Source organism: Thermostichus sp. MS-CIW-41 (genome assembly GCF_054058915.1).
Genome location: NZ_JBSSBO010000018.1, coordinates 1 through 52,589 on the forward strand (window position 1 = coordinate 1; position 52,589 = coordinate 52,589).

General features: G+C 58.2%; 46 protein-coding genes, 1 tRNA gene and 2 pseudogenes. 32 read left to right on the plus strand and 17 right to left on the minus strand.

The genetic code is table 11. From position 1 onward, the window contains the following. Nucleotides 1–378 precede the first annotated feature (378 nt). The 4 genes from ACVWXE_RS07130 (at nt 379) to pxcA (ending at nt 4,159) form a co-directional block, all read left to right on the plus strand. The gene (locus ACVWXE_RS07130) at nt 379–735 is read left to right on the plus strand and encodes a ferredoxin-thioredoxin reductase catalytic domain-containing protein (protein WP_011432451.1); all 357 of its coding nucleotides are present in this window, start codon (nt 379–381) and stop codon (nt 733–735) included. Between the two features lie 104 nt (nt 736–839). After that, nucleotides 840–956, plus strand: coding sequence for a photosystem II reaction center X protein (locus ACVWXE_RS07135; RefSeq protein ID WP_011432450.1), 117 nt, complete (start codon nt 840–842; stop codon nt 954–956). A gap of 218 nt (nt 957–1,174) precedes the next feature. Further along, on the plus strand, nt 1,175–2,587 hold the full coding sequence (locus tag ACVWXE_RS07140) for a glycosyltransferase (RefSeq protein WP_457489934.1): 1,413 nt from the start codon (nt 1,175–1,177) through the stop codon (nt 2,585–2,587). Nucleotides 2,588–2,776: 189 nt separating this feature from the next. Further along, a complete protein-coding gene (pxcA, locus tag ACVWXE_RS07145; RefSeq protein ID WP_457489935.1) occupies nt 2,777–4,159 on the plus strand; it encodes a proton extrusion protein PcxA in 1,383 nt (460 codons plus the stop codon). A 163-nt stretch (nt 4,160–4,322) separates the two neighbouring features. Here pxcA and ACVWXE_RS07150 read toward each other — a convergent pair whose 3' ends face one another. Together ACVWXE_RS07150 and ACVWXE_RS07155 are read right to left on the minus strand one after the other, a co-directional pair. After that, entirely contained in the window at nt 4,323–4,913 is a 591-nt protein-coding gene (locus ACVWXE_RS07150; RefSeq protein ID WP_457489936.1) for a DUF721 domain-containing protein, read from the minus strand. Between the two features lie 33 nt (nt 4,914–4,946). Continuing rightward, nucleotides 4,947–6,782 carry a mechanosensitive ion channel family protein gene (locus ACVWXE_RS07155; protein ID WP_457489937.1) on the minus strand — a complete coding sequence of 612 codons (1,836 nt, stop codon included), beginning with the start codon at nt 6,780–6,782 and terminating at the stop codon, nt 4,947–4,949. Here ACVWXE_RS07155 and ACVWXE_RS07160 point away from each other — a divergent pair. Continuing rightward, nucleotides 6,764–6,895, plus strand: a complete 132-nt coding sequence (locus tag ACVWXE_RS07160) for a hypothetical protein (protein WP_414343450.1) — start codon at nt 6,764–6,766, stop codon at nt 6,893–6,895. The two genes, ACVWXE_RS07155 and ACVWXE_RS07160, sit on opposite strands and share 19 nt — an antisense overlap. Here the strand turns inward: ACVWXE_RS07160 and uvrB are convergent. Then, entirely contained in the window at nt 6,892–8,979 is a 2,088-nt protein-coding gene (uvrB, locus tag ACVWXE_RS07165) for an excinuclease ABC subunit UvrB (RefSeq protein ID WP_457489938.1), read from the minus strand. The two genes, ACVWXE_RS07160 and uvrB, sit on opposite strands and share 4 nt — an antisense overlap. A 298-nt stretch (nt 8,980–9,277) precedes the next feature. Between uvrB and ACVWXE_RS07170 the strand changes: the two genes are divergently transcribed. Next, the gene (locus tag ACVWXE_RS07170; protein WP_457489939.1) at nt 9,278–11,074 is read left to right on the plus strand and encodes a DUF3352 domain-containing protein; all 1,797 of its coding nucleotides are present in this window, start codon (nt 9,278–9,280) and stop codon (nt 11,072–11,074) included. A gap of 3 nt (nt 11,075–11,077) precedes the next feature. Here ACVWXE_RS07170 and ACVWXE_RS07175 read toward each other — a convergent pair whose 3' ends face one another. After that, nucleotides 11,078–11,521 (minus strand): ATP-binding protein, encoded by a 444-nt coding sequence (locus ACVWXE_RS07175; RefSeq protein WP_011432443.1) that lies wholly within the window; start codon nt 11,519–11,521, stop codon nt 11,078–11,080. Nucleotides 11,522–11,662: 141 nt separating this feature from the next. Between ACVWXE_RS07175 and petP the strand changes: the two genes are divergently transcribed. From petP to ACVWXE_RS07200, 5 genes are all read left to right on the plus strand, one after another. Continuing rightward, nucleotides 11,663–11,860 (plus strand): cytochrome b6f subunit PetP, encoded by a 198-nt coding sequence (gene petP / locus ACVWXE_RS07180; RefSeq protein WP_041436278.1) that lies wholly within the window; start codon nt 11,663–11,665, stop codon nt 11,858–11,860. A 37-nt stretch (nt 11,861–11,897) separates the two neighbouring features. Next, nucleotides 11,898–12,227, plus strand: coding sequence for an HU family DNA-binding protein (locus ACVWXE_RS07185; protein ID WP_238376891.1), 330 nt, complete (start codon nt 11,898–11,900; stop codon nt 12,225–12,227). Nucleotides 12,228–12,239: 12 nt separating this feature from the next. Further along, the gene (locus tag ACVWXE_RS07190) at nt 12,240–13,700 is read left to right on the plus strand and encodes a DASH family cryptochrome (protein WP_457489940.1); all 1,461 of its coding nucleotides are present in this window, start codon (nt 12,240–12,242) and stop codon (nt 13,698–13,700) included. Nucleotides 13,701–13,799: 99 nt separating this feature from the next. Beyond that, a tRNA-Met gene (locus ACVWXE_RS07195) sits at nt 13,800–13,871 on the plus strand. A gap of 133 nt (nt 13,872–14,004) precedes the next feature. Next, a complete protein-coding gene (locus ACVWXE_RS07200; protein WP_457489941.1) occupies nt 14,005–14,934 on the plus strand; it encodes a restriction endonuclease in 930 nt (309 codons plus the stop codon). Nucleotides 14,935–15,057: 123 nt separating this feature from the next. Here ACVWXE_RS07200 and ACVWXE_RS07205 read toward each other — a convergent pair whose 3' ends face one another. The 5 genes and pseudogenes from ACVWXE_RS07205 to ACVWXE_RS07225 form a co-directional block, all read right to left on the minus strand. Next, nucleotides 15,058–15,501 carry a DUF29 domain-containing protein gene (locus ACVWXE_RS07205; protein ID WP_457385809.1) on the minus strand — a complete coding sequence of 148 codons (444 nt, stop codon included), beginning with the start codon at nt 15,499–15,501 and terminating at the stop codon, nt 15,058–15,060. A 488-nt stretch (nt 15,502–15,989) separates the two neighbouring features. Then, nucleotides 15,990–16,640: a Rho termination factor gene (locus tag ACVWXE_RS07210; RefSeq protein WP_414384042.1), complete on the minus strand. Its 651-nt coding sequence runs from the start codon at nt 16,638–16,640 to the stop codon at nt 15,990–15,992. Continuing rightward, on the minus strand, nt 16,633–17,982 hold the full coding sequence (locus tag ACVWXE_RS07215) for an AAA family ATPase (RefSeq protein WP_457489942.1): 1,350 nt from the start codon (nt 17,980–17,982) through the stop codon (nt 16,633–16,635). Before ACVWXE_RS07215 ends, ACVWXE_RS07210 begins: the two co-directional genes overlap by 8 nt. A gap of 56 nt (nt 17,983–18,038) precedes the next feature. After that, nucleotides 18,039–20,246 (minus strand): phosphoketolase family protein, encoded by a 2,208-nt coding sequence (locus ACVWXE_RS07220; protein ID WP_457489943.1) that lies wholly within the window; start codon nt 20,244–20,246, stop codon nt 18,039–18,041. A 34-nt stretch (nt 20,247–20,280) separates the two neighbouring features. Then, nucleotides 20,281–20,550, minus strand: a pseudogene (locus tag ACVWXE_RS07225) (cysteine hydrolase family protein); the annotation flags it as partial. Between the two features lie 303 nt (nt 20,551–20,853). On the opposite strand from ACVWXE_RS07225, the gene ACVWXE_RS07230 reads away from it, so the two are divergent. From ACVWXE_RS07230 to ACVWXE_RS07260, 7 genes are all read left to right on the plus strand, one after another. Beyond that, on the plus strand, nt 20,854–21,327 hold the full coding sequence (locus tag ACVWXE_RS07230) for a hypothetical protein (RefSeq protein WP_457384155.1): 474 nt from the start codon (nt 20,854–20,856) through the stop codon (nt 21,325–21,327). Between the two features lie 214 nt (nt 21,328–21,541). Beyond that, nucleotides 21,542–22,555, plus strand: coding sequence for a leishmanolysin-related zinc metalloendopeptidase (locus ACVWXE_RS07235; RefSeq protein ID WP_457489944.1), 1,014 nt, complete (start codon nt 21,542–21,544; stop codon nt 22,553–22,555). Between the two features lie 142 nt (nt 22,556–22,697). Further along, nucleotides 22,698–22,979 (plus strand): hypothetical protein, encoded by a 282-nt coding sequence (locus tag ACVWXE_RS07240; protein ID WP_011432432.1) that lies wholly within the window; start codon nt 22,698–22,700, stop codon nt 22,977–22,979. A 60-nt stretch (nt 22,980–23,039) separates the two neighbouring features. After that, on the plus strand, nt 23,040–23,387 hold the full coding sequence (locus tag ACVWXE_RS07245; RefSeq protein ID WP_414413951.1) for a hypothetical protein: 348 nt from the start codon (nt 23,040–23,042) through the stop codon (nt 23,385–23,387). Beyond that, nucleotides 23,387–24,286: a DMT family transporter gene (locus tag ACVWXE_RS07250; RefSeq protein WP_457489945.1), complete on the plus strand. Its 900-nt coding sequence runs from the start codon at nt 23,387–23,389 to the stop codon at nt 24,284–24,286. The genes ACVWXE_RS07245 and ACVWXE_RS07250 overlap by 1 nt, the downstream gene beginning before the upstream one ends. 10 nt (nt 24,287–24,296) lie before the next feature. Further along, nucleotides 24,297–25,409 (plus strand): glycosyl transferase, encoded by a 1,113-nt coding sequence (locus tag ACVWXE_RS07255; RefSeq protein WP_457489946.1) that lies wholly within the window; start codon nt 24,297–24,299, stop codon nt 25,407–25,409. 30 nt (nt 25,410–25,439) lie between these two features. Further along, the gene (locus ACVWXE_RS07260; protein WP_457489947.1) at nt 25,440–26,741 is read left to right on the plus strand and encodes a class I SAM-dependent methyltransferase; all 1,302 of its coding nucleotides are present in this window, start codon (nt 25,440–25,442) and stop codon (nt 26,739–26,741) included. Between the two features lie 141 nt (nt 26,742–26,882). On the opposite strand, the gene ACVWXE_RS07265 is transcribed toward ACVWXE_RS07260, so the two are convergent. Further along, the gene (locus ACVWXE_RS07265; protein ID WP_041436270.1) at nt 26,883–27,578 is read right to left on the minus strand and encodes a hypothetical protein; all 696 of its coding nucleotides are present in this window, start codon (nt 27,576–27,578) and stop codon (nt 26,883–26,885) included. Nucleotides 27,579–28,113: 535 nt separating this feature from the next. Here ACVWXE_RS07265 and ACVWXE_RS07270 point away from each other — a divergent pair. After that, entirely contained in the window at nt 28,114–29,184 is a 1,071-nt protein-coding gene (locus ACVWXE_RS07270) for a glycosyltransferase family 4 protein (RefSeq protein WP_457489948.1), read from the plus strand. Between the two features lie 131 nt (nt 29,185–29,315). Then, a complete protein-coding gene (locus ACVWXE_RS07275) occupies nt 29,316–31,481 on the plus strand; it encodes an amylo-alpha-1,6-glucosidase (protein WP_457489949.1) in 2,166 nt (721 codons plus the stop codon). A gap of 129 nt (nt 31,482–31,610) precedes the next feature. Here the strand turns inward: ACVWXE_RS07275 and ACVWXE_RS07280 are convergent, their stop codons facing one another. From ACVWXE_RS07280 to ACVWXE_RS07290, 3 genes are all read right to left on the minus strand, one after another. Beyond that, complete coding sequence (locus ACVWXE_RS07280) at nt 31,611–33,377, minus strand: ABC transporter substrate-binding protein (protein WP_457489956.1); 1,767 nt, start codon at nt 33,375–33,377, stop codon at nt 31,611–31,613. Nucleotides 33,378–33,645: 268 nt separating this feature from the next. Next, the gene (gene ispF, locus ACVWXE_RS07285; RefSeq protein ID WP_457489950.1) at nt 33,646–34,119 is read right to left on the minus strand and encodes a 2-C-methyl-D-erythritol 2,4-cyclodiphosphate synthase; all 474 of its coding nucleotides are present in this window, start codon (nt 34,117–34,119) and stop codon (nt 33,646–33,648) included. 329 nt (nt 34,120–34,448) lie between these two features. Further along, a complete protein-coding gene (locus ACVWXE_RS07290) occupies nt 34,449–34,781 on the minus strand; it encodes a TIGR02450 family Trp-rich protein (RefSeq protein ID WP_457489957.1) in 333 nt (110 codons plus the stop codon). A 238-nt stretch (nt 34,782–35,019) separates the two neighbouring features. Here ACVWXE_RS07290 and ACVWXE_RS07295 point away from each other — a divergent pair, with 238 nt between their 5' ends. After that, the gene (locus ACVWXE_RS07295; protein ID WP_414329946.1) at nt 35,020–35,370 is read left to right on the plus strand and encodes a hypothetical protein; all 351 of its coding nucleotides are present in this window, start codon (nt 35,020–35,022) and stop codon (nt 35,368–35,370) included. A gap of 80 nt (nt 35,371–35,450) precedes the next feature. Here the strand turns inward: ACVWXE_RS07295 and ACVWXE_RS07300 are convergent, their stop codons facing one another. Then, nucleotides 35,451–36,764 carry a UbiH/UbiF/VisC/COQ6 family ubiquinone biosynthesis hydroxylase gene (locus tag ACVWXE_RS07300; RefSeq protein ID WP_457489951.1) on the minus strand — a complete coding sequence of 438 codons (1,314 nt, stop codon included), beginning with the start codon at nt 36,762–36,764 and terminating at the stop codon, nt 35,451–35,453. Nucleotides 36,765–37,391: 627 nt separating this feature from the next. On the opposite strand from ACVWXE_RS07300, the gene ACVWXE_RS07305 reads away from it, so the two are divergent. The 4 genes from ACVWXE_RS07305 (at nt 37,392) to recN (ending at nt 43,437) form a co-directional block, all read left to right on the plus strand. Then, nucleotides 37,392–38,744, plus strand: a complete 1,353-nt coding sequence (locus ACVWXE_RS07305; protein WP_457384146.1) for a TldD/PmbA family protein — start codon at nt 37,392–37,394, stop codon at nt 38,742–38,744. A gap of 71 nt (nt 38,745–38,815) precedes the next feature. Next, nucleotides 38,816–40,285 (plus strand): glutamate-cysteine ligase family protein, encoded by a 1,470-nt coding sequence (locus ACVWXE_RS07310; protein WP_457489952.1) that lies wholly within the window; start codon nt 38,816–38,818, stop codon nt 40,283–40,285. Nucleotides 40,286–40,519: 234 nt separating this feature from the next. Beyond that, nucleotides 40,520–41,536 (plus strand): M14 family metallopeptidase, encoded by a 1,017-nt coding sequence (locus ACVWXE_RS07315; RefSeq protein WP_457489953.1) that lies wholly within the window; start codon nt 40,520–40,522, stop codon nt 41,534–41,536. A 194-nt stretch (nt 41,537–41,730) separates the two neighbouring features. Further along, nucleotides 41,731–43,437 carry a DNA repair protein RecN gene (gene recN / locus ACVWXE_RS07320; RefSeq protein WP_457489954.1) on the plus strand — a complete coding sequence of 569 codons (1,707 nt, stop codon included), beginning with the start codon at nt 41,731–41,733 and terminating at the stop codon, nt 43,435–43,437. A gap of 35 nt (nt 43,438–43,472) precedes the next feature. Here the strand turns inward: recN and ACVWXE_RS07325 are convergent, their stop codons facing one another. Beyond that, a complete protein-coding gene (locus ACVWXE_RS07325) occupies nt 43,473–44,180 on the minus strand; it encodes an ABC transporter ATP-binding protein (protein ID WP_414347449.1) in 708 nt (235 codons plus the stop codon). After that, nucleotides 44,177–44,995, minus strand: a complete 819-nt coding sequence (locus ACVWXE_RS07330) for an ABC transporter ATP-binding protein (protein ID WP_414329274.1) — start codon at nt 44,993–44,995, stop codon at nt 44,177–44,179. The genes ACVWXE_RS07325 and ACVWXE_RS07330 overlap by 4 nt, the downstream gene beginning before the upstream one ends. A 319-nt stretch (nt 44,996–45,314) precedes the next feature. Between ACVWXE_RS07330 and ACVWXE_RS07335 the strand changes: the two genes are divergently transcribed. From ACVWXE_RS07335 to ACVWXE_RS07350, 4 genes are all read left to right on the plus strand, one after another. Then, a complete protein-coding gene (locus ACVWXE_RS07335; protein WP_457473390.1) occupies nt 45,315–46,568 on the plus strand; it encodes an ABC transporter substrate-binding protein in 1,254 nt (417 codons plus the stop codon). 542 nt (nt 46,569–47,110) lie between these two features. Then, nucleotides 47,111–47,455 (plus strand): hypothetical protein, encoded by a 345-nt coding sequence (locus tag ACVWXE_RS07340; RefSeq protein WP_011432412.1) that lies wholly within the window; start codon nt 47,111–47,113, stop codon nt 47,453–47,455. A gap of 187 nt (nt 47,456–47,642) precedes the next feature. Then, complete coding sequence (locus ACVWXE_RS07345; RefSeq protein ID WP_457489955.1) at nt 47,643–49,574, plus strand: BamA/TamA family outer membrane protein; 1,932 nt, start codon at nt 47,643–47,645, stop codon at nt 49,572–49,574. Nucleotides 49,575–49,639: 65 nt separating this feature from the next. Next, nucleotides 49,640–50,008: a hypothetical protein gene (locus ACVWXE_RS07350; protein ID WP_414522695.1), complete on the plus strand. Its 369-nt coding sequence runs from the start codon at nt 49,640–49,642 to the stop codon at nt 50,006–50,008. Here ACVWXE_RS07350 and ACVWXE_RS07355 read toward each other — a convergent pair. Beyond that, the gene (locus ACVWXE_RS07355) at nt 50,005–51,087 is read right to left on the minus strand and encodes an Mrp/NBP35 family ATP-binding protein (RefSeq protein WP_414347466.1); all 1,083 of its coding nucleotides are present in this window, start codon (nt 51,085–51,087) and stop codon (nt 50,005–50,007) included. The genes ACVWXE_RS07350 and ACVWXE_RS07355 overlap by 4 nt on opposite strands. Before the next feature lie 296 nt (nt 51,088–51,383). Between ACVWXE_RS07355 and ACVWXE_RS07360 the strand changes: the two genes are divergently transcribed. From ACVWXE_RS07360 to ACVWXE_RS07370, 3 genes and pseudogenes are all read left to right on the plus strand, one after another. After that, a complete protein-coding gene (locus ACVWXE_RS07360) occupies nt 51,384–51,548 on the plus strand; it encodes a DUF6464 family protein (RefSeq protein WP_238376969.1) in 165 nt (54 codons plus the stop codon). A gap of 68 nt (nt 51,549–51,616) precedes the next feature. Then, nucleotides 51,617–52,111 carry a GNAT family N-acetyltransferase gene (locus ACVWXE_RS07365; RefSeq protein ID WP_041436262.1) on the plus strand — a complete coding sequence of 165 codons (495 nt, stop codon included), beginning with the start codon at nt 51,617–51,619 and terminating at the stop codon, nt 52,109–52,111. A gap of 392 nt (nt 52,112–52,503) precedes the next feature. Next, nucleotides 52,504–52,589 (plus strand): annotated as a pseudogene (locus tag ACVWXE_RS07370) (IS5-like element ISSoc13 family transposase); the annotation flags it as partial.

Genomic DNA, 52,589 nt, shown 5'->3' on the forward strand with positions numbered 1-52,589 from the left:
GTCGGAAGCAGGAACCCGCCGAGACGACTGCGCAAGGAGCCATCCATGCGTAGCGTGGTAGGAATCTCCAGCCTTCAGGCCGGGGAGGATGTCAAGGTATTCTGTAGAGTACGCCAAGGCTGGCTCTTGCTACGGCCCCTAGATGTTGCCTTGTGTAACAGCAAGGGCATAATCTTTTGTCCTGCCTAGAGGTCTGCTGTACAACGAAGAGCGAGATACAGCTTTTCTCGGCGTTGTGGGAGGTCTGTGGAGTTATCTGTGGAGTTAATAGAATCCCGGCCCCCTACACGTCTGTACTGGCTTCGGGAGGCGTCGTCGGAAAAAGCTGTGAACCCCGTTGCTAGCAACAGCCGGTTAGTTCCACTTTTGGGAATCGTCATGGAAAGTCGTGGTTACAAAAAGTCCTCACAGAAGAGCTTTGAGTTGATGCGGCATTTCGCAGAAACCTACGCCAAACGCTCCGAGACCTTTTTCTGCTCGGATCCATCAATTACGACGGCGGTGATCGAAGGCTTGGCTCTGCACAAAGAGCAATTGGGCGCCCCGCTGTGTCCCTGTCGTTTTTATGAAGACAAAGAGGCAGAAGCAAAAGCAGGCTATTGGAATTGCCCCTGTGTACCCATGCGGGAGCGAAAGGAATGTCACTGTATGCTGTTCTTAACGCCGGATAACCCCTTTGCCGGCAAGAGCCAAACCCTAGAGGAGGTGCCCCTGGAATACCAAACTACCAAATGACAGCGTCCGGCAGGGACAAAGGCAGGCTTTGGAAGGGTGACAGGGCTCGGTATAATCGAAAAGCCGTTGGGCAATGGTTATTTGCACGAGGAGGAAACGCTTTTATGACTCCCTCACTTGCTAACTTCCTCTGGAGCTTGGTGGCTGGTGCAGTTGTGCTGGGGGCTCTCTTTGGTGCCATCATCTTTGTCAGCCAAAGGGATAAAGTGCGTCGTCGCTGAGATCCCCGCTCGTTGGCACTTGCCCGCCAATGCTTCCCTTTTCCCTGTACTGCTATCGCTGGGTGGGGAGAGACTGGGGTGGCAAGATGTGGCTGCGGTACACAATTGCCGGAGTGCTTCACCCCTGTTGTCAAGAACCCAGCCGGGTTGGGTGACCAGCAGAGCATCCATAGCACCTTATGATCAAAAGCTGAATCTAGCGACACCCTGGGGCTCCCTTGCCGGCATTGACCCACCCCTTGTATTACTGGCGGCAAAAAAACCGCTACTACCACGAGGATCTGGAGCGGCTGCATCGCTTTTTTGTCCCTGCCGGTTTGCGCATCTTGGAGATTGGTTCCGGCACGGGATCCCTGCTCAATGCCTTGCAGCCCAGCTTCGGGGTGGGGATCGACCGGGATGCGGACATTGTTGCCCAAGCTCAGGCAGAGTTTCCCCATCTCCATTTCCGGGTGCAAGATGCCCACACGCTGGACAAAGGGGATCCCGTCTTGGCGGAGCCTTTTGATGTGATCTTGCTCGTCAATACCCTGGGCTACCTGGCCGACATCCAGCAGGTTCTCCAGCAGTTGCGCCGCTTCTGTACCCCACGCACCCGCCTGATCCTCTCCCACCACAACCCGCTCTGGGAGCCGATTCTGAGCCTGGCAACCGCTCTGAAGCAACGGATGCCTCTGCCGGCAGCCAACTGGTTATCGGCAGCCGATGTGGCCAACCTGCTGCACTTGGCAGGATACGAGGTCATTCAGCAGGGCAAGCGGCTGTTGTTGCCACGGCGGATCCCGTTCCTTTCGACTGTGATCAACCGGGTGATTGCCCCATTGCCCGGGATCAACGCCCTCTGCCTGACGGAATATACGATCGCTCGCCTGCAGCCCGACCCTGCCTGGGATCCCCCCCCTGAGCAGCAGCCTTCCTGCACCGTGGTGATTCCGGCTCGGAATGAAGCGGGCAACATCCGCCGCTGCGTGGAACATTTGCCCGAGATGGGATCCCGCACCGAGATCATTTTTGTGGAGGGGCATTCCAGCGACGGGACTTGGGCCGAGATCCAGCGGGTACAGGCGGAATACCAAGGGATCCGCAATATCCGGGCTCTACGGCAGGAGGGCAAGGGCAAGGGGGATGCGGTGCGCAAGGGGCTAGCCGCCGCTACAGGGGATGTGTTGATCATCCTCGATGCCGATTTGACCGTACAGGCAGAGGACCTGCCCAAGTTTTTCCGGGCTGTGGCTTCCGGGCGATGTGATTTTGCCAATGGTTGTCGCCTTATCTATCCCCTGAAACCAGAGGCAATGCCTCGGCTAAACCAATGGGCCAATCGTTTTTTTGCCGCTCTCCTCTCCTACATTCTCGGCATCCGCATCAAAGATTCCCTCTGTGGCACCAAGGCCCTGTGGCGGGAGGATTACCAGCAGATTGCCAAGCTGTGCCAAGAGTGGGGGGATTTCGACCCGTTTGGAGATTTTGACCTGTTGCTGGGATCCGCCAAGCGCACCCTGAAGATCCTGGATATCCCCGTGCGCTATTTCCCCAGAACCTATGGTCGCTCCAACATTCACCATGTGCGAGAGGGGCTGCGGCTGCTGCAGATCTGTGGCTTTGCCCTCAAGCGCTTTAAGGGATACTGAAGTTTGCTCTGACCCAAAGGTGCCGGTCTGTACTTCTGTCGAGGCAGGGCCAGTCTCTGCAAGTACTTCTCCACCGTTGGGATTCCCGCCTAGGCACCCAGGACTCGTTACAATAATTAGTCAATTTAGTCAATCGGATCACTGTAATGTGTGGATCGGCCCCCATGGGGAGTGCCACGGGAACGAGCAATGGGAGAATCCGTATTGAGCAGGCTGGGCCAATGGATCTCGAATACCCCCCTGCGCTCCCTTGACCAAGCTTATGAGGCTGCCCTGCGCATTAAAGCCATCGAGGATCAATACTTCCAGGGAGGATCCATCGGCAGCAACGGGCAACATGGCCAGAATGTCAGCCGCTACTTTCAAATTCAACTGCGCCGGCAACTGCGCCAGATCGATCTGCGTTTGGCAGAGTTCAGAGCCAGCAGCGCCCTTTCTCGCCTGCCGGATCCCGAGCAAAATGGCAGTGGCCCTGTTTCTGCCCAAGATAAAGATCAAGAACGCCATGCCGCTGAGGTCGATGCTCCTGAAAGCAACGGCGAAAACCCTGAGAATGGTCGCCAAAGACGAGATCTTTCCATCTTGGAGAAACTGCAGTTTATCGATCAGGTGACTTCTCGATACAAACGCCCGACCAGAAAATCCCAACCTGTCTCTGCTTCAATTTCCACTTCACCTGAGCCTCTCGAACCGCCAGAACAACCTACCTCAACTGAACCCAGTTCTTCTAATGTCTCTGTCAAGGCAGGCTCCGGCAATGGCGCTGCCCCGGTCGCTTCCAAAGCTGCGATTCTGCCCCGTTCTATTCTGCGCACAGCCAGCCAAATCCGCCGTGAGCTGAGTTCCCAGGCCGAAGAGGAACTGATCCAGGAGTATCGCGAGGCTCGCACTCGCACACTAGTATCGATTCGTTTTCTGTTGTTGTTGGCCATTTTGCCTCTGCTCACCCAGATCCTCTCGAAAAACTTTCTGTTTGGGCCATTGGTAGATCACTTGCAACAACGGGAGCCTGCCATTGTGGCTCTGAGCCACGAATTTCAAGAAAAAGCCCTGACAGAGTTCGAGTTTTTCAAGGAAAGAATAGAATTTGAGCGAGCTTTGCACCATCAATCTCCAGAGTGGGATCTGGAATCAGAAGAGCAACTGTCCATGAAGGCAGAGGAACTGCTGAAAAAATATAGCCGTAGGAACTCGGAAGGCTTGAAGAATATCCTTGCTGATTTGCTTTCGCTGCTGGTGTTTGGCTGGCTTATCTTTGTTGGGCGTGAGGAAATCGAAGTCCTCAAGTCTTTTTTGGATCGTCTGATCTACGGTCTCAGCGATAGTGCCAAGGCTTTCATTATTATTCTCTTTACCGATGTGTTTGTCGGTTATCACTCTCCCCACGGTTGGGAGGTGCTGCTGGGTAATTTGGCTGCCCATTTGGGGGTACCGGAGAACCGCGATTTTATCTACGGCTTTATTGCTACTTTTCCGGTTTTTCTGGATACACTTTTTAAGTATTGGATCTTCCGCTATTTAAACCGTGTATCGCCGTCTTCAGTAGCCACCTATCGGGCTATGAACGATTAAGGGTTCGCAGTTGCATTTCAAACTGGGTTGAGACGCTTCCCAAGCGCTCCTTGCCGCTGCCGTAACCATCCACAACCTCTCTCAGAGGAAGAAAGAAGTTGGGGATCGACCTGACGAATCGTTTGATTGCCATTTGAAGCAACCGTAATTCGAGTTTCCTGAGTTAGCTGGGCGGGCGCAAGGATTGTCGATGGCAGAACCCGCAGACAAACCAACGCTCCAATTCGGCGGCAGGGGTAGGACAGCGGCAGGCGGGGCAAGGGAACAGGTTCTCCTGGGTTTGTTGTTGCTTCACCACTCTGGCCCAGCGCTCGAAAGCCACTTTCGGGTCGGAGGTGGGCTGTTTTGGATTGGGGCTGGGACAGGATCCAGGGCGTTGTCCATCTTGGTCTGCTAGGCGGGGAGCGCCATAAAACTTGCTGATCAGCTCCGCATCAGGATGGGGGGCAGCCGGGCTGGATCCCTTGTGCCAGGCACCAGAGCTGAAGCGGATATCGCTGAGGGGAGATTGTAGCCGGCTGTTGAGTTTCCTGAGAATGATCTGGCGTTGCAAGGTTAAGTTTTGTGCCCAGGCCGGGGTAGAGGTGGCCACCTGCAGCACCTGTCGGCGCAGGCTGAGAGGATAGGTTTGGGCGGCTACGGCCTCTCCGACGAGTTCGGGCCAGAGCTGCCGCAGGGTTTGCATTTGCTTCAGTTCAGCCCAACGGGGATGGCTGCCAAAGCTTCCCAGTACCTCATCTAACCGCTGCAACATGGTGTCGATAGGGTGTCAATGGCAGGCAATAGCTTAGGAAACACCATTTTGGTCTTCCGGCGATTGAGCCGCTTCTTTGAGGGCAGAGTGAATGGAGTCGGTATCGGGCAAAGAAGGGGATCCGCCATTTTGACTGAGGGGGGCAAATCCCTCTAGGCTGCGGATATGAATATCTTGTTGCGGGAAGGGGATGCGGATCCCACGTCGCCGAAACTCAGCCTCGATTAGGAAGTTTAGCTCGCTGATCAAGACAAACTGATCTTGAGGACGGTTGATCCACACCAGCAGCTCAAAGTTAAGTGCAGAAGGGCCAAAGGACTTGAGCCAGACTTGGGGGGCAGGGCTGCTCAACACCCGAGCATTTTCTCTGGCGGCGCTGAGCAGGGCTTCGGTAACCAAGGCGGTATCGGAGCCGTAGGCCACGCCGACCGGAATGTGGATGCGACAGCGGGGATCCCGGTAGCTCCAGTTCACCACCTTCGATTCGGTAAAGCGGGAGTTGGGCACGATCACAAAAATGCGATCCAGGGTGCGCAAGACGGTGGCCCGTGGGCCAATGCGCTCCACTGTGCCGAGCAGGTTGTCCACTTCCACCAGATCCCCGATTTGGATGGGGCGCTCCAGCAAAATGGCAATGTAGCTGATGTAGTTGTTGGAGAGGTTTTGCAAACCAAAACCGATCCCCAAACCCACCGCCCCGGCAATAACCGCCAAGGAGCCCAGATTAAGGCCGCTGAAGGGCAAGACCAGAAGGATGCCGAACAGGGTCAGGATGTACTTGAAGATGGCCGCCGAAGACTCTTGGGTGCCCAGATCCAGCCCCAGGCGTGCCAAAAAGCGCTGCTTGAAGCCAACGCTGACGTAGTGGGCGCCGGTGAAAACCAAGATGGAGAGGACGAGGAAGACCAGCAAGCTGGCAATCGAAACGCTGGAGTTGGGCAGAGGCTGGGTGAGAACGCCCAGAGCCGTGGCAACCACGCGACCCAGGCCCAGGTAAAAGGAGCGCTGAAACGGTCGTAGGGCAGGGATGAAGCCGATACCGCGATCCAGCGAGATGCCGGCGATGAGGATCACCCCCACGCCCCGCAGCAGCATCCCACCCACATCAATCCAGGTGCCCCAGGTCTCTCCGGCCTTAAGCTCCAACCAGCGTTGCAGACGGGTTAAGCTGCGGTCGAACAGCCGCCAGAGGAAGAACCCCACCACCAAGGTGGCGATCCCTGCCAGGAGGGTCAGAACCAGCACGCGCGGATCCTGGGCCCGTTGCAGAGCCAGCAGGTCTTCGCGGTAATTGGCAATCGCTTGCTCCAACCGCCGCGCCCAACTGTTGGCCACCAGACGCACGTCATTCAGGCTCACCTGACCCGGTGCCACCCTGCGCTCTGCGGCTGCATCGGCATAGGTGACGGTGAACAAATACCGTTGTGTGCGCTCAAAGCGGCCTCTTTCCCCCAGGCGTAAGATGTATTGCCCATTGGCATCCTGGGCCACCCGTACCTCTGGCTCCGGCAACTGGCCTTCTTCGAGAAAGCGCTCGATGATCGCCCGAACGTTGTCGGCCCGCACATCGCTGGGGTAGTCTGCCGTCTGCAGGCGGAACACCGGGATGTTCCCCACCAACACCTCTGTGCCCTCTTGGCCGGTCAAAGGGATCCCGATTGGGCTAGGAGCCGGAGCAGGGGATCCCTCAGGAGTTGGCGCTTCAGCCGGTGTGGGTCGGGGATCGGCCAGGAAAAAGTTGGGATCCCGAAATTCAAGGGCTTGGGCCAATGAAGGGGCAGAGGCAACGGCAGGGGTAAGCCAGAGACCTATCCCCACCGTCAGCCCAACCCAAAGAGCTGCTCGCTTAAGTGGGACGGAGTCCTGCATGGCCGGTTTGGTACGAACGCCTATCGATCAATTGGGGATCCCTGGTGCTGCCCCGCAAGCTCATGGTGGCACAAGCCGACCTCAATTTTGGCCGATCTGAGCAAGGATTTTAGGTGCCCTGAGAATGGCCCAGAAGGCGTTGACGCAGCTTTTTGATTCTATCTCGCAGCTCGGCGGCTTCCTCAAATTCTAGGTTTTTGGCGGCCTCTTTCATCTTCAGTTCCAGTTGGCCGATCAGCTCTGGAATCTCGGAGAGAGGAATCTCCTGCGCAGCTTGAAAGGCTTTTTCCAGATCTGGGTCGTTAAGTTTGCGGGAGATGGCCAAAAAAGACAAGATGGCATTGCTGTTTTTCTTGACAATGGGCTTGGGCGCGATGTTGTGTTGGCGGTTGTATTGCAATTGAATCTCGCGGCGACGCTGGGTTTCGGCAATGGCCCGGGCCATGCTGCCGGTCATGGTGTCGGCGTACATCACCACCGTTCCACGGACATTCCGCGCTGCCCTCCCAATCATCTGAATCAGGGAGCGCTCTGCTCGCAAAAACCCTTCTTTGTCAGCATCCAAAATGGCCACCAAGGAGACTTCCGGCAGGTCTAACCCTTCCCGCAGCAAGTTAACTCCTACCAACACGTCAAAGGCCCCTTCTCGAAAGTCTTGTAGGATTTCAATTCGCTCAATCGAGGTGATCTCGGAATGCAAATAGCGAACTCGGATCCCTCGCTCCTGGAGATATTCTGTGAGATCTTCTGCCATCCGTTTGGTGAGGGTGGTCACGATCACCCGTTCGGCAGATCCCTGCTGAGAGCGCTCCAATCGCAAATAAATTTCTCCCAGCAAATCGTCCACTTGCCCAGCCGTAGGGCGCACATGCACCTCGGGATCCACCACCCCAGTGGGCCGAATCACCTGTTCGATAACCCGACCGCTGCCCTGCACATAAAACTTCAAGGTCTTGCCATCTTCCACCCGGGTTTCAAATTGGGCCTCGCTCTGCTCCAGTTCCCAGTTGCCGGGGGTAGCCGAAACAAAGATACACTGATGAACCTTGGCCCAAAATTCTTCGGCTTTGAGGGGGCGATTGTCGAGGGCGCTGGGCAGGCGAAAACCGTGATCCACCAGCACCTGCTTGCGGGCACGGTCGCCATTATACATGCCGCGAATTTGGGGCACGGTCACGTGGGATTCATCCACCACCAGCAGCCAATCGTTGGCCTTGAAATAATCCACCAAGCAGGCGGGGGGCTCTCCTGCTTTGCGCCCTGTTAAATGTCTGGAGTAGTTTTCGATCCCGTTGCAATAGCCCACCTCTCGCAGCATTTCTAGGTCGTAGCGGGTGCGCTGTTCCAGCCGTTGGGCTTCCAGGAGCTTGCCTTCTTTGCGAAAGAGGGCCAATTGCTCTTCCAGTTCTTGCTCGATATTGAGGATCGCCCGCTCCAATTGTGCTTCCGGCGTTACAAAGTGCCGAGCAGGATAAACTCTGAGGGCGCTGAGGCTGTTCAAAATCTCACCTGTAACCGGATCAATTAAGCGAATGGCCTCGATCTCATCGCCAAAAAATTCGATGCGAATGACCCGATCCTCATAGGCCGGCACAATTTCCAGCACATCCCCTTTGAGGCGAAATCGCCCCCGCACCAGCTCCAGGTCATTGCGCTCGTACTGGATGCTGGCCAGATCCCGCAGGACATCCCGTTGGTTAATCTCCTGGCCGACTTTGAAGGGGATGGAAGCCTTCAGGTATTCTTCTGGCATGCCCAGACCATAGATGCAGCTCACCGAGGCCACCACAATCACATCCCGCCGTTCAAACAAAGAGCGGGTAGCCGAGTGCCGCAGCATATCGATTTCTTCGTTGATAGAGGAAGATTTGGCGATGTAAGTATCGGTGCTGGGAACATAGGCTTCCGGTTGATAGTAGTCGTAATAGCTGATGAAGTATTCAACGGCATTATTGGGAAACAGCTCTCGTAGCTCATTGCACAGTTGTGCCGCCAGCGTCTTATTGTGGGCCATCACCAAGGTGGGCCTGCCGATTTGCTGGATGGTGTGGGCGATGGTAAATGTTTTGCCGGTTCCGGTTGCCCCCAGCAAGGTTTGGAAACGATGGCCTTCTGAAATTGACTTCACCAAACCGGCAATTGCCTTAGGTTGATCTCCGGTGGGTTGATAGGGAGAAACCAGTTGAAACTCTGACATGGGTTTGACTTTCGGATGGGCCTAGATAGCTGCCGGGCTGGTCAAGGCAGGGCTGATCTGCACGTTGGTTTGGAATGGTGGTGCGGATCACAAAGGCTTGTGGGGTGCCTCTAAACTTGGCCGCCTGCTCAGCGGTGGGCTCCAGCTGGCACACCAGGGTTAGCCTCTGTTCCATGGTAAGGTTTTATCATGCAGGACTGAGGGCAGCGCTTCTTCACTAGGCCTGTTCATGCCAGCAGTGCAGAGCAGTAGGGCCTGGGTGTCTGCGCCATGTCTCCCTCGGTGCAGAGATTGAGATATGGGACGACGGCAACTCTTGCGCGGGATCCTAATCGGGTTGGGTCTTCTGGCCGCCATGGTGGTGTGGGTTGTCGTATGGCTGCTCACCCGCAGTCCGGTGGCTTTGTTGCTGGCCCACCCGGAGCTGCCGCCAATTGTGGGTTTGGCCCCTCGCTCCGCACAAGCGCTGCTGGTGTTGGCTGTTCCCCTGGACGAGGTGCAAGCGTTTTGGCAAGCGGCAACTCCTGCCCCCCAGCGACGCGCTGCCCGTCAGCAGTGGCAAAAGTTTTTCTCCCCTGAAGGCCCAGGCTGGCTGGGATCCATGCTGGCCGGGGGATCCCTTGATTTTGAGCGGGAGGTGCGGCCCTGGCTGGGGAGGAGCACCCTCTTGGCCAGTTTGCCGGAGTGGGGCACCTTGGTTGCCCTAGAAACGCGGGATGCGGCAGTCTCTCAATTTGAGCTGAACCTGTTGTGGGAACGGCAGAGCTTGGCCGGGAGGCCGGTGCAGGTAGACACTTACAAGGGCATTCAGGTGGTGTCTAGCCCGATTCCGGGCCTGCAGGGTTTCTCGGCAGCCGTTTTCGGCGAGCAATACGTGTTGCTGGCGGAGCAGCCTGCTGCCATTCGCGCCGCCATCGATGCTTGGCAGTTGCCGCAGTTGTCTCTGGTGGCTCAGCCTCTGTTTCAGCAGGTCATCCAGCCCTTGCGGGAGGCGCATGTGGGTTGGGCCTTCTGGCAAAATCCAGAGGCGGTTTCTCCAGACGGGCTGACGTTGCAGGCGGTAGGGCTGGGGTTGGGGGTAAACTTCCGCGGCTTGGTGGCCGAAAGTGCTGCCCTCTGGCATGCGCCCGCTGGCTTCTCCTTGCCGGCGGCAGAAGCCTTTCGCCCGCAGATCCTTCAACATCTGCCGGATGAGACCTTGGCGCTGGTTTCCGGAGAGAATCTGGCCTCAGTTTGGCAGAGCCTGGGGCAGATCCAGCCCCTAAATTCCCTGGGGTTGCGGGTGGATCCCGGCCAGTGGCTGCAGCGCTTGCAATCTCAGGTGGCGCTGGACTGGCAGCGTCTGTTGCCGGAACGGGGAGAGTTTGCCTTTGCCCTTTTGCCCGGCGACGGGGATCCAGCCTGGCTGTGGGTCGGTAAGCTGCCGGATGAGTCGGTCGCGACAGCGGGACGGAGTCCTTATTTCGACTTGGATGAGCGGGCACGCGCCCAAGGCTGGCAGGTAATCTCTCTGGCAACGAAGCGTGGCACCGCCACTGCCTGGGCCAAACCAACCATTCCCGCAGGGGGGCAGTCAGAACCCCAGCCGGTGGCGACAGCGGGACGGAGTCCTCACCGCTCTATCCATCGACCGGAGATCCCTGTGTTGGCAGGGGAGCGGCTGGAAGTCAGCGGGAAGGGAGGATCCGCGTCATTGCAGTCGGCAGAGGCTCTCCCCCAGTCGCCGTCGGGGATTCCGCTGCCGGCACAGGTGTATCATGCCGATCGCAAAGGCTATTCCTACCTGGCTTCTTCTCTGGCGGCTCTGGAGGCGGCCCTCGCGGATCCCCCCTTGAGTGCAAATCGCGCCTGGCGCAAGTTGGTGGCTTCCCTGCCCCACCGCAATTTGGGCTATGGCTATGGATCCCTGGGGTTGCTCTTGGAAAGCGAGCTGCCCGACCCGGTCGCGTCAGCGGCGCGGAGCGCTAAGGGATCCCGCTGGTCATCCACGCGCTTTGCCTTCGCCACCACAGCCCTAGCGGTTTCTGAAGCTCCCTACCCCGATCGGGGCTGCCAGATTACCCAAATGGGCAAGCTGTTTTGGGAGTGGCATTGAGGGTCAGACTATCCAGGGATCCCGACAGTTGGCGTGGATGTATTTGGCCAGGTAGACCTGGTTGCCTGTTTCATTCCACTCCACAAAGTCGAAGATTTGGGTGAGCAGCAGCATTCCTCGGCCCGACTCTTCGGTTTCCAAGATGTTATGTTGGCATCGGTGGAGCTTCTCTTGGGGACAAAAGCCGGGCCCTTGATCTCGCACCAGCCATTGGTAAAAGGGCTCCGAGCTGGCGTACTCGATGATCACCTTCTTGTTGGGGTCGAGGCCGTTGCCGTGGCGGACGGCATTGATGATTGCTTCCTGTAGGCCCAAACGTATTTCCGCTCTCCAGGCAGGAGGGACTTTTGAGATCAAGAGATCGAGGACAGGCTGAGTGTAGAGGGTGGAGGGAAAGCTGATAACGCTCCAGGAGCAGTGGGCGGGTTTGAGGGAAAGGGCAATCACGGAGGCAGTCTTCCCTGGGGCACGGCACTTTGACCCCATTCTAGCAATCCCATCGGGGTCAACCCCAGCAGAGGTGCGGCAGGAGCTCGGCAAGGGGACTTTTGCCGTACCATCTTGAGTGGTAAGTCTCTTCGCGGTTTTATGGCGATCAAGGTTGGAAATAAGGTCAAAGTTCGCTCTGTCCAGGATCGCGGACAAGAAAACCTCAGCGCTCTGGTGGGCAAAGAGGCTGTGGTGCTGGCACGGCGTGTGGTCGATGGCAGCGGTGTCGGCTACATTCTGGAGTTTCCCGATCGCTCTCGACATTGGTTTTTCGAGAGTGAACTGGAGGTGCTCTAAGCCCCTGTCTGTGTTCTGTTGTCTAGAGGGTCGGTTGGTGGCTTCTCCTCCTCATTTGACTCGCCGTTTGCTGGCCCGCCAGATGGCCGCGCAGGTGGATGGCCTGACCGTGGAAATGGCTGCTGCTGCTCTGGAGGCTATGCTGGACAGCATTAGCCAATGCCTGGCCCAGGGGGGATCCGTGCGGCTGGCTCGCTTTGGCACGTTCTCGCTGCGCCATCGTCCCGCCCGGCAAACCTATCATCCGCGCACCAAGGCCCCTGTTCACATCCCGGCTGCCGATGTGCCTCATTTTGTTCCCAGCCCTGAGCTGGGGCGTCCAGCTGGGGTTCGGGTGTCCAAGTCTGAGTCCGCGGGATCCGTGTAGGGTAGCTGCAGAATGACCGTCCTGCTGTGGTTTCGCACCGACTTGCGCCTGCTGGATCACCAGCCGCTGACGCGGGCCTGCCAACAGGGATCCCCTTTGATCCCCTTGTATTGCTTGGATCCCCGCCAGTTCGGCGAGACTTCCCTTGGGCTCCGCCCCAGAACCGGCCCTTTCCGCGGTCAGTTTTTGCTGGAGAGTTTGGCGGATTTGCGGCAGCAGTTGCGGTCGCGCGGCTCGGATTTGGTGATCCGCCAGGGACAGCCAGAACAGGTGATCCCCACCTTGGCACAGGAGTGGGGGGTCGAGGCGGTCTATGCCCATGAAGAGGTGGGCACCGAGGAGAAGGAGGTGGCGGCTGCTGTTGAGCGGGCTTTGCGGTCTCTGGGGATCCGGCTGCAGGTTGATTGGGGCCATACCCTCTATCACCCTGAGGATCTCCCCTTTTGTCTCTCGCAACTGCCGGAGCTGTTCACCCGCTTTCGAAAGCAAGTCGAGGGGAGCACCCCCATCCGGGATCCCTTGCCCATTCCCTCGATCCCCCCCCTGCCATCGGGTTTGGATCCCGGCCCTCTGCCTACTTTGGCCTCGCTGGGGCTATCTTCACCTGCTAGGGATCCACGGGCCCGCTTCACCTACCTTGGCGGCAGCACTGCTGCCCATGCCCGCCTGCAAACCTACTTTTGGGATCGGGATCGGCTGCGCATCTACAAAGAAACCCGCAACGGCATGTTGGATCCCGACGATAGCTCCCGGCTTTCTGCTTGGTTGGCGCTGGGCTGCATCTCCCCTCGCACCGTCTATGCCGAGGTCAAGCGTTACGAGCAGGAGCGGGTGCGCAATGAGTCCACCTACTGGCTGGTGTTTGAGCTGCTGTGGCGGGATTATTTTCGGTTTATCTTGGCCAAGCACGGCGCCAAACTGTTCCGTCCTTCTGGGATCCAAGGGATCCCCCTCCCTTGGCAGCAGGATTGGCCGCGCTTTCAGGCTTGGTGTCGGGGTGAGACGGGCTACCCCTTGGTGGATGCCAACATGCGGGAGCTGGCGGCTACTGGGTTTATGTCCAACCGGGGACGGCAGAATGTGGCCAGCTTTTTGACCAAGAACCTGGGCATCGACTGGCGCATGGGCGCTGAGTGGTTTGAGTCGCTGCTCATCGACTACGACGTGGCCAGCAACTACGGCAATTGGAACTACACCGCCGGCGTAGGGAACGATGCCCGCGGCTTCCGCTACTTCCACATCCCCAAACAATCTCGCGAGTACGATCCCAAAGGAGACTATCTGCGCCACTGGTTGCCGGAATTGGCCGGGATCCCGGGGGATAAAATCCACGAGCCCTATCGCCTCACTGCTGCCGAGCAGAAGCAATTTGGAGTCCGATTGGGGGTGGACTACCCTCGCCCACTGGTGGATTTGGAGAAGTCTCTCGCGGCCAACCGACGGGTTTACGAAGCTGCCCTGGCCTGCCGATAGGCATTGCCTTGTCTGGGGCTTCTTCCCGAGAGGGGGCTGAGGGGATTTTCTGAGGCGCAGTTCCGGCCCAAGAGTGCTATTCTAGTTAAGCGCTGTCCTGGCTCAGTAGCTCAGCGGTAGAGCAGGGGACTCATAAGCCCTTGGTCGCGTGTTCAAATCACGCCTGAGCCATCCACGTCAAACTTTTTTCAGAGGCTTCCCGGCCTGGCGGATACCCTAACTGGCTTGCAGCAGAGGGTTGGCGTAAAGTTATGGGTGGAACCTACTTCGGTTTGGGATCCCTATCTTCACATCGGTTCTACAAATGGCCGTTCCCGATTATCAGAGCTTGATGTTGCCACTTCTCCAGTTTGCAGCACGTAAAGAAACCGAAATATCAACCAGCGAAGCTGTTGAAGTTCTGGCAAAGGAACTGGGCCTCACAGAGGACGATCTCAGGGAGATGCTGCCGAGCGGTGTACAGCCAACCTTTGTCAATCGCGTCGGCTGGGCTGCAACTTATATGAAAAAGGCAGGGCTGCTGGAAACAACGCGCAGAGGATTCTACCAAATTACTGACCGCGGAAGAGATCTTCTTGAAAAACAGCCCAAAACCATCAATGTAGAGTTACTCAGGCAATATCCTGAATTCCGAGAATTTGAGGGGCCCAAAGGCACAAGAAGCAGCAACAAGGCAAGCAAACAAAAAGCTTTATCAGAGACTTCGGCAGCGACACCATTAGAGCAGTTAGAAGCTGCGTATGAAAATCTCCGTGACAAACTGGCCGATGAACTGCTTGCCAAGCTAAAGAAAGTATCGCCTGCCTTCTTCGAAAAGGTTGTTGTGGAACTGCTGGTCAAAATGGGCTATGGAGGTTCACGAGCAGATGCGGGCAAAGCAATTCGCAAGAGTGGCGATGGTGGAATTGATGGGATCATCAAAGAGGACAAACTCGGTCTTGATGTTGTGTATATTCAGGCAAAGCGTTGGGATAGCAATCCGGTAGGTCGTCCTGATGTCATGCAGTTTGTGGGTGCTTTACAGGCTCAAAGAGCAAACAAGGGTATTTTTATCACTACCTCCAGGTTTACTGAAGACGCTAGCAGCTACGTTTCGCAGATCGGCAGTAAGATTGTTTTGATTGACGGCGAACAACTAACAAATCTAATGATTGAGCACGACGTTGGCGTATCTACAGTTTCGTTGTACCCAGTCAAGAAAGTTGATAGTGATTATTTTGAAGAGAGCATCTGACAACCGCATCAGCTCAGACCGTCAATTGGCCACAGCGAAATTGTCATTTGCCTAGGTGGAATGTTAACTATGAAAACGCCCAACTGAAAGAGGGAGATACGCTATGAGGGAAAGACGAGATCCTCACTGGGGGCTCTCCTGCTCGGGGTAAAAGTTGGGATCCATCACCTGATCCAATGTGTAGGGACACTGGGCAGGCAGATCGTCCAGAGATAGAGGCGTTTCTTTAGCCACCAGCAGGACGCTCTTTTGATAAGCTTTATTCATTGCTTCAACCAGATAAGACTTAAGGCTGGGATTATCCGCAATTAACTCCTGCACCTCTTGCCGCTGTTCGATAATTGTGGCTATCCTACTTTTGCTTCGTTGTTGAGGCTGAAACTGCCACTTTAGCAGATGGCCCACCAGGATCCCTAGCCGATTCACCAATTCGCGGCGTTCTTGCCTGCCCAAAGTCTCAATCTCCTCCACCAAGTTGGGAATATCCAATCGATCCCACTGCCCCGATCTCAGCAGTGCGGCTTGCTCTTGCGTCCAGGCATAAAAGTCGCAGTCGTAAAGCGCCATAATCCATTCCTAGCAGGACACTGGCCAAAGATAAGTCAATCCTACCGGTTCCAGCCGTTGAGCTTCGACCTCATAAGTTTATCGAGTCCTCAAACTCTGTAGCTACAAAGCCTCGGATCTGTGGCAGCGTTGGATCCCAATGGGGCCTGACCCTGAACAATATGAGGTTTCAACAGGTCTGGAGCGCTTGATCACGGCCCAGGATCCAGGCAATAAGGGGGGGATCCCTGTGGTCAAGATAATACCGGACGGTTTGGGTCAGGTCGATCTCCAAGATGCTGGTGATCATCCTGTGCATGAGCTCCAGATGGATCCGGTCGTCCTAGGTAAGCAGAGCATACCTGCCATGGAGGCTGTTGTTGAGAGCGGCCAAGGCTGTTTGGGTGGCAGTAGCCATTCAAAGGGAGGCTTGAGGCAGGCATCCCACAGCAAGCGGAGTCGGGCCTCGGTGATGTGGAGAGGAGAATATGTTTTTGAAGGGATCCCTTTCAGCTCTCTCCCTCTGTTTTTTTCCGCGAGCGAGTTGAGGTCGCTTTCTTCGCGCCAGCGGATGCCGCAGATCTCTTGGATGATTTCTTCAGAGTAGGGGGCAACGCTGTAGGAGTTACGAAAAATACTTCCGATAGGGCATCCAGTTTTTTGCCTCGCGTAATTTTGCACCCAAGCTTGGTTATGGGGGTTAAGTCCTGCCACCAACTTCTATCCGCCTCTGCAATCCGGGCAGCTGCAATGGTTACATCGACTCCCTTGAGGGGACTGCTGGGTCGCTCGGCTAGGTATCTTAGCGCAGCCAAGATAGTCTCTCTCGATGTATTGGTCAAATTTACCTTCGGAACAATTTCTTTGGCGAGAATCTGGGCCTGCTTAACCTGCTCTGGATCAGGATCGACAACGATACACCATAGCCTTTCCAGTCCCGCTTCTTGAGCAACTGCATAGACAAAATGATTACCAATGGCTTTGTACTGATAGTCGCCAGCCTCGACCACCAGCAGAGGAACCCAGTTGTGTCCTCCTGTCGCCCTTAGCTGATCTGCGGCTGCGGCAACAAGGAAGGAGGGAGCAGAAAACCCATCGGCGGGCGTAATGCTCTCAAGGGGTAAGTTAACCAACCTACCTAGATCTGAAAACTCACTCATCGATAAAGTACTCACGGGCAAGACTCTGGTAGTATTCTAAAACTCTCCTGTCCCTAAAGACGGCAGGAGTTCGAGCAAAGCTTGCAGAGGATATCACTGCATAGTCAGGTATCCTAAAAATGCTTTTGTTTTCATTACCTCTCTTAAAATGCGGCCAGAAATATGGAAGTAGGTTCATGCTTCTCTCTTGGCTGACAATTTTTTCTATCTCATCATTTGCTCGTTTAATAGTGTTTTCGCTTTCTGAGGGGACACCGTTGAAAAAGGTAGGCAAAGCAATAGGGCCACCATCCTGTCGTGACTTAGCAGTTTCTGGAACAAAGCTGGTGATTACTCTAGCAGCATTATTCAGGGAAGACAGATCGTCGGGGCGGGTAGGTATCAAAATAACGTCGGCGGCAAAGACACCACTCTGGCTAAAGTAAAGCCATTGAGTTGGGCAGTCGATTAGGATGTAGTCATACTCATTGCGAAGAGGGGCAATCAGATCGCGAAGGCGCCGAGTTCCCTTCTGGATATATGCTACCGCCTGGCTATCAGTTAACGTTTCCAGTTCAGGGTCTCTTGGGATGATGTCAAAGATGGAAACTATACTCTGTTTGCCTTGTCTAACTGTCTTGAGTCTGTATGTTTGGACAACGGAATGAACATCTATTTTGGGATCCTTTAAGCACTGCGTCAGTGTAATTTTTCCAGGAGTAACTCCCAAGCTTCTTGTCAGATCACCCTGAGAATCAAAGTCAACAACTAAGACCTTTTTTCCCTTGGTTTTTAGTGCTGCCGCAAGGTTAATGATCGTCGTTGTTTTGCCTACGCCCCCTTTATTGTTATACACGCATACAGTCAGAGCGCGCTCATAGTTTTCTATCTTGTCTCGCAAGTTACGCACTATGCTCTCAATGTTATCTGAGCTAATATCAAGGTTTGCTGTAGCGGGGTGAACGACTTTTCCGTGCTTCCTCCAAAGCTGGATGTTATTTGCATTGGTGATAATTCCCCATTTTGCAGATTTGCAGTTCTTGGCAAGCAAGTAACTTTCTATCTGACAAACTGCATCTCTATAGCAAGATCCTTCTCTGAGATTAACTGCTCTAGATTTTGCCTCCAAAAGCAAGTAGGGATTCTTCGGGGATCTAAGGAAAATATCTTCAGGATCTCCGTTCTTTCTTGCTGCGAGATCGACCTGGCCGCAACCTGTCTCGAATTCATCTCTAATTTCCGAGTCGTCAAAGCCAAGTGCCTGCAGGAGAGGAACAGCAAAGTGTTGGACAACAACTCGCTCTACCCTCTCGGTGGGAGATATCCTCTCAAGCTTCTCTCGGAGAGAGCTAGCCGCAGTCATAGGAAAAAATAGGAAAAAATAAGGTGGACAATGCTAACCAAGCTAAAAGCTTGCCCTCAGCATAGCAGTTGCTTGGCTCGTTCTGCTAGTGCTTGGGCTGTCAGGCCGTTGTAGTCCATCAATTCGGCGGGGGTGGCGGTGGTTTCCCCGCGTTTCCAGGCAAAAATGTCGCGCGGGCCAGTGTAGCGCAGTGTCAGAGGCTCCAACATCAGGCTGGATCCGCCTGTTACCCCAATGAGGGCCTCACCGGCAAACCAAGCGGCAAACTCCTGGTCGGACATGAATTCCCCATCTGGCTGGGCACAGGTGGACCAAGCCACGTCGCCGGGGCGATACAGACGGCGGGGGTTAATCACCGAGACGATTTTGCAGCCGATCCCTTGGGCTTGGAGCTGTTCAGCCGCCTCGAACACGGGCAGGAGAACCATATCTCCCACCACGGCAAAGACGACGGTTCGGGATCCGGGAAACTCCTGAAGGACGATGCAGCCCTGCTCTACTGCTTGGCGGGCTTGTTCGAGGGTGGTGCGGATGGGCAGGGGGGTTTTGCTGGCGATGATAGGGATCCCTTTGTTGCAGGTGGATAGGGCCCATTCGTAGGCAGCTTGGGCACAGTTGGCATCCGGCGGGAAGAGGGGAAAGATGTTGCCGTTGCGCATCATGGCTGCCAGGTAGGCCTCAATTTCCGGGCGTTGGTGGGTCCAGCCGTTACGCCCCTGTTCCAGAGCGCCGGCAGTGAAGAGGGCAATGGCCGAGGGGGTGGGCCGGCGCAGCTCCGCCATGGCTTGGGTTACCGTCTGCCAGATGGGTAGGCCGTTGACGGCAAAGGACTCGTAGGAGCACCACAGGGAGCGTCCGCCGAAGAGGGCTAGGCCCGCCGTTAGCCCCGCGCAGGCATCTTCGCTCAGGGGTTCGTAGACCTGGCCTTGGGGCTGTTGGTTGTATAAGGGATCCACCGTGGGGTGAATCACCTTGAGACCTTGGTTCACATTGGCGATGCCGGAAGCTTCGTTGCCGTCGGCATTGGCCACCAAAAAGTCGGGATCCTTCTGCCCCACCTGCACCACCAGGGATCCGATGGCCGTGGTGGAAACCTGCTTGTCCCCCAGGGGAAACTCCGTCAGGTTCAGGGATCCCAAAGGCGGCAAAGGCCGAACGAACTCTGTAACCGCCACCTTGGCGGCTGGCCCCCCGGCTGCCCGTTGGCAGTTTTGTCGCACCAGGGCCCAAGCTGCCGGATGTAAGGCCCGCGCCCGCAGAGCCGCCACAATGTCCGGGTGATCCAGAGTGTGGTGGCCGTAGAGGTTGTGGGACTTGGATCCCTTGGCATGTACCCCAGCCCCCTTCAGTTGCTTGAGGATGAAAACCGTTAATTGTCCGCTCAGGGCTGATTGGATGGCTCGCTCCATTTCGATCAGCACCCTTTGGGCAAAGGCAAGGCGGGCTTCTAGGGAAAACTGAGTGCTGTCGACGTAAGGGCCAGGCTGTTGGGCATCGTCAAAGTCCTTGGCATCCACCAACACCACTTCCTCAAAGCCGTTGCCCCGCCAATACTCGGCCATCTGGGCGTTGCTGGCGGTGGAGATCATGCTGTGGTGTTCTTGGCTGTAGCCATTCCAAACCAGTACCGGCAGGAAGTTGGTGCGCTGCGGGAAAGCCGTGTGGAAGTGAATCATGGAGCTCATCACATAGGGCTCTCCCAGGCCGCCATCCCCAATCGTGACCGGGAAGAGGCGATCTGGATAGAGCAGGGCTCCTGCCATGGCAAAGTGTTGTCCTTGCCCCAGCGGCCCAGCCGGTGCCAGCAGCCCGGGAATGTAGCCAGAGAGGTGACCCAACAGCCCTTCCCGCTCTCGAAAACGGGCCCGCAGGTCGGCGACGGTGTGGATGCCCATCTCGGCCAGGGATCCATCCAAAAACATGGCCGCGTAAAAGCCCGGCGCGTGGTGCCCGACTTCGGTGGGGATGTTCTTCTGGCCCAGGTACACCAGAGCGGCATAGGCTTCTGCTTGGCTGGCAAATCCGCCCGGATGGCCTGAGGCTTTACTGGCGGTCATTTGCAGGGTGAGGTAGCGCAAGGCATCGGCATAGAGCAAGGTTTGGTAGGCGGCCATACGACTGCCGGGATCCCTCAGCTTCCCGGTGCCGGCATCCACTGCGGGCGCCTGGCCCAGGCGGTCGAATTCTGGCCAAGGATCCCCGAAGTACTGGATCCCTTCGCAAAAGGCGGGGACTTGGGCAGTTGCCTCCTGAGCCAGTGTCATCGGTTCAGCCTCACGCTTGTTGGGTTATTCACACTCACTGTAAACCCGATAACGCTTTTTGGATGTTCTGAGCAGAACTCGTCCAGCCGACGATGCCCCCTTGCGCCCGGATCATCTCCAGGGTGGCTTGCTTGAACTCTGGGAAGTAGCTGGCGGTCCAATCTTCCACCAGCAGGCACTCATAGCCGCGGTCATTGGCCTCGCGCATTGTGGTTTGCACGCAGACTTCTGTGGTTACCCCGGTGAACAGCAGGTGGGTGATGCCGCGCTTTTGCAAGATTGCTTGCAGCAAGGCTGTGATAAAGTCGATAGAAGCAAAGCTATGGATTGATTTTGCCTTGAGAGCAGTCTGAGCCCTGGGTAGGCGGAATGGAGCGAGTTGTTCTGTTGTTGCACTGGGTTAACTGGATAAAGCAGGGCAGGCTACTTCTCTCTTTTTTAGCTGATTAAAGTTTTTGTAAAGTTACGGATCCCTGTTGCTTGTCAATCATAACCGCGCCTAGAATTGCCGAGGACTGATGTTTTCGGAGATAGTTTGCAGACACTGTTGATGTTGCTTTCCTTTTGCCTACTCTCAATCTGTTGACCTTTCGAGACCGACTGCCCTATGACAGACACTCATCCCTGTGCCCCCTGTATTGTGAATACGGGAACTTTGGTGAACAAGCGGGATATTTACCGACTCCTATCCGATTTGGCCCGTGTTCGCTACTTTGATATCGTCGATGGCTCGGTACGGAAGCAGGGGGAAGGCTGCGTGGTGGATGTTTTTCAGGATCCCACTGCTGCCACACTGGTGGTAAACCGTAGCCTCTACTTAAATGTGAACAGCTTTGATTATGCCTGTCTGCGGGATCCCGCTTCCGAAGAAGAGATTGCCAACCTGGGCAAGGAGCAGCCGGGCGTGGTTATCGACTTGGTTCAGGACGGACGTATTCTGCGCTTGGTTCCCCTGGTGGAGCCGCGTTCGGATCCCGAGGAGCTCTTGGGGGATAACCAGGCGCTGCGGGCGGCGGTGGATGTTTTGGCTGCGGGCTGGGGCATAGAAGAGGAAGGATCTTCTGACTCTTTGGATTGTTAGATTGAGGGCTTCCGACCTGAAGATACAGACCTCCAAACCCATCTCTTCCTGGCCTTGAAGTTGACCGGTGCGGTGTGACGCAAATCATGCTCGGGAGGATGGTTGCAGCCGGTATGATCCACTTGGGTCATGGGGCTTTTTGGGAGGTGGTGTGAATTCAAGGCAGCGACTGCTTTTGGGCAGAGTGTGGGGTCTGCGTCTGCTTGGATCCCTGGTGGCTGTGCTTCTGGTACTGGCGCTCAAGGCCTGCGGGGGAAGTGGTAGCTCCTCTTCTGTGAGTGTCATTCCCACTCCCATTCCAACCGTCATTCCTACCTCTACTCCAACTGTCGTTCTCACCCCTACTCCGACTGTCATTCCTGCCCCTTTGCCCTCGCCAACGACTGCGCCTGCTTCCCAGTTCACCATTGACGTTCGCTTTCCCGACAACAGTCTCACCCCCACCCAGCAGTCGATCGTCCGCAATGCCGCTCTGCGCTGGCAACAGATCATCGTTGGTGACCAGCCGGATCTGCCCCCCACCACCATTCGGGCCGACGAATGTGATCGAGGGTTTCCCAGCACGCCACTCAATTTCCCCATCGACGATCTGCTGGTGGAGGTGCGGGCCAGAAACCTCGGCAACGAGCGAATTTTGGGGGGAGCTGCTCCCTGTTTTGTGCGGGCCTCTAACGGTCTGCCTTTCTACTCCGTAGTTCTGTTCAACAGTCAAAATCTATCTGCCCTGGAAGAACGAGGGGATCTGCCCATTACCGCCCTGCACGAGTTGGGCCATGCCTTGGGCTTTTTGCCCAGCGTCTGGGATCCCAAGGGGCTAACGGTGGGCTTGGTGAGGTGGGATCAGCCTACGCCCCCTGGCTACGATCCCCGCTTTATCGGCCCCAGGGCGGTCAGCGCCTTCGCCACGCTGGGAGGAAACGCGCCCTCTGTTCCTTTAGAAAACGAGTTTGGGGAGGGATCCCGAGATTCCCATTGGCGGGAGAGCGTCTTGGGCCGCGAGCTGATGACCAGCCGCATCGACCGGGGGGTAGCCAACCCCTTGAGCATTCTCACGGTGGGAGCAATGGCAGATATCGGCTATGAGGTGAATCCAGCAGCGGCGGATGGCTTTGCTTTGGGGCGCAGTAGAGGGATCCCTCAGCCTTTGGAACTGCAGGAGCTGGAGTTGATCCTGCCCCTACAGCAATTTGACGCCGAGGGCAGGCGGGTGGGGGATCCCCAGGCCTAAGAAAAGGAGTATATCTACTCATGGCCAAGAGGCTACCTTTTAACAATAATGAAGGTCGAGTTGTATAACTTCACAACATCGACATAACATCGACAAGTTCTCAACATCGACAAGTTCTCACCTCATCTCTTTGCAATTAGCTATGGGTATCCTCAAGAAGCTTTTCGGCGGCCTGTTCTCCTTTTTCGGCATTCTCTTCGGCGGCTTGGTGGATTTTGTTACCGGGCCTTTTCGTTCTGCACCGGCTTCCCCCAGCTCTGCTCCTGCGGCTACAGCAACTGCTCCTGCCAACAAGCCCAAGGTGGTGGTGGAGAAGCCTTTTGTGCCCAATGAGATCTCGGCTCCGCGTCCTAACCGTCGCCCTGGCCCGGCTTTGGATGTGTTCCGGGCTATGGTTCAGGAGATCCCTTCGGCGCGAGCTTAGTCTGCCCATCTTCGGGAGCAGCTCGTAAGATGGAGGTGACACCGCTGGAGACTGCTCTCTATGTCCGATCTCTCTTTCTCAGAACAAGAACGGCTGAAACAGCTTGAGCGTGAACTGGAGCAAGCGGCTGCAGCCTCTCGGGAGTCGGGAACATCCGTTGCGTCTCAGGGGAAAAGTGCCGTCCGAGCTTGGGTTGAGACTTGGGGGCGTCCACTGGTGACGGTCTTCGCCATTCTGGGCTGTATTCTTCTGGTCGGGCTGTTCTTCCGGGTTTTCGGCACCGTTCTCAGGTGGGCAGTGGTGGCGGGGCTGGGCTATCTGCTCTATGCCTGGGTGGTGGCACCGCGGCTGGGCCTTCCCACCGGAGCTAAGTCGAAGCCAGAGGACAGCAATCTCGACAGCTTTTGATGCCTAGGGATCCCTGGCGAGCATATGCTTACCTGGCGGCGGCCATCTTGGGCTGGGCTACGGCTGCCAGCGCTTTTAAGTTTGGGTTGCAGCACCTGTCGCCGACGGTCTTGCTGATTTTTTCGGCATTGAGCTCTTGCTTGATCCTGGGGATCGTTTTGGTGGTTACAGGGCGGGCGAGGTTGATCGGCAGGCAGAGGGGATCCCAAATCCGCCTGTCGGCCCTTCAGGGGCTGCTCAACCCCCTTGGCTACTATGGGGTGTTGTTCCAGGCTTATGACCGCCTGTCGGCTCAGGCGGCGATGGCTTTGAACTACACCTGGCCGCTGGTGCTGGCTCTTTTGGCGGTGCCGCTGTTGGGAGAGCGCTTTCGCTGGCGGCTGGTGTTGGCCTTGGGGGTGAGCCTGCTGGGAGTGGTGCTGGTGGCTACGGGGGGATCCTGGGGCACCTTGCAGGTGGAGGATCCCTGGGGGGTCCTGCTGGCGGTGGGCAGCTCTGGAATCTGGGCGCTCTATTGGCTACTCAATGTGCGGGATGGGCGAGATGCGGTGCTGAAGCTGTTTATAGGGTTTCTCTTCGGCAGCCTCTATGGCCTGCTACTGCTGCCGTTTCAGGAGGTCTCTTGGACAGTTGCGGGGCTGGGTTGGGCGGCTTACATTGGTCTGGCGGAGATGGGCCTGACTTTTGTATTTTGGCTGCGGGCTCTGGAGTTGGCGGGCCACCGGGGATCCCTGGCCAACTGGGTGTATGTGACGCCCTTTTTGTCGTTGGGGTTGATTGCGGTGCTGTTGGGCGAGAGGATTGCGCTGGGATCCGTGCTGGGCCTGGGTCTGATTTTGGCCAGCAATCTGTGGGGATCCCGTAGGGAAAAGTCCCCCGCAGATCCTGTTCTGTCTTGAGGTGGTCGCGATGAATCCCGTTCCTCTGTATGTGGCGGCAACAGCTCACGGGTTTGGGCACGTTACCCGTCTGGCGGCGGTCGTGAATGCTTTGCTGCGGCGGGATCCCCATGTTCTGCCCATCTTTGTTACGCCGGCTCCCCGCTGGCTCCTGGAGCGTTACGTGGAGGGGAAGTTTCTCCATCGGCCGCGGGCGTTGGATGTGGGGGTGGTGCAGCCGGATGGGCTGCAAGCGGATCTGCCGGCTACGTTGGCTGCCCTCAAGGCGTTTAAAGCCAGCGCTGCGGAGCTTGTTCGAGAAGAAGCGGATTTCATTCGAGCCCAGGGGGTGCCTTTGGTGTTGGCGGATGTGCCGCCCATTGCTGCGGCGATTGCCCAAGCTGCTGGGATCCCTTGCTGGATGGCCAGTAATTTTGGCTGGGATTTCATCTACCAAGAATACGGCCCGGAGTTTCAACCGTTTGTGGCCTGGGTTCGGGAGCTCTATGGGCAATGTGACCTTCTGTTTCGCCTGCCCTTTAGCGAGAGCATGGTCGCGTCAGCGGTGCGGAGCACTAGCGCCTTCCCGCATCAGCGGGAGGTGGGGCTGACGGGATCGGATCCCCGCTACCCACCAGAAGAGGTCGCCGCCCAGTTGGGGTTACACCCGGAGCAACCCAGGGCTTTGTTCACCTTTGGCGGGCTAGGGGTACGGGGGTTTCCTCACGAGCGGCTCCAAGATTTTCCCGACTGGCAGTTTCTCACGTTTGATCCGGAAGCTCCCCCCTTGCCCAACTTGCGGGTTTTGGATGGGCGGGTGTGGCGACCGGTGGATGTGATGCCCCTCTGCCGCTGGGTGGTGTCCAAGCCGGGCTATGGCACTTTGGCGGAGGCCCTGCGCAGCCGCACACCTATGGCCTGTGTTACCCGCTCTGGGTTTGCTGAGTCACCGTTGCTGGTTGAGGGTTTGCGGCGCTATGGCTGGCATCGCATTCTCTCGCCAGAGGAGTTTTTTCAAGGATCCTGGGACTTTTTGCGGGATCCCGCCCACCCACCCCAGAGGCCGGATGGGTTGGATCTGCAGGGGAATGAAACCCTGGCTGCTGCCTTAGAGGCATTCCTGCGGGGAAGGGATGCCGGGTAGCATAAAGGGCAGCTTCCTGCAGCGGATCCCATGGCCAGCAGCTCGACAGAATCTCTGCGGCAACTGTACGAAGAATTGCCCTACCCCAATGTGGCGATTGAGGCCTCGGGCCGCAACGCCATTGACGGGTTGTACCGCCTAAGTTTGACCACCGCCCAATACGCCCGCACCCGCGCCATTGTGCCCAGCGAAGGCGCTCTCATTTTGAATGCTGGCTGCGGCTCTGGCTGGGAAACGTTGATCCTGGCGGAGGCCAATCCGGGGGCGCGGCTGGTGGTGTGCGACCTGTCGGCAGAGTCGGTACGGGTGACGGAGCGACGCTTGCGCTACCACGGCTTCGGGGAGGTGGAGCTCCATGTTCTCAACCTATTGGACATCGAACAGTTGGGGCTGGAATTTGATTTCATCAGCCTCAACGATGTGCTCTATCTGCTGGACGATCCGGTGGCGGGGCTAAAAGCCCTCAAGCGGGTTCTCAAACCTGACGGGATCCTGCGGGCCAACCTGCACCACGCCTACCAGCGGGAGGTGATCTTTCGCCTACAAGAGGCGTTTCGGCTGCTGGGGCTGTTTGATCTACCCACTCCTGAGGCCTGTCAGCGGGTACGGGAATTCATGGCCAGTTTGGCCTCAGACGAACTGCGAGCTGCCTTGCGCTGGAACCCTGAGATCTACAAAGACAACACCAACATCCGGGCCAACTACCTCTTGCCGGGGGACAAAGGCTTCTTGGTTCCCGACTTGATGCGCATGCTCGCAGACGCCGATCTGGGCCTTGTCTGCTTGGTGGACTATGCCGACTGGGATCCGGCGCTTTTGTTCAAAGAGAGGGCCATGCCCCCCTGGCTGCAAGCCGAGCTGGACAAACTCTCGCCTGCCGACCAGAATCACTTTTATGAGCTGATCTACCCCAACCATCGCCTCATTGACTTTTGGGCAGAACACCCCGGCTCTTCCTTGGTCTTGCCCTGGAGCGACGCCGATTGGCTGGGGGGCAGAGTGCAGCTCAACCCCATCCTGGCCGACAACGTCGAATTTCGCCAAAACTTTGCCAAAGCCTACGAGAAGAAGCTGGAGTTTGCCATGAATTGGCCGGGGGCTAGCTATGGACGCCTGACCATCTCAGCCCCTCAGATGGCTTGGCTGGGATCCCTGTTGCAGGGGCCAACGGCAGTGAAAGCCTTGATTGAGCAAGCGGCCCAGGTCAACACGTTAGAGCCGGAAGCGGCCCGGGAGGAAGTGCTCACCTACCTGGCAGGGCTGGAGTCGTTTTTGTTTGTGATGTTGGATCCTGCACCCGTTCCAGGAGAAGGAGTTTTTCCAATCGCTTGAGATCCCCGAGCCTTTCTCCCAAGGGTAGAGGGAAGCCAATGGGCCGGTTCACGGCAACTTGGAACGACTATTGAGGGATTGAGGCTCTGCCGGGCTGCAAGAACGGTCTTGGGCAGATGTCAGATGGGGAGGGATCCCTCTCTAGCGATCCACCAGGCGCAGCTCGAAGGTGAGGATGTTGGCGGCCAAAATCTCCAAAGCCCCGCCCTCGATAAGGTCGCGAGTGAGGGCAGCCCCGGAGCCACTTTGTTGGATCAATTCGCGGCTGCGGCGCACCGTCTCCTGTCGCTGGGGGTCGTCCACAACCACCTGCCGCTGATTGGACAGGCTGAGGCGATAGAAATTGGGCAGATCCCCCCGGGTGGCATCAATGGCCAGATTAGTCTCTTCAGGGGCTACGCGGAAGGGGGCGCGAGCGGTGAGCAGAGCCACCTGAATATCTTGATCCCGCCCATCGAGACCCTGCAGCTCGGAGATATCGATCTGGAAATTGAGGGTATCGCGGTCACGGGTGAGGCGATTGACCCGTACCTGGTTAAAGCCGACGGCAAACTCTCGTTCCGGCTCTCCAAACCGCTGGATGGTGGCTTGCAAGACCGACTCTTCGTTGAGGGGGGTAACCCGAATGAGGTAATCCCAGTCCCGCACAAAGGTGTACTCGTTGAGCCCCACACGGACGTTGGGATCCACCAAGTTGGCGGTAGGGCCAGGGCTGCCGGCCCGGCTGAGAGCTACCATGTACCAGTAGTTGGGGCTGATGGGCAAACCCAGGGTCATGCGTACTTCCAGCACTGGCCGCGCCCAAGCGGCAACAGCTGTGAGAGCCGTTATGGCCATGGCTCCCAAGCAACTCCACAGCCAGCGCTGAGGAGGAAAATTAAGCCGCGGCGGGCAAGAGCAAGTGATGGCTGGGGTTCTCATTCAAGCCTCTTCAACTCTCCGGCAGGTGGCGGCAGCCTGAACTCCTTTCCTGCTCACTCTGGAACAGTCTAGCCAGGAATGGCGTGCCCTCAACAGGGGATCCCAAGGGTCGGCGGCGGAGCGCCAGCAGAAGTTTTCGTTAAGCAGTGATGATTCGGTGTGGAGCATGACTCTAGTCAATAATAAGCTCAACTATACTGAAAATAATGTATAATATGTTCAGTACGGATTACTACCAGTTGATCTTTCTGTTTACTTTCGAGTCTGCCAACATGGTAGCCAAAGCAAAGCAGAAAATTGGTAGTAAGACGACACGGAAACTGCGCTTTGGGTATTCTACTCAAAGCTTTGCGGGATACCGCCATTCTGGTTGGAAACAAACAGAATGCTATCGCTGCATAGTTGAACAGTGATGTTCAGCAGTGTTCAGCGTAAATGTATCAGGATGGCTATGCGCATTGCTCAGATTGCCCCTTTGCATGAGAGTGTGCCCCCCAAGCTCTACGGCGGCACTGAGCGGGTTGTGTCTTGGCTCACCGAAGAGCTGGTGCGGCGGGGGCATGAGGTGACGTTGTTTGCCAGCGGCGACTCCCAAACCCAGGCTCGCCTCATCCCCTTTCGGGAGCGGGCTTTGCGTTTGGATCCCACGGCCATCGACACAGTGGCTCCTCATGTTTTGATGGTCGAGAGAGCCTTTCAGATGGCCGACGAGTTTGACATTATCCACGGCCACATCGACTACTATCCCTATGCCCTGGCCCGTCGCCACCCGCAGGTTTCTTTTTTGGCCACCCTACACGGGCGACTGGACATTCCGGAGCTGCAGCCCCTCTACACCGAGTTTCAGGACATTCCGGTGGTCTCCATCTCCAACGCCCAGCGGCTGCCGCTGCCCCAGGCCCGCTGGGTGGGGACGGTCTACCACGGCTTGCCCCTGGATCTCCACCGTTTCTATCCAGAAAAGGGGGACTACCTGGCCTTTTTGGGCCGGGTCTCCCCGGAAAAAGGGCTGGACACGGCTATTGAAATTGCGGCGCGGGCAGGGATGCCGCTGAAGGCTGCTATCAAGATCGATGCGGTGGATCGCCAGTACTACGAGTTAGAAATTAAGCCTTTGGCCAGTCGCCACCCCAATGTGGAGATCATAGGGGAAATCACCGACCAAGAGAAAAGCGAGTTTTTGGGCAAGGCCCATGCGGTGCTGTTTCCCATCCGCTGGCCGGAGCCCTTTGGGCTGGTGATGATTGAAGCGATGGCCTGTGGCACGCCGGTGATCGCCACACGCTTTGGCTCCGTGCCGGAGGTCATGGCCGATAGCCGCTCCGGTTTTATTGTCGACTCGGTGGAGGAAGCAGTGGAGGCTGTGGAGAAGGTGGGATCCCTGAGCCGAGCCGGGGTGCGGCAGGTGTTTGAGGAGCGGTTCAGCGTGGAAAGAATGGTGTCGGACTACGAGGCTCTCTACCGCCAACTGGTGAACGAGCGGCAGGAGATGTCGCGAAGAAGGCAGCTTAATAAGGCTTAGATGGGCCAAGTAGCAGCTAGGGCTGCTGGGCTGCATCGGGGGGCCCCTGCTTCTTCGCCTTCTTTGAGTGGACCGATAGCAGTAAGCTGTTCGCGTAGGAGACCGGCTGGATAGGGATCGAGAAGACCGAGATGGCAGAAGACATCATCCAAATTCAAGATCAGTACTACATCCGGGCCAGCGCCTCTTGGGTGGAGGCACGCTCTCATGTTCTCAAGCATGACAACTGCTTTGCCATCTTTGACCGGCGAGGGAACATGCGCCCCCTCGGCATCCGGGATCATGGCCTCTTCCGGGACGACACCCGCTTTTTGTCCCGCTGGGTGTTGGACTTGCAGGGAAAGCAGTTCCTGCTGCTCAGCTCAGAGGTGCGGGAAGACAAAGATATTTTGGCGGTGGATCTGACCAACCCGGAGTTCACCACCTCAGAGGGGCAGTTTATCGGTCAAGATACCCTGCATGTTCTACGGACTACTTTTCTGTGGAACAACGTAGCCTACGAGCGCATTCGCATTCACAACTACGGCTCGGAGCCGTTTCGCGTGCCGATTACCCTGCGCTTTGAGGCGGACTTTGCCGATATTTTTGAGATCCGGGGCATCCGACGGGCCCAGCGGGGTCAAGTGCTGCCGGCCCAGGTGAACCCTGAGGGAGTGGTTCTCCGCTACCGCGGCTTGGATGGAGTGGAGCGGCAAACCCAGTTGCAATTTTTGCCGGCGCCGGAGCTAGTGTCGGAGAAGCTGGCGCAGTGGTGGGTGCCTTTGGCCCCGCAGGAGGAACGGGATTTGGAGCTGAGGGTGATCTGCAGCTACGGCGGGGAGGAGATTGCCCCTTTGACCTACCAGGAGGCTCTGCAGGCGGAGCGGGAGCAAAGGGCTTCCTTGCGGGCGCAAGCCCACCGGATCGACACCGGCAATGCTCAGTTTAACGATTGGCTCAACGCCTCACGGGATGATCTGCTGATGATGCTCACCCGCACTCCCTACGGGCTTTATCCCTATGCGGGGGTGCCTTGGTTTACCACGGTCTTCGGGCGCGACGCCCTGATCACCGCCCTGGCCACTCTCTGGTGGTTTCCAGACTTGGCGCGGGGGGTGCTGCTGTATCTGGCGGCCCACCAGGCCCAGGAGGTGGATCCCAGCCGCGATGCCGAGCCTGGCAAGATCCTGCATGAGCAGCGCTCCAGCGAGATGGCCAAGACGCGCGAGATCCCCTTTGGCAATTATTTCGGCAGCATTGACTCCACCCCTTTGTTTGTGGTGCTAGCAGGGCGCTACGTGCGCCGCAGCGGCGATCTAGAGCTGTTGCGGCAGCTCTGGCCAAACATCGAAGCAGCCCTGCACTGGATGGACACTTACGGGGATGCGGACGGGGACGGCTTTTTGGAGTATGCCGGCAAGGCGCGGCGAGGCCTGCGCAACCAGGGCTGGAAAGATTCTGAAGATGCCATCTTCTACCCGGACGGATCCCTGGCAGAACCCCCCTTGGCCCTGTGCGAGGTGCAGGGCTATGCCTACGAAGCTAAGCAGTTGGCAGCAGAGATGGCCGAGCTGCTGGGGCGGCAAGAGCAAGCAGCCCAGTTGCGACAACAAGCGGAAAAGCTGCAGCAGCAGTTTTGGGATCACTTCTGGTGCGAAGAGTTGGGGGGCTATGCCCTGGCTTTGGATGGCCAGAAGCAACCCTGCCGGGTGCGCAGCTCCAACATGGGCCACTGTCTGTTTTCGGGGATCGCCCATCCCGAGCACGCCGCCCGCATTGCCCGGCAACTGCTGGAGCCAGCTTTCTTCAGCGGCTGGGGGATCCGCACGGTGCCGGAGGGAGAGGGCCGCTACAACCCCATGTCCTACCACAACGGCTCCATCTGGCCCCACGACAACGCCTTGATTGCCGCAGGCTTATCTCGCTATGGCTTCAAGGGCGAAGCGGTGCGGGTTTTGACGGCGCTGTTCGATGCCAGCCAGTTTCTGGAGCTGAAGCGGTTGCCGGAGCTGTTTTGCGGTTTTGGTCGTCGGCAGCGGGAGGGCCCCACCCTTTATCCGGTGGCCTGTCTGCCCCAGTCTTGGGCGGCGGCCAGTGTGTTTTTGCTGCTGCAGGCTTGTCTGGGGCTGGAGATCGACGGGCTGGCTCAACGGGTACATTTAACCAAGCCCACTCTGCCCCTGTGGCTGCCCCATGTCATTCTTGAGAATGTGCAGGTGGGCCAGGGATCCCTGGACATCGGTCTCTATCTGCAGTCAGGAGGGGTGGGGATCACCGTCCTCAGGAGTGCGGGGGACGTGGAATTGACGGTGAAATAGTTGCAAAATTCAAGACATCCGCAACACAACCTACAACTAAGTTTCACCTGCCAAATGTGGCGATAGGGACACAACTCAACAGTTCAGACAGCCTCTCCCTATCCCACATCACCCACATCATCAGAAGTTCTACTCTTGAATGTAGAGCTGATCCAAATTCCACAATGGCCCCAGAATGGGTCGGGGATCCACCCCTTGAATGCGGTTGCGCAGGGCTGAGAGAACCAGGGGGTTGAAAGTGCCAATTTGGGGCAGTTGTTCCTGAATGATGATTTGAAACCGGTCGTAGAGGGCTTTGCGCTTTTCAAAGTCTAGCTCCCGCACCCCTTCAATAAAGATGCGGTCGATCTCCCGTTCCCAATCGCTCACCTCAACCCCTTCTGCCGGGTTACCGGGCAAATCTCCCAGATTGAAGAGGTGCAAACGGCCATCGCTGCGCCAGATGTTGGAGCCGTTGTTGGGTTCGGTACCGCCGCCGCCAAAGCCCAGCAACAGGGTTTCCCAGTCGCGGCTATCGGTGCGCTGCACCAGGGTGTTGAAGGCGATGGGGGTAAAATCAACGGTGATGCCGATCCGCTCCAGATCAGCTTTGATCAACGCGCCGGTGGCCTCCCGCTGATTGTTGCCGGCGTTGGTGAGCAAGGTGAAACGGACACGGTTGCCCTCGGAATCCCGCAGGTGGCCCTCAGCATCGTAGGTGTATCCGGCATCGAGGAGCAGTTGCCGCGCTTTTTCAGGGTTGTAGTCGTAGGTGGGCAAGCCCTCTTCAGGGCTGAGGTAGAAAGGGCTGGCGGGGGAGAAGACCGAGTGCTGGATCTGGCCCAACCCTTGCAGGACGCTATCGACGTAAAACTGCCGGTTCATGGCGTGGGCCACCGCCCGGCGGAAGTTCAAATCGTTAAACCAGCGGCTTTTGACGGGATCCACAAAAGGCCGCCCGGTCTGGGGGTTACGGGCGCGGCTGAGGTTGAAGGCAAAGAAACTGTTGTTCAATGTCTGGCCGAGATTGTAGATGGTGAACTGATCCCGTTCTTCTTCCCGCTTCAAGAGCTGAAAATCTCTCCCCCGCACCGAAAACACGTCGGTCTCGCCGGAGCGAAACTGCAGCAGCGCGGTGTCCTCTGAGTCCACAATGCGCAGGATCACCCGTTCAATGCGCGGGATCCCTTCCCCTTTCCAGTAGTAGGGATTGGGCCGGTACACCAGCCGTTGGCCGGGGGTGTATTCCTGCATGACATAGGGGCCGGCCCCCACCAATTGCTGCACCGGCGTGTCGATACCCCAGGTTTGCAAGAAAAGGGGGTTGCCCCGGCTGTCCAACTGCTCGACGGTGGGCTCGAGGATGTGCTTGGGCAAAATAGGGGATCCGGCCTGCAGCAGAAAGGGAGCGAAGGGCTCCGGCAAAACGAACTCAATCCGCCGCTCGTCCAGCGCCCGCACCTGAGGCAGTGCTCCGGCTTCTCCAATTCGCTTCACATCCCGCGCAGAAGTCGGGATCCGCTCGTCGAAGATGATGCGGTTAAAGGTAAAGTCCACATCTGCTGCTGTCAGAGGCTCTCCATCCGACCAGCGCAGCCCCTCCCGCAAGGTAAAGACATACCGCAAGCCGTCCTCAGACACTTCCCAGCCTTCCGCCAGCTCCGGTTTGGGCAAGAGGGTATCCTCATCCAAGGTGACCAAGCCCGCCTCCAGGTAGGCGATGGCGTCGCGGCTGGAGCTTTCGGCGGCCAGATAGGTGTTGAAGGTTTTGGGATCCGAAGTCACCGTGGCAACCAGATGGGGGGGGCGGGTGGGCGTGGCACAAGCGCTGAGCCAGAGCAGAAGGATCCCCAAGAGTAGAGGGACAAAAAGGCTTCTCTTGAGCTGGTCTGTTGAGGTGCTGTTTTGGCCCACCATTTCCTTTGCCAAGTTGTCGTTCCAAGCAGGTTTGAGACGGCCCGTTTCTGTCCTGTGCTGGAGGCGCAAGCGCTCCACACCACTAAGGCCCTCACCCCCAGCCTTTCTCCTAGAAGACTGGCCCGCGCCCCCGGCCCTTTTCCCAGAGGGAAAGTTGGGGATCGAGGCGACGGGTGGTTTCACGGCGATTTTGCGGGAGCGGTTGCTTGCCAGTTTGGCAGCTCGGGCAGGGCGATGACCAGGTTCTTTTCAGACTCTGCTGGGAAGGTTAGCACTCCAGCAACAGGGCTACTGCGAAGGCAGCAATGGCCTCTCCCTGACCTATGGGGCCCAGTTTTTCGTTAGTAGTAGCCTTGACCCCCACTTGCTTGGGGGAGATCTGCATCGCCTCTGCCAGGCGGGCCTGCATGGCGGGGATGTGAGGTTTGAGCTTCGGCTGCTCCGCCACCACCACACTGTCCACATTGACAATTCGCCAGCCTTCTTGGCTCACCAGTTGCACCACTTGCTGCAATAGAAGGATGCTATCGGCCCCTTTCCAGCGTTCTTCTTCCGGGGGAAAGTAAAAGCCAATATCCCGCAGGGCTGCTGCCCCCAGGAGAGCATCCATGATGGCGTGGGTAAGCACATCGGCGTCGCTATGGCCCAACAGTCCCTTCTCGTAAGGGATCCGGATCCCGCCCAGGATCAAGGGGCGCTCTGCCACCAGGCGGTGAATGTCGTAGCCCTGACCAATCCGCACTGCTTTTCCGTCCTCGAAGAACCATAAAATCGCTGGGGCACTGTTTTGAGCCTCATTTCCTGAAGAAACTGCTGGAGTTCTTCCGCTCAGAGGGTACAGTGGGCTTCGAGAGAGAGTTGCCGGTCAACCCCCCTTACTCAGCAGCCTCTAAAGGAGAGCAGCATATCGGGCAGGCGGAGCCGCTGTAGCAATCAAAACAGATAAGATGGGATTTTCCGTAAGAATTGGTACAGCGCTTGGCCCACTGATAATCCCCGTAGCTGAGCTCCTTTCCGCAAACGTCACATTTGGGCATCTAGCTTTCTCCTGGCCTCTGGGTTACCTGAAGTTTAGGATACGTTGCCACTGCCATCTCTGGTGATGAAGCCAAGCTCTGGCCGGAGGGATCCCGTGGCTTCCCTATCCGCAGCAGCATCCTGGAGACCACAGGGAATCCAACCCGCTTGCCAAAGGGCCCGGTTTTTCAGGGTGGCCGCGTTGACCCAGAGGCGCACCTGGGGATCGCAGACGGCTCTGAGCTCGGCAAACACCGGCCCTCCTTCCCCTTGTTGGCGAGCGGTGACCTGAAAATGTCGCCAACCCAGAACAGGCTGAACGGAAGTCCATTTGGAGCCGAGGAGGTGCGGGAAAGGCTGTTTCCGACGGGGTTTGTTGCGAGCCACGGGACGGAGGGTGCGAGCGGGTAAGGGATGAAAGGGACCCAGCTTTCCGGCCATTCCTGAGGACGGCAGCGGGGATCGAGGGGAGCGGCAAAGCCAGCCGAGATCCTGAGTTTCCCTCAGATCCGCCTGTGATCGGTATGTGTGATCGGTATGATCGAGGGGATCCCTTTCCACTCCAGCCTATCCAACCATGGAGCAGCACCGGCAACGGCTTCAGTTCTCTTTCTGGCAGGCAGTCTTGAAGGGAGGCCTTCTGTTTCTGATCCTGGCTGGCCTAATCTTGGGAACAGGCCTGCCCTTGGGAGCGGCAACCGGCCCCACTTTGTCCGGCAAACTTACGGGGCCAGAATGGCGGCAAGCGGATCCGGAAGCCAAGCAGGACTTTTGTCGCAAAGCCTTTCAAGCATTTCGCGCCTCTCCTTCCCAGAGCTACATCATCAGCTCCAATGTGCAGGCTTTGACCCCAGAAGGTTTGTGTCGGCGCTTGGATCAGTTTTATCAGTATGCCGTCAACGACGAGATCCCCATCAACCAGGCGGCCAATATTGCCCCATTGCTGTTTTCAGACTTACCCCTGGAGCAGCCTTGATCCCTGTGGAGCGCTTGGTCTGCTGGGGACAAAGGCGGCGGGCGAGGATCTGGGCCCAGCTCTCAACAGTTTGGCCGGATCTAGACAGGCGTAGCCAGAGGTTCCGGGGGTGCAGGGAAAGGGAGCTGCTGCAGTTGGGGTTGGTGGGGGCGGATCCCCATTGCTTGGCGCATCAAAGCAGGCTTGAGCAGCGGCAAAACCTCCAGTCCCCACAGGCCCAGGCGACGCAAGACCAGCAACGGCCAGCTTCGGTTGGAAAAGAGGCGATTGGCAGCATCGGTTGCAAAAAGAACCAGCGCGTTTTCTGGGCGGCGACAGCGCTCGTAGGCTTTTAACAAAGCCGGATCGCCGGGATCCCGGCCCGCCATTTTGGCTTCGATCAACAGGGCAGCCAAAGCCGCCACATCCCGCATGCCCAGATTCGCTCCCTGCCCCCCCAGCGGATGGGTGGTATGGGCAGCATCCCCCACCAAAGCCAGCCGGGATCCGATGTAGGTTTGGGCATGGGCCCGCTGCGGCTGATAACAAGCTCTGGGAGAGGCGGCCAGCAACGCTCCCAACTGGGATCCAAACCAAGGCCGGATGGCCTGCAAAAACTCAGCCTCAGACAAGCCCATCAGCCGATCTCGATCCGCTTGGCGCACTGTCCAGACGACGCAACTGCGATGGGGATCGGAGGTGGGCAAAATGGCGAAGGGGCCGCTGGCCTGAAAGCGCTCGTAGGCCACCTGCCGGTGAGGATGCTCATGGGTGAGGGTGGAAACGATGCACACCTGCCCATAGTCCCAGCAGGATAACGGGATCCCAGCCTGTTCCCGCAGCCGCGAACGGGCCCCATCTGCAACCACCAGCAGAGCAGCCCGCAGGGTTTGCCGGGATCCCTCCTGAGCCAGCAGCTCTACCCGCAGGTGATCTGCTGCAGGGGAGAAACTTTGCACCTGGGCGGGGCTGAAAAGCGTTACCGAAGGGCACTCGCGAATGCGCTGCAACAGAGCTTTTTGGGTAATTTGATTTTCCACGACGTAGCCCAGGGCCGGCGCTTGGAGCATCTCACGGCGCAGCTGAGCCACCCAGGGGCCTTCCCCATCAGAGACCTGAATGCGGTGGATGGGAGAGACTCCCCAGGCCTCCATAAGGGGCCATACCCCAATCCGCTGCAGAATACGAGCTGTCCCCAGAGCCAAAGCGCTGGCTCGGCCATCCGCCCCCACCCCCTGCGAGAGATCCCGCCCCTCGATCAGCCCGACGCGGATCCCGGCCTGGCCCAAAGCGGCTGCTAAGGTGGATCCCACCATCCCAGCTCCGGCAATCACCACTTCAAAATCCAGTCGCCTCGGCTTGGCTGCTGTCGGAGCAATGGCTAGGGGAGCAGCGGAAGTGGGCAAAAGGCTCATGGGCACTCACGGCAAGTAGGCTTAACTTCCATTCTAGGGTTCCTGCACCTGGCAGGCCGCTAAGGACAAGCGGCAAGTGGGGTCAAAGCGCCACGAGGGATCCCTTTTGATCTCAGCCCCTTTGTTTGCTGCTGCAGGGTGGAATCCCTGTGGGTAGCTGATACATTTACGCTGAACACTGCTGAACATCACTGTTCAACTATGCAGCGATAGCATTCTGCTTGTTTCCATTCGCGTTAGCGGGACGGAGTCCAAACAGAATGGCGGTATCCCGCAAAGCTTTGAGTAGAATACCCAAAGCGCAGTTTCCGTGTCGTCTTACTACCAATTTTCTGCTTTGCTTTGGCTACCATGTTGGCAGACTCGAAAGTAAACAGAAAGATCAACTGGTAGTAATCCGTACTGAACATATTATACATTATTTTCAGTATAGTTGAGCTTATTATTGACTAGAGTCATGCTCTCTGCTGATTGTTGCCCAGGCGGAGCGGGCCGGAAGGTGCGCACCAGAGTGACGTTGTTGGACGAAGGGGTTGGTGCTGGGATCCCATGGGCCGCAGGGGGCTGGGAAAGGCATCCCTGAGCCATAGCCGATAATAGGACTGTCCTCTTGCTATCCCGCTTTCTATGCCCAGCTCCATCATTTCCCCGGAAAACCTGCTGGATCTTTGTGAACAGGGTGTACACAAGGCATTGGCTGCTGGAGCCGACCAGGCAGAAGTGTTTGCCAACTCAGGCCGGGAAACGGAAGTCACGTTTGAAAAAAACGACCTGAACCTGGCCCGCAGCAGCAGCGAGACCCTGTTCGGCGTTCGGGTTTTCTGTGGCGGCAGGCTGGGCTTTGCCACCTCCAACCGCCCGGAAGAGTTAGCTGAGACGGCGGCTGAGGCTGTGACCATGGCCAAGGCTTCGCCGGCGGATCCCCTCAACGGGCTGCCGGAGCCCCAACCTTTGCCCCAGGTGCCCTTTGCCCTCGACCCAGGCCTGCTGGAACTGGATGCCGCCGAGCTGACCCAGTTGGGATCCCAATTGCTGGAGTGGGTGCGCTCCAAAGACCCTCGCATCACCATCGACAGCGGCTCCCTCAGCGTGGAGGAAGAGACCCTGGCCATCGCCTCTTCCACCGGCATCCGGGCCAACTACCACAGTGTCGAGGCGGGGGGATCCCTGTTTGGCATGGCCATCGACGGGGACGAGGTGGGCAGCTTTGCCTACGACGGCGACAGTGTGCAGAAGCGGGCCGATCTGGTGCCGGCGCTGGAGCGGGCTTTTGATCGCTTTGTCCAGAAATGCGTGGGGGCGCTGGGGGCTGGCGAGGGGGAGAGCTTCCGCGGCCCCATTGTCCTGCCGCCAGATGTGGTGGAGGAGTTTCTAGGGGATCTCCTCTTTGTCTTGGGGGCAGATGCGGTGCGCAAAGGCAAAAGCCCCTTGGCGCAAAAAATGGGATCCCGGATCGCCAGCCCGTTGCTCACCGTGGTTTCTGAAGGTCTGGGCCTGCCCGGCTACCCCATTGAGCCCTTCGACCGCGAAGGGATCCCTCGCCAGATTACCCCCTTGGTTCACGAAGGGATCCTCTGCAACTTCATGTACAACAGCTACGAGTCCCGCGCTGCTGGCGTTTCCTCCAACGGCCATGCCACAGGGGGAGCAGGCAGCCTGCCGGGAGTAGGGCCGGCTTGCCTGAGGGTGGCCCCAGGGACAACCCCCCTGTCCGAGCTCTACGCGATGGATCGGGGAGTTATCGTCACCCGCCTCTCCGGCAGCAGCAACCCCATTACCGGTGACTTTTCTGGGGTGGTGAAAGGGGGCTTCTTGGTCAAAGGCGGCGAGAAACGCCCCATCCTGGAGACCACCATTGCCGGCAATCTCTACGATTGTTTGCGCAATATCTCCGCCATTTCCCAGGAAGTAACGGTTTTCAACGGCACGGCTGCCTTTCCCGCCCTGCGCATTGAAGATGTATCCATCACTGCGGGCTAAGTAAAGCTAGGGGTGTCGAGATCCCGGCAACAGCGATTAACCTCATTCCCAAAAGCTGCGGAGTTGTTCCCATGGGCCAGGAGATCACCTGCCTCCGTTTTGGTACTGCAGACTTTGCTCAGTTTGCAGCTCGGCTCCAGCAAGAGACGAAGTTGCTCGAGCGCTGGTTGGCCGGTGCGCCGGGGCTGGATCCGGCTTGTCAGCCCTTTGCCCAGGGATCCCCGGTGGGCGGGTTTGAGCTGGAGGCATGGCTGGTGACCCCTCAGGGAGATCCGGCCCCGATAAACTCAGCCTACCTGGAAGCGGTGAACGATCCGCTGGTGGTGCCGGAACTGGCCCAGTTCAACGTGGAGATCAACAGCCGGCCCCAAGTTTTGACCGGCTTGGCTCTGCGGCAGTTTCAGCAAGAGCTGGGCCAAACGTGGGATCGCTGTTGCCAAGTGGCCGAACACTTGCAGGCGGGGTTGATGATGATCGGGATTTTGCCCACGGTGCAGCAAAAGCAACTGACCTTGGAGATGATCTCCCCCCGCAAGCGTTACCTGGCCCTCAACGAGCAGATCCTGAACTTGCACCGGCGTGAGCAATCCCAAGCGATCCCTTCCCTGGGGCTAGATATCGAAGGACCGGCTGGGCGGTTGCGGGTTACCCACCCGGACATCATGCTGGAGGCGGCGACCACCTCCTTTCAAATCCATCTGCAGGTATCCCCCCAACAGGCGGCCCGTTACTTCAACGCTTCCCTGCTCGTGTCAGCCCCCTTGGTGGCGCTGGCGGCCAATTCCCCCTACCTATTCGGGCACGATCTGTGGGCAGAAACCCGCATCCCTTTGTTCGAGCAGGCCCTAGATGGGCCACCCCCGCCCTCCCCCACCCACTGCCCCCGCGTCACCTTCGGGCAAGGCTATGTACAGGGATCCCTGATGGAGCTGTTCTGGGAAAATGTGCATCGCTACCCGGTGGTGCTACCGCAAACGTTGGCCGCCTCTCCCTGGGAGCTGGCCCATCTGCGCCTCCACAACGGCACCATCTGGCGCTGGAACCGACCCCTGATCGGCTTGGATCCCGTTCCCCACTTGCGCATCGAACAGCGGGTGGCAGCGGCAGGCCCAACCCTACCCGACATGATCGCCAACGCGGCCTTCTACTTTGGCCTGGTACAAGCCTTGGGATCCCAGCCCGTTTCCCCCGAGCAGGAGCTAAGCTTTGCCCAGTGCCGCGCCAATTTCTACACGGCGGCCCGCTGGGGTCTGGAGGCCCCCATCACTTGGCTCAAGGGTTGGCAGGGATCCCTGCGCCAATTGCTGCTGGAAGAGCTGATCCCCCAAGCAGAGGCGGGTTTGGTTCAACTGGATCTGGCCCCCTCCGATATTCAGGAGTACCTGGGCATTCTCCGCGCCCGGGTGGAGTCGGGGCAGAATGGGGCCACCTGGCAGCGCCGCTACGTGGCTCGGCATGGTAAAGATATGCAACAATTAACCTGTGCCTACTGGGAACGGCAGCGGCAAGGCCAACCGGTACACACCTGGGATCTCAGCTAGGGCTCTCTCCACAGCCAGTTGCACCAGCGGTGGGCCACCGCGGCGGCAGGACGGATCCCTGGCCCGCATCTCGAGTGGGCAAACTCTCTCTCAGATGGCCTTGTTGCGACCCGAGCTACCGCAGCGAAACGGTTCATTCGCGACCAAGGGCTTCGTTGGACTTCTGCTCCCTCCTACCCCAGGGAGAGAGGCCAGAAGCCAGAAGTTTGAGTCGAGCCTCTTAGCCCAAACAGTATGCTCACCGTTCTCGATCATCTACCGGATCAACTGCTGGATCTAGAGGCCCATCAGCTTTACGACCGATTGGGTGGGCCAACCCTCATCCATCTGCCGGGACGACGGGATCCGGCCCTGTTTGTGTCCGTGCTGCTGCACGGCAACGAAACCACCGGTTGGCAGGCGGTGCGGCAGCTCCTCCGCCACCACGCCCAGCGGGAATTGCCCCGTTCTCTTTCCCTTTTCATTGGCAACGTGCAGGCTGCCCGCCACCGGCAACGGCGGCTAGATGGCCAACCGGACTACAACCGCATTTGGGGCCCCGGCTCCACCCCCGAGCACGCCATGGCCCAGGCCGTCCTGCAGCAAATGCAGCGGCGGGGCGTTTTTGCCAGCGTCGATATCCACAACAACACGGGCACCAACCCCCACTACGCCTGTGTCAATCACCTGGATGCCCCTACCCTGCACCTGGCCACCTTGTTTGGGCGCACCGTTCTCTATTTCACCAAGCCAGAAGGGGTACAGAGCATGGCCTTCGGGCGCTTCTGCCCGGCGGTGACCCTGGAATGCGGCAAGCCGGATCAACCCCACGGCACCCAGCATGCCTACGAATTTCTGGAAGCCTGCCTGCACCTGTCGGCGATCCCGCAGCGCCCTGTCTTCCGCCAAGATATCGACCTCTTCCACAGCGTCGCCATTGTCAAAATCCCGGATCAGGTGAGCTTCAGCTTTGGGGAAGAGAATGGCGACCAAGAGGGATCCCCCTCCCACATCCGCTTCCCGCCGGATTTGGATCTCCTCAATTTTCGGGAGCTTCCCCCCCACACCCCCATTGGCTGGACGAACAACGGCTTCCACCTGGAGGTGCAAGACGAGCAGGGCCAAAATGTGGCGGATCGCTTTTTCTATGCCTGCAACGGAGAAATTCGCACCAGCGTGCCCATCATGCCGGGCATGCTCACCCTCAATAGCCGCATCATCCGCCAAGACTGCCTCTGCTACCTGATGGAGCGCTACCCCCTGGCCGGCTGAGCCGGGCTGCCAATTTCCCCGAGGGGATCCCCAAACCAGAACGGGTGGTGCTCCCCACCCCTGCAATAACAGACTCCCCGCTGGCCGCTGTACCCGTCCGCCGAGGGATGGTGGGTACGCTAACGTGGGACAGAGCGACCCCGCAAGCCCTATCCTGAAAACTGCCAACGGCACGCTGAGCCCACGGGATCCCTATGTTGCGCCTGCTGCGGATCGAGAACTTTGCCCTGATCGAGCAATTGGAGATCCCCTTTCGAGCGGGGCTAAACGTGCTCACCGGAGAAACCGGGGCCGGCAAATCCATCATCCTCGATGCTCTGGATGCAGCTCTAGGAGGTACAGCTCGGGCTCTGCGAACTGGCAGCGAACGAGGTCTGGTGGAAGCGATCTTCAGTCCTAATCCTGAACTGCAAGCCTGGCTAGAACAAGAGCACATCGACCCCCTAGAGGAGGGCCTGGTTTGTAGTCGCGAGCTGGTGTTGCGCAACGGCAAGCTCACCAGTCGCCTGCGGGTGAATGGGGTGCTGGTGAACAAAGCCCAGATGCTCAGCCTGCGGGCCAAATTGGTGGAGATCACCGCCCAGGGGCAAACCGTTCAAATCCAATCTCCGCAAACCCAGCGCCGTTGGCTGGACGACTTTGGCGGCGAAGAGTTGTTGCGAACACGGGCAGAAGTGGCTGCCCTTTACCAAACCTGGAACCATCTGAAAACAGAGGTGGAATCCCGCCGGCAAAACCAACAACTGCGCCTGCAACGGCTAGACCTGCTGGAGTTTCAAGCGCAAGAGCTGGCCGCCCTGCGCCTGGAGGATCCCGACGAAATGGCCAAGCTGGAGCGGGAACGGGAGCGCCTGGCCCACCGGGTGGAACTGCAACAGCAAAGCTACGAAGCTCACCAATTGCTCTACCAAAACGACAGCGGCTCACCGGCCATCGCCGATCTGTTGGGCCAGGTAGAACGGTTGCTCCAGACCATGACCCAGCGGGATCCCGACCTAGCCCCTCTGGCGGAAATGGTCAGCAGCGCTCTCATTCAGGTGGAGGAGGTGGGGCGAGAGCTAATTCGCTACGGCGAGACGCTGGAGGCGGATCCCGGTCGGTTGAACAAAATTGAACGGCGCTTGGCGCAACTCAGACAAGCCTGCCGCAAATACGGCCCGACCTTGGCCGAGGTGATGGCCCATGCGGAGCGGGTGCAGACGGAGTTGGCCCAACTGCGAGGAGACAACACCGACCTAGAGGAATTGCAGGTGCGGCTGGACAAAGCTGCCCAAGACCTGGAGCGCCATTGCCAGGTGCTCTCTCAACTGCGGCAACAAGCGGCCTGTCAACTGGAAAAGGCCCTCATAGAAGAGCTCAGCCCGCTGGGGATGAGCGCAGTGCAATTCCGGGTGCAGATCCAACCCGGCCCCCCGACAGCAGAGGGGGTGGATCAGGTGAGTTTTTGGATTAGCCCCAACCCGGGTGAGCCTCTTCAGCCCTTGGCCAGCATTGCCTCGGGCGGCGAGATGAGCCGTTTTCTGCTGGCCTTGAAAGCCGTATTCAGCCGCATCGATCCGGTGGCCACCATGGTTTTCGACGAGATCGATACCGGCGTGTCGGGCAAAGTGGCGCAAGCCATCGCCACCAAGCTGCACAGCATTGCCCGAGATCACCAGATCCTCTGCGTCACCCACCAACCCCTGATCGCTGCCTTGGCGGATCACCACCTGCGGGTTCACAAGGTGGTGCACCAAAAACGAACTTCTGTGCGGGTGGAGCTTTTGGGAGAACGGGAACGCCGCGAAGAACTGGCCCAACTCACTGCCGGCCACTCTGCCCAAGAAGCGATGACGTTTGTGGAGGCTCTTCTCAACCAAGCAGCTCAACTGCGCAAGCAGCAAATGGCCAGTCCCGCTTGACTCTCCTTCTGGGAAAGGGGAGGGGGGTGAGGGCCTCAACCACCCAAGAACAGCTCCAGCACCTCAGGATTGCTCAGCAGGTTGGGGCCGGTATCCTCAAAGCGGTTTTCTCCCGTGGACAAGACATAGCCCCAGTCCGCCATCTTCAGGGCCTGCTTGGCATTTTGCTCCACCATGAGGATGCTGATGCCAAGACGGTTGATCTCTTGCAGGAGGGCGAAGGTCTGTTCTATGTACAGCGGTGACAGGCCGGCGGTCGGCTCATCCAGCAACAGCAACTGCGGCTCCACCATCAACGCTCGCCCTATGGCCAGCATCTGCCGTTGTCCACCCGATAGGGATCCCGCCGCTTGGCGTCGTTTCTCTTTCAGGGGCGGAAACAGCTCATAAACCCGCTCCAGTTGGGCGGCAGGGTTGTCGCGTCTGATGAAGGCCCCCATCTCCAGGTTCTCTTGCACGGTGAGGGAAGGAAAGACATTGTTGGTTTGGGGCACAAAGCCGATTCCCCGTCGCACCAGTTGCTCAGCGGGCAGGTGGGTGATGTCGGATCCCTGAAACAGCACTCGGCCTGAGCGGATGGTGGCCAAGCCAAATAAGGATTTCAGCACTGTCGATTTGCCGGCTCCATTGGGGCCGATGATCACCACCATTTGCCCAGGGTTCACCTTCAGGTGGATCCCCTTGAGGATGTCCACCCCCCGGTAGCCGCTGTAGAGATCCTGGATGTCCAGCAAAGGGGTCATGAGAGGGATCCCTCCGAAGGCAGAGGGGAGGGTTGGGGTGGGTTTAGGGAGTCGGCCAGTGCCACAGATCCCAAATAGGCCTCCCGCACGGCTGGGTTTTGTTTGATCTCCTCCATGGATCCCTGGGTGAGAACCTTGCCGGCAGCCATGACCACCACATGGTCGCAGAGACGGGTCACCAGATCCAGGTCATGCTCGATGATGCAAAAGGTGCAGCCCCGCTCGCGGTTGAGATACTCGATAAAGCGCATCAAATCCGCCAGCAGGGTGCGGTTGACGCCAGCCCCCGGCTCGTCCAGCAGGATCACCCGTGCATCGGTCATCAAGGTACGTCCCAGTTCCAAGAGTTTTTTTTGCCCCCCGGAAAGGGTGACGGCCAGTTGATCCCGCAGATGGATCAGGTTCAGCCGTTCCAGAACCTCTTCGGCCCGAGCTTGCAGGTTGCGTTCTTGTCGTTGCACCCGCCGCCAACCGAACCAAGTGGCGAACAGGTTTTCCCCTATCTGGTTGGGGGGAACCACCATCAAGTTCTCCAAGACGGTCATGCGGCCAAACTCCCGCGGGATCTGAAAGGTGCGCACCAGCCCTCGACGGAACAGATGGTGAGGGGGCAGGCCGGTGATGTCTTCCCCATCTAGCCAGATGCGCCCGCTGCTGGGCCGAATAAACCCGGCGATGATGTTAAAGAGCGTGGTCTTCCCGGCCCCATTCGGGCCGATCAAGCCCGTAATCCGACCGGTTTCGATGCGGAAGGAACAGTGATCCACCGCGCTAATGCCGCCAAACCGCTTGGAGATGTCGTCGATAACAATCACGCCGCTGCCTTGGGAAAACCCCGCCGACCGATGAGTTCAGTATTTCTCAAAATATAATGAGCCCAATGGCCGAGTTTGCCCATTATCCTTCCTGGATTCCTACAGGGGCAACTGCCTTTGGAGGCCGCAGCCAGCCCTACAGCAGCCAAGGAACGGGCGAGATCCTGAGTCTGGCCCGCCTGTTTCCCGGAGCCATCTTTTCTTGAGGAAGTGGGGAACGCTTTGAGGTGAGCCAACGTCTGACTGCTACGGTTCAACACTTGCTTGACTTTTGGGATCTGAGTTCTACTTTCTCTTCCCTCATAGGAGGTTGTTGGTTATGTCTCCCATGAACAAACTCACCCGACGGGCCTTTGCGGCGGCGGCTGCCCTGACGGCTGCTGCTCTTGCCACCACTCTGCTGCCCAGCACGGCTCAGCAGGCCACTCAGGGGCCGGTCAAAATCGGGGCCTTGATGTCTCTTACCGGGGATCTGCAGGCCTTCGGGGAAAACTGCCTCAAAGGGATCAAGCTGGCGATTGACCAAATCAACGCCGCCGGTGGCATTTTGGGATCCCCTGCCCAAGTGGTCGAAGCGGATGACCAGACGTCGGCTCAGCCGGCTATCGACGCAGCTCAGCGGTTGGTCAACGTGGAGAAGGTGGCCGGCATCATCGGCGCCTTGGGCAGTGGCATCACCATCCCGGTGGCCACGACGGTTTCTGTTCCCAATCGGATCCCGCAAATTTCCCCCGCTTCCACCGCCCCCACCATCACCACTCTGGAGGACAACGATTTTCTGTTTCGCACGGTTCCTTCCGACGCCTACCAAGGGGTGGCCTTGGCCCAGATCACCCGTGAAGAGAAGCTGGAGCGCCTGGCCATTATTTACATTAACAACGACTACGGCCAGGGCCTGGCCGACAGCTTTAAGACGGCTTTTGAAAAGCGGGGCGGCACCATCACCAAGTCGGTTCCCTACGAGCCCGGCAAGGCTTCCTACCGCAGTGAGCTGACCCAACTGAAGGAAGGGGATCCCCAGGCGTTGGTGCTGATTGGCTACCCCGAAAACGGTGTGGTCATTTTGCGGCAAGCTTTGGAAGAAGGACTGTTTGACCGCTTTGTCTTCACCGATGGCATGCGCTCTCCCGACGTGGCAGCCCAGGTGGGAGCCGAAAAGCTAGAGGGATCCATCGGCGTTTCGCCTCAGGCCCTCACCGATAGCAAGGCTTACCAAATCTTTGCCGAAGCCTACAAAGCCGCCTACGGGGAGCTGCCCCCCACCCCCTACATCGACACCGCCTACGATGCCGCTTTTGTCCTGGCTCTGGCCATTCAGAAAGCCGGCAGCACCGATGGCACCGCTGTTCGAGATGCCTTGCGGGAAGTGGCCAATCCGCCTGGCACCGAGATCCTGCCTGGAGAGTGGGCCAAGGCGGTGGAGCTGATCGGCAAAGGGGAAGACATCTTCTACACCGGCGCCTCTGGATCCATCAACTTCGATGAGAATGGGGAGGTGGCCGGCACCTTTGCCCACTGGACTTTCCAAGGGGGGAAGGTGGTGGATCTGAAGGTGTTTGAGCCGGAGAGCTGATTTTCCCCTGCGGCTCCTGAGCGGGGGCCGGTTTCTCCTTCTGAGCATGCCTCTAACCCCCAAAACCCTGAACTTTGCTGAATTTACTGAGCTTTAGGCGGTTTGGCAAAAGTCATTGAGAGGGATATAGTAGACCAAGTTTCCCCCTGATCCTTGAGTCCACCGCAACGGTTGCCGGGAAGTGAAGGGGGAAAGCGCTCGGGGGGTATTCCTCAGGGCTTTGCGGGATACCGCCTTCCTGTTTGGACTCCGTCCCGCTGACGCGAACAGAGATAGGCAGGATGCGATCGCTTCTTTCCTGAACCATGTTCAGGAGAGTTCAGCGTGAATGTATCAGCTCCATCAAGACAATCCAGACGAGCAAGACGGGCCTGCACAGAGTACCCTCTGCAGGCTTTTTTGTGGGCCTGGGCCGCGCGGCTGTACGTCCCCAGCAGGGATCCCTCCCCATCACGTAGCTTTTTTTGCTTTTTTGCGGCAACTCAGCGGAGGGCAAAGCAGGCTAAAGTGTCGGCATCCTGGCGTCTTGTGGAGAATCCTCGATGTTGTCCACCCAACTCCTCCTCCCCGGAGTGGCAGCTCTGCTCGGCTTCGGGTTTGCTCCAGCCGTCCTGGCTCAGACTTCCCACACCCAGCAGATGGCGATCCTGAACGGCAACGCCACCACCCTGCAAAGCAACGTCCTGCAAAACACCGTCCTGATCCTGCCCAACGTTCCCCCACAACAGTACGCTGACAGTTGGGGCTGGAGGAGCAGCCGCTCTTTGCCTCCCACTCCTGCTCCCATCACCGTCGTCATCCTCAACTCCCAAGTCAACCTAGCTGCCGAGGAAGTCGAGCCGAGGTCTTGCGGCCAGCGCTGTAGGGGATCCCTGCGCCTGCCTTGAGCGGGGGAGGCTGCTTTTTGCACTCCAGACTGCCCAAGTCCGCAATCCGGTTCGCGGCCACGCTCGGATCTGGGTGGATGGGGATTGATATAATCCAGGGCAATTGTCCGCTGCTGGGCGGCAGAGGGTTTTAACGCAAGCTTGGCCCGGCTCTGCAATCTTGCTTTTTGGTGTGCGAGGGATCCCCATGAATCGTTCCAGGCAACTTCGCCCTTGGCTAACTTCAGCGCTCACCCGCGGGATGGTGCTCTGCACCGCTTTTGCGTTTGCTGAAGCGTCCCGTAGCGCTCTGCTGATGGGATCCCCGGCTTGGGCGCAATCGGTTCCCCAGCCCGGCACCCTTGACCTGCGCACCGGTGGCGACACCCCCGCCCAGCCCTCCCCCACCCCACCCCCCACTGCCGGCGAGCCAGAAGTGTTGGTAGCGGAGGTAGTGGTTGAGGGCACTGAAGATCCGGAGCTGATCAACCGGGTTTACAGCGTCATCCGCACCCGCGCCGGCGAGGTTTCCACCCGCTCTCAATTGCGGGAAGACATCAATGCCGTGTTTGCCACCGGTTTGTTTGCCGATGTGCGGGCGGTGCCTTCCGATACACCCTTGGGAGTGCGGGTCACCTTTGAGGTCAAGCCCAACCCCATTCTCAAAGCGGTGCGCACAGAAGGGGCGAAAGTTCTGGATCCGGAAGTGCTGCGGGCCGCCTTTGCCGACCAGGAAGGGCGGGTGCTCAACTTCGGCGAGCTGCAATCGGCGGTGGCCGAGATTGAACAGTGGTACGCCGACAAGGGCTACGTGCTGGCCAAGGTTACGGATGTGCGCTCCTCTGAAGACGGCACCATCACCCTGGAAATCGCCGAAGGGGTGATCGAGGATATTCGCGTTCAGGGCAACACCAAAACCCGTGACTTCATCATTACCCGCGAGTTGAAGTCCAAGCCGGGGGATGTGTTTAACCGCAACCAAATTCAGGAAGACCTGCAGGCGGTTTTTAATCTCAACCTGTTTCAAGATGTGAATGTGGGGCTCAACCCCGGCCAGGATCCCGACAAGGTGGTGGTGGTGGTGAACGTGGAAGAACGTCGCACCGGTACCTTGGGCGGCACCATCGGCGTTAGCTCCGCCACAGGGGTCTTCGCCGGCCTCAACGTCTCCGAACAAAACTTGGGCGGCAACAACCAGAGTGCCAGCTTCAACGTGCAGGTGGGCACCAACGAAACCCTCTTCGATTTGAACTTCACCGACCCGCGGATTGCCACGCTGGAGATCCCCACCTCCTACAACGTCAACATCTCCAACCAGCAAAGTTCTAGCTTTGTCTTCAATGAGGGATTGACCCTGCCCAACGGGGATCCCGTGCGCATCAACCGTCTTGGCGGCGGGGTGACTTTCTCTCGCCCGATTGGGGGCAATTGGCGGGCCAGCTTGGGCACCCGCATCCAATTTGTAGAAGCTCGCAACAGCAACGGGGAGCAGCAGCGCTTCGATGTGCTGGGCAACCCGATTACCTTCAGCGAGAGCGGCCAAGACAGCTACACCACCCTGCGCCTCGGCCTTGTCAACGACGCCCGCGACAACCCCAACAGCCCCAGCCAGGGCTCGGTCTTTCGCATCTCCACAGAACAGTCGGTACGTCTGTTTCAAAATGGCTTGAATGCCAACCGCCTCGAGGCCGGCTACAGCCAGTTCATTCCCGTCAACCTGTTTGAAACCCGCAGCGAGCGACCGCAGGTATTGGCCTTTGATGTGCGAGCAGGCACGACCATCGGCGACTTGGCTCCCTACGATGCTTTTGCCATTGGTGGCGGCAACTCGGTGCGGGGCTTTTTTGAGGGGGGTATCGGTTCCGGTCGCAGCTTTGCTACGGCAACCGCCGAGTTGCGTTTCCCCCTTTTTGACCCGGTGGGAGCCGTGGTTTTCGCCGACTACGGCACTGATCTGGGCAGTGGAGCTGCGGTGGCCGGCAATCCCGCAGCGGTGCGCAACAAGCCGGGCAGTGGTTTGGGGCTGGGGGTCGGCATTCGCATCCAATCTCCCTTGGGGCCGCTGCGCATCGACTACGCGGTTGGGCAAGGCGGAGCCGGCCAAGGCCAACTGCACTTCGGCATTGGCGAGAAGTTCTGACTTGGCCGTGGATCGGCTGCCGGCTTGCTATGGTGGGAGCAGGTGCTCGTCAGTGGAAGCAACCCATGAAACAGCGACTCGGCCAATCGTTCCGCGGCGGATCCCTGGCGCTCCTGCTGGGCCTCAGCTTAGCCCTGGCAGGGTGTGGGCAACTGGCGCGGCTGGGCATCGGCACAACTCCCATCGCCACCGTAGAGCAAAATCCCTCCCGCTACACCGATGTGTATGTCCGCGGTCGCGTGGTGAACCAGATAGGGGTGTTCGGCCAGGGTGTGTATGAGCTCCAAGACAACAGCGGTTCCCTTTGGGTCATCACCGACAAGGGGCTGCCGGCCATGAACAGCACTGTAACCGTGCGCGGCAAAGCCCAAGAGGGGATTGTGGTGGGAGGACGCAGCTTCGGGGTCTCGTTGGTGGAAGCAGAGCGCTTCTAGCCTGCCCCCAAAGCCAACATGGAAACGCGGCCTGCCAAGGTTTTGGCAATCTGCTTCAAGGCCCGGGCTGAAGCCGACTCAGGTTGGCCGATGACAATAGGCGTACCCATATCTCCCCCTTGGCGCAGGGCGATTTCCAGCGGGATCCGCCCCAGCAGCGGGACACCAAGCTCGCGGGCCGTGGTCTCTCCCCCTTCTGAGCCGAAAATATCGTACTGGCGATCCGGCAGGTCGGGCGGGATGAAGTAGCTCATGTTTTCCACAATGCCCAGGATGGGCACCCCCAACTGCCGAAACATGTTCAAGCCCTTGCGGCTGTCCAGCAGGGCCACCGATTGGGGCGTGGTGACGATCACAGCTCCTGCCAGCGGCACTGCCTGCACTAGGGTCAATTGGGCATCGCCGGTGCCGGGGGGCATATCCACAATCAAGTAGTCCAACTCTCCCCACTGCACCTGATAGAGAAATTGCCGGATCACCCCGTTTAACATTGGCCCCCGCCAGATCACCGGCTGATCCCGTCCCACCAAGAGGCCCATCGACACCATCTTGACGCCGTAATTTTCCAAGGGGAAGATGTCTTCGCCGCCATCTTCCCGTTTTTGCACAACCAGAGACCGATCCTGCAGGCCCAGCATCAGCGGCACATTGGGACCGTAAATATCGGCATCCAGCAGCCCCACCCGCGCTCCACTTTGGGCCAGCGCCACCGCCACATTTACCGACACCGAAGTTTTGCCCACTCCCCCCTTGCCGCTGGAAATGGCGATGATGTTGCGCACACCGGGGATGGACTGGCGATTCGGCAGGGAAGGGGAACGGGGGGTTTCTGCCGTTACCGTAACATCAATGGCTTCGATGGGGGTCAGCCGGCGGATGGCAGCTTTGCACTCCTCCACAATGAATTCCCGCAAAGGGCAGGCCGGCGTGGTCAGTACCAGGGTAAAGGCCACTCGCCCAGGCTCGACGCGAATATCCCGGATCATGTTCAGTTCCACCAGGCTGCGGCGCAGCTCCGGATCTTGAACAGGGCGCAACGCTTCAAGGATGGCAGCAGCATCAAGGGTGGAGGTGGTCATGGAATCGGAAGGCTCAGCGGGTCAGTCCATATTTCACTCTAATCGGTTTTTCTCGGGTTCTTGCCGGCAGGGAAGGACAGCTCCAAAACGGGCTGCCACGCTAGTCCTGGGCAAGCAGGCTGGCCGAGGCTGATTCTGGTTGGAAGACAACGCTGTTGGCCGACGGGGGAGGGCAATTGTGCAAGCGCTGAGTGGGAGTTGGCTTGTGGTTGGGGCTAACGTTCTGGGCTCAGTTGATCCCTCTGCTGGAAAAGAGGGGATCCCGCCGCCTCTCAATCGGGGACGAGCGCCGGGCCATGCCAACTCTCTTTTCTGACTCGGCCTGGGATCCCTTCTGCCGTTACTTTTCTCGGTCACCCTACCTGCCTTGTGCGGTGAGTCCTCTGGGCCCCTGCCGCTGCCCCCACCACGCTGCGCGTCCAAAAGATGCTGCCTGGGCGTTCTGTCCACAACAAGAATAAACTGTGGTCTGTTCTCGTGCCGGTATCTCAGGAAATTCAAGGAATTGGTTGTGAAGCCAGGCAAAAGTATGGAAATCCGTCCTGCCACCGCCTTAGATGTGCCCGTTTTGTTTGACCTCATCTGCGCCTTGGCCGAGTACGAGAAGCTGAGCCACCTGGTAACGGGATCCGCTGATCTGTTGCGCCACTATTTGTTTGGCCCAGAGGCTTTGGCCTCGGCGTTGTTGGCAGAAGTGGAGGGGCAAGCGGTGGGATTTGCCCTCTACTTCCGCAATTTTTCCACGTTCCTGACCCGACCAGGGATTTACCTTGAGGATCTGTTCGTGTTGCCGGAGTTTCGCGGCAGAGGCATTGGCAAAGCGCTCTTGGCGCGGGTGGCTCAGGAGGCGGTGGCCAAAGGATATGGGCGGCTGGAGTGGATGGTTTTGGATTGGAATCAGCCGGCGATAGAGTTCTATCGACGCATGGGTGCCCAGCAACATCCCGAATGGATTCTCAACCGCGTGGTGGGTGCTGATTTGGAGGCTCTGGCTCGGCTGGCCAAGGATCCCTGTCGATCTTGAGCAAGCTCCCCTCTGTTACAGACCCTAGCATTCGTGACATCCTCCCGGCGCTCGTCCTACGGACAGAGCGCGGGCTTCCCTTGGCGTCAGCGGGATGGAGTCTTTACCTCGCGGTTGGGTATTCCTACCCCACGCCACTTGTCTAGGTCTACGACCCCCGACAGAACAACTGGACAGGTGGTTTCCCTTCCCCAGCATTCCTGGGTACTAGGCTTTGTTGACGCTGGGGGGAACAGCGGCACTTCTGGGGGGTAGGCGGCGTCGGCTAGGCTGTGGACTGTACGAGGGATTTGCCGTTGAATTCACGGCTGGCTTTCAAGTTCTGTTGCGATTCAACTAGGTCGTGTTGATCTTATGTTAGGATAGAGAGAATAATTTATAGAGGAAAGAGGATGAAGTTGGTTTTTTTAGATGAAAACAAATGGCAGAAGATATTGGCTTTTTTACAGACAGAAGAGAGAGTTAACATTGGGAAAGA

What these genes read in the sequence shown, in the direction of transcription:
- ACVWXE_RS07130 (WP_011432451.1), top strand. Translation starts at nt 379, where the DNA reads ATGGAAAGTCGTGGTTACAAAAAGTCCTCACAGAAGAGCTTTGAGTTG.
- ACVWXE_RS07135 (WP_011432450.1), top strand. Translation starts at nt 840, where the DNA reads ATGACTCCCTCACTTGCTAACTTCCTCTGGAGCTTGGTGGCTGGTGCA.
- pxcA (WP_457489935.1), top strand. Translation starts at nt 2,777, where the DNA reads ATGGGAGAATCCGTATTGAGCAGGCTGGGCCAATGGATCTCGAATACC.
- ACVWXE_RS07150 (WP_457489936.1), bottom strand. Translation starts at nt 4,913, where the DNA reads ATGTTGCAGCGGTTAGATGAGGTACTGGGAAGCTTTGGCAGCCATCCC.
- ACVWXE_RS07155 (WP_457489937.1), bottom strand. Translation starts at nt 6,782, where the DNA reads ATGCAGGACTCCGTCCCACTTAAGCGAGCAGCTCTTTGGGTTGGGCTG.
- uvrB (WP_457489938.1), bottom strand. Translation starts at nt 8,979, where the DNA reads ATGTCAGAGTTTCAACTGGTTTCTCCCTATCAACCCACCGGAGATCAA.
- ACVWXE_RS07170 (WP_457489939.1), top strand. Translation starts at nt 9,278, where the DNA reads ATGGGACGACGGCAACTCTTGCGCGGGATCCTAATCGGGTTGGGTCTT.
- petP (WP_041436278.1), top strand. Translation starts at nt 11,663, where the DNA reads ATGGCGATCAAGGTTGGAAATAAGGTCAAAGTTCGCTCTGTCCAGGAT.
- ACVWXE_RS07190 (WP_457489940.1), top strand. Translation starts at nt 12,240, where the DNA reads ATGACCGTCCTGCTGTGGTTTCGCACCGACTTGCGCCTGCTGGATCAC.
- ACVWXE_RS07200 (WP_457489941.1), top strand. Translation starts at nt 14,005, where the DNA reads ATGGCCGTTCCCGATTATCAGAGCTTGATGTTGCCACTTCTCCAGTTT.
- ACVWXE_RS07205 (WP_457385809.1), bottom strand. Translation starts at nt 15,501, where the DNA reads ATGGCGCTTTACGACTGCGACTTTTATGCCTGGACGCAAGAGCAAGCC.
- ACVWXE_RS07210 (WP_414384042.1), bottom strand. Translation starts at nt 16,640, where the DNA reads ATGAGTGAGTTTTCAGATCTAGGTAGGTTGGTTAACTTACCCCTTGAG.
- ACVWXE_RS07215 (WP_457489942.1), bottom strand. Translation starts at nt 17,982, where the DNA reads ATGACTGCGGCTAGCTCTCTCCGAGAGAAGCTTGAGAGGATATCTCCC.
- ACVWXE_RS07220 (WP_457489943.1), bottom strand. Translation starts at nt 20,246, where the DNA reads ATGACACTGGCTCAGGAGGCAACTGCCCAAGTCCCCGCCTTTTGCGAA.
- ACVWXE_RS07230 (WP_457384155.1), top strand. Translation starts at nt 20,854, where the DNA reads ATGACAGACACTCATCCCTGTGCCCCCTGTATTGTGAATACGGGAACT.
- ACVWXE_RS07240 (WP_011432432.1), top strand. Translation starts at nt 22,698, where the DNA reads ATGGGTATCCTCAAGAAGCTTTTCGGCGGCCTGTTCTCCTTTTTCGGC.
- ACVWXE_RS07245 (WP_414413951.1), top strand. Translation starts at nt 23,040, where the DNA reads ATGTCCGATCTCTCTTTCTCAGAACAAGAACGGCTGAAACAGCTTGAG.
- ACVWXE_RS07250 (WP_457489945.1), top strand. Translation starts at nt 23,387, where the DNA reads ATGCCTAGGGATCCCTGGCGAGCATATGCTTACCTGGCGGCGGCCATC.
- ACVWXE_RS07255 (WP_457489946.1), top strand. Translation starts at nt 24,297, where the DNA reads ATGAATCCCGTTCCTCTGTATGTGGCGGCAACAGCTCACGGGTTTGGG.
- ACVWXE_RS07260 (WP_457489947.1), top strand. Translation starts at nt 25,440, where the DNA reads ATGGCCAGCAGCTCGACAGAATCTCTGCGGCAACTGTACGAAGAATTG.
- ACVWXE_RS07265 (WP_041436270.1), bottom strand. Translation starts at nt 27,578, where the DNA reads ATGGCCATAACGGCTCTCACAGCTGTTGCCGCTTGGGCGCGGCCAGTG.
- ACVWXE_RS07270 (WP_457489948.1), top strand. Translation starts at nt 28,114, where the DNA reads ATGCGCATTGCTCAGATTGCCCCTTTGCATGAGAGTGTGCCCCCCAAG.
- ACVWXE_RS07275 (WP_457489949.1), top strand. Translation starts at nt 29,316, where the DNA reads ATGGCAGAAGACATCATCCAAATTCAAGATCAGTACTACATCCGGGCC.
- ACVWXE_RS07280 (WP_457489956.1), bottom strand. Translation starts at nt 33,377, where the DNA reads ATGGTGGGCCAAAACAGCACCTCAACAGACCAGCTCAAGAGAAGCCTT.
- ACVWXE_RS07300 (WP_457489951.1), bottom strand. Translation starts at nt 36,764, where the DNA reads ATGAGCCTTTTGCCCACTTCCGCTGCTCCCCTAGCCATTGCTCCGACA.
- ACVWXE_RS07305 (WP_457384146.1), top strand. Translation starts at nt 37,392, where the DNA reads ATGCCCAGCTCCATCATTTCCCCGGAAAACCTGCTGGATCTTTGTGAA.
- ACVWXE_RS07310 (WP_457489952.1), top strand. Translation starts at nt 38,816, where the DNA reads ATGGGCCAGGAGATCACCTGCCTCCGTTTTGGTACTGCAGACTTTGCT.
- ACVWXE_RS07315 (WP_457489953.1), top strand. Translation starts at nt 40,520, where the DNA reads ATGCTCACCGTTCTCGATCATCTACCGGATCAACTGCTGGATCTAGAG.
- recN (WP_457489954.1), top strand. Translation starts at nt 41,731, where the DNA reads ATGTTGCGCCTGCTGCGGATCGAGAACTTTGCCCTGATCGAGCAATTG.
- ACVWXE_RS07325 (WP_414347449.1), bottom strand. Translation starts at nt 44,180, where the DNA reads ATGACCCCTTTGCTGGACATCCAGGATCTCTACAGCGGCTACCGGGGG.
- ACVWXE_RS07335 (WP_457473390.1), top strand. Translation starts at nt 45,315, where the DNA reads ATGTCTCCCATGAACAAACTCACCCGACGGGCCTTTGCGGCGGCGGCT.
- ACVWXE_RS07340 (WP_011432412.1), top strand. Translation starts at nt 47,111, where the DNA reads ATGTTGTCCACCCAACTCCTCCTCCCCGGAGTGGCAGCTCTGCTCGGC.
- ACVWXE_RS07345 (WP_457489955.1), top strand. Translation starts at nt 47,643, where the DNA reads ATGAATCGTTCCAGGCAACTTCGCCCTTGGCTAACTTCAGCGCTCACC.
- ACVWXE_RS07350 (WP_414522695.1), top strand. Translation starts at nt 49,640, where the DNA reads ATGAAACAGCGACTCGGCCAATCGTTCCGCGGCGGATCCCTGGCGCTC.
- ACVWXE_RS07355 (WP_414347466.1), bottom strand. Translation starts at nt 51,087, where the DNA reads ATGACCACCTCCACCCTTGATGCTGCTGCCATCCTTGAAGCGTTGCGC.
- ACVWXE_RS07360 (WP_238376969.1), top strand. Translation starts at nt 51,384, where the DNA reads ATGCCAACTCTCTTTTCTGACTCGGCCTGGGATCCCTTCTGCCGTTAC.
- ACVWXE_RS07365 (WP_041436262.1), top strand. Translation starts at nt 51,617, where the DNA reads ATGGAAATCCGTCCTGCCACCGCCTTAGATGTGCCCGTTTTGTTTGAC.